Origin of the sequence: Pararobbsia alpina (assembly GCF_965118125.1) — a bacterium.
Lineage (GTDB): Bacteria > Pseudomonadota > Gammaproteobacteria > Burkholderiales > Burkholderiaceae > Pararobbsia > Pararobbsia alpina_A.
This window is the reverse complement of the sequence record NZ_OZ221287.1, coordinates 403,100-460,770: the sequence shown is the minus strand read 5'-3', so window position 1 is coordinate 460,770 and position 57,671 is coordinate 403,100. Positions and strand designations below refer to the sequence as shown.

At 63.0% G+C, this 57,671-nt stretch carries 38 protein-coding genes and 2 tRNA genes (2 of these 40 running past the window's edge); 20 read left to right on the top strand and 20 right to left on the bottom strand.

Annotation, left to right across the window (positions count from 1 at the left end; all coding sequences use genetic code 11):
- Window positions 1-450 carry the 3' portion of a GNAT family N-acetyltransferase gene (locus ACMFWR_RS01885; RefSeq protein WP_413193359.1) on the top strand. It extends 111 nt beyond the left edge of the window, so the window shows 450 of its 561 coding nt (coding positions 112-561); its start codon lies off the left edge, out of view; it ends in the stop codon at window positions 448-450.
- A 183-nt stretch (window positions 451-633) separates the two neighbouring features.
- Here the strand turns inward: ACMFWR_RS01885 and ACMFWR_RS01880 are convergent, their stop codons facing one another.
- Window positions 634-1,371, bottom strand: a complete 738-nt coding sequence (locus ACMFWR_RS01880; protein ID WP_413194736.1) for a sulfite exporter TauE/SafE family protein — start codon at window positions 1,369-1,371, stop codon at window positions 634-636.
- 270 nt (window positions 1,372-1,641) lie between these two features.
- Between ACMFWR_RS01880 and ACMFWR_RS01875 the strand changes: the two genes are divergently transcribed.
- On the top strand, window positions 1,642-1,809 hold the full coding sequence (locus ACMFWR_RS01875; RefSeq protein ID WP_413193358.1) for a hypothetical protein: 168 nt from the start codon (window positions 1,642-1,644) through the stop codon (window positions 1,807-1,809).
- 213 nt (window positions 1,810-2,022) lie between these two features.
- Window positions 2,023-2,544, top strand: coding sequence for a hypothetical protein (locus ACMFWR_RS01870; RefSeq protein ID WP_413193357.1), 522 nt, complete (start codon window positions 2,023-2,025; stop codon window positions 2,542-2,544).
- A 124-nt stretch (window positions 2,545-2,668) separates the two neighbouring features.
- Here the strand turns inward: ACMFWR_RS01870 and rtcR are convergent, their stop codons facing one another.
- On the bottom strand, window positions 2,669-4,264 hold the full coding sequence (gene rtcR / locus ACMFWR_RS01865) for an RNA repair transcriptional activator RtcR (protein ID WP_413193356.1): 1,596 nt from the start codon (window positions 4,262-4,264) through the stop codon (window positions 2,669-2,671).
- Between the two features lie 699 nt (window positions 4,265-4,963).
- On the opposite strand from rtcR, the gene ACMFWR_RS01860 reads away from it, so the two are divergent.
- Window positions 4,964-6,103 (top strand): slipin family protein, encoded by a 1,140-nt coding sequence (locus tag ACMFWR_RS01860; protein WP_413193355.1) that lies wholly within the window; start codon window positions 4,964-4,966, stop codon window positions 6,101-6,103.
- Between the two features lie 69 nt (window positions 6,104-6,172).
- A complete protein-coding gene (locus ACMFWR_RS01855; RefSeq protein WP_413193354.1) occupies window positions 6,173-7,012 on the top strand; it encodes a nucleotidyltransferase domain-containing protein in 840 nt (279 codons plus the stop codon).
- A gap of 137 nt (window positions 7,013-7,149) precedes the next feature.
- Here ACMFWR_RS01855 and ACMFWR_RS01850 read toward each other — a convergent pair.
- A tRNA-Lys gene (locus ACMFWR_RS01850) sits at window positions 7,150-7,225 on the bottom strand.
- 180 nt (window positions 7,226-7,405) lie between these two features.
- Between ACMFWR_RS01850 and ACMFWR_RS01845 the strand changes: the two genes are divergently transcribed.
- Window positions 7,406-8,275, top strand: coding sequence for a patatin-like phospholipase family protein (locus ACMFWR_RS01845; protein ID WP_413193353.1), 870 nt, complete (start codon window positions 7,406-7,408; stop codon window positions 8,273-8,275).
- 187 nt (window positions 8,276-8,462) lie between these two features.
- On the opposite strand, the gene ACMFWR_RS01840 is transcribed toward ACMFWR_RS01845, so the two are convergent.
- From ACMFWR_RS01840 to dprA, 4 genes are all read right to left on the bottom strand, one after another.
- A complete protein-coding gene (locus tag ACMFWR_RS01840; protein WP_413194735.1) occupies window positions 8,463-9,485 on the bottom strand; it encodes a D-2-hydroxyacid dehydrogenase family protein in 1,023 nt (340 codons plus the stop codon).
- A gap of 270 nt (window positions 9,486-9,755) precedes the next feature.
- On the bottom strand, window positions 9,756-12,536 hold the full coding sequence (locus tag ACMFWR_RS01835; RefSeq protein ID WP_413193352.1) for a DNA topoisomerase III: 2,781 nt from the start codon (window positions 12,534-12,536) through the stop codon (window positions 9,756-9,758).
- A gap of 527 nt (window positions 12,537-13,063) precedes the next feature.
- On the bottom strand, window positions 13,064-13,441 hold the full coding sequence (locus tag ACMFWR_RS01830; RefSeq protein WP_413193351.1) for a thioredoxin family protein: 378 nt from the start codon (window positions 13,439-13,441) through the stop codon (window positions 13,064-13,066).
- Window positions 13,442-13,860: 419 nt separating this feature from the next.
- Window positions 13,861-15,303 (bottom strand): DNA-processing protein DprA, encoded by a 1,443-nt coding sequence (gene dprA / locus ACMFWR_RS01825; RefSeq protein ID WP_413193350.1) that lies wholly within the window; start codon window positions 15,301-15,303, stop codon window positions 13,861-13,863.
- Between the two features lie 325 nt (window positions 15,304-15,628).
- Here dprA and def point away from each other — a divergent pair, with 325 nt between their 5' ends.
- From def to ACMFWR_RS01780, 9 genes are all read left to right on the top strand, one after another.
- Window positions 15,629-16,132: a peptide deformylase gene (gene def, locus ACMFWR_RS01820; protein ID WP_413193349.1), complete on the top strand. Its 504-nt coding sequence runs from the start codon at window positions 15,629-15,631 to the stop codon at window positions 16,130-16,132.
- The gene (gene fmt, locus ACMFWR_RS01815; RefSeq protein WP_413193348.1) at window positions 16,132-17,121 is read left to right on the top strand and encodes a methionyl-tRNA formyltransferase; all 990 of its coding nucleotides are present in this window, start codon (window positions 16,132-16,134) and stop codon (window positions 17,119-17,121) included. Before def ends, fmt begins: the two co-directional genes overlap by 1 nt.
- 278 nt (window positions 17,122-17,399) lie before the next feature.
- Window positions 17,400-18,176 (top strand): LysE family translocator, encoded by a 777-nt coding sequence (locus ACMFWR_RS01810; RefSeq protein WP_413193347.1) that lies wholly within the window; start codon window positions 17,400-17,402, stop codon window positions 18,174-18,176.
- Window positions 18,177-18,488: 312 nt separating this feature from the next.
- Window positions 18,489-19,349: a zinc metalloprotease HtpX gene (htpX, locus tag ACMFWR_RS01805; protein ID WP_413194734.1), complete on the top strand. Its 861-nt coding sequence runs from the start codon at window positions 18,489-18,491 to the stop codon at window positions 19,347-19,349.
- Window positions 19,350-19,727: 378 nt separating this feature from the next.
- Window positions 19,728-21,131 (top strand): 16S rRNA (cytosine(967)-C(5))-methyltransferase RsmB, encoded by a 1,404-nt coding sequence (rsmB, locus tag ACMFWR_RS01800; protein WP_413193346.1) that lies wholly within the window; start codon window positions 19,728-19,730, stop codon window positions 21,129-21,131.
- Between the two features lie 56 nt (window positions 21,132-21,187).
- Window positions 21,188-21,721 (top strand): DUF4390 domain-containing protein, encoded by a 534-nt coding sequence (locus ACMFWR_RS01795; RefSeq protein WP_413194733.1) that lies wholly within the window; start codon window positions 21,188-21,190, stop codon window positions 21,719-21,721.
- On the top strand, window positions 21,708-24,086 hold the full coding sequence (locus ACMFWR_RS01790; protein ID WP_413193345.1) for an ATP-binding protein: 2,379 nt from the start codon (window positions 21,708-21,710) through the stop codon (window positions 24,084-24,086). The genes ACMFWR_RS01795 and ACMFWR_RS01790 overlap by 14 nt, the downstream gene beginning before the upstream one ends.
- Window positions 24,087-24,758 carry a response regulator gene (locus ACMFWR_RS01785; RefSeq protein WP_413193344.1) on the top strand — a complete coding sequence of 224 codons (672 nt, stop codon included), beginning with the start codon at window positions 24,087-24,089 and terminating at the stop codon, window positions 24,756-24,758.
- Window positions 24,759-24,820: 62 nt separating this feature from the next.
- Window positions 24,821-24,896: transfer RNA gene (locus ACMFWR_RS01780), tRNA-Phe, on the top strand.
- A 171-nt stretch (window positions 24,897-25,067) separates the two neighbouring features.
- Here the strand turns inward: ACMFWR_RS01780 and ACMFWR_RS01775 are convergent.
- The 12 genes from ACMFWR_RS01775 to ACMFWR_RS01720 form a co-directional block, all read right to left on the bottom strand.
- Window positions 25,068-25,913: a hypothetical protein gene (locus tag ACMFWR_RS01775; RefSeq protein ID WP_413193343.1), complete on the bottom strand. Its 846-nt coding sequence runs from the start codon at window positions 25,911-25,913 to the stop codon at window positions 25,068-25,070.
- Window positions 25,910-26,329 (bottom strand): type II secretion system protein, encoded by a 420-nt coding sequence (locus ACMFWR_RS01770; RefSeq protein WP_413194732.1) that lies wholly within the window; start codon window positions 26,327-26,329, stop codon window positions 25,910-25,912. Before ACMFWR_RS01770 ends, ACMFWR_RS01775 begins: the two co-directional genes overlap by 4 nt.
- A 107-nt stretch (window positions 26,330-26,436) precedes the next feature.
- Window positions 26,437-26,916: a type II secretion system protein gene (locus ACMFWR_RS01765; protein ID WP_413194731.1), complete on the bottom strand. Its 480-nt coding sequence runs from the start codon at window positions 26,914-26,916 to the stop codon at window positions 26,437-26,439.
- Window positions 26,916-29,504 (bottom strand): cohesin domain-containing protein, encoded by a 2,589-nt coding sequence (locus ACMFWR_RS01760; protein ID WP_413193342.1) that lies wholly within the window; start codon window positions 29,502-29,504, stop codon window positions 26,916-26,918. Before ACMFWR_RS01760 ends, ACMFWR_RS01765 begins: the two co-directional genes overlap by 1 nt.
- A gap of 58 nt (window positions 29,505-29,562) precedes the next feature.
- The gene (locus ACMFWR_RS01755; RefSeq protein WP_413193341.1) at window positions 29,563-30,096 is read right to left on the bottom strand and encodes a hypothetical protein; all 534 of its coding nucleotides are present in this window, start codon (window positions 30,094-30,096) and stop codon (window positions 29,563-29,565) included.
- Entirely contained in the window at window positions 30,093-30,974 is an 882-nt protein-coding gene (locus ACMFWR_RS01750) for a hypothetical protein (RefSeq protein ID WP_413193340.1), read from the bottom strand. The genes ACMFWR_RS01755 and ACMFWR_RS01750 overlap by 4 nt, the downstream gene beginning before the upstream one ends.
- Window positions 30,971-31,522, bottom strand: coding sequence for a PilN domain-containing protein (locus ACMFWR_RS01745; protein ID WP_413193339.1), 552 nt, complete (start codon window positions 31,520-31,522; stop codon window positions 30,971-30,973). The genes ACMFWR_RS01750 and ACMFWR_RS01745 overlap by 4 nt, the downstream gene beginning before the upstream one ends.
- Window positions 31,519-32,322, bottom strand: a complete 804-nt coding sequence (locus tag ACMFWR_RS01740; protein WP_413193338.1) for a hypothetical protein — start codon at window positions 32,320-32,322, stop codon at window positions 31,519-31,521. Before ACMFWR_RS01740 ends, ACMFWR_RS01745 begins: the two co-directional genes overlap by 4 nt.
- Before the next feature lie 115 nt (window positions 32,323-32,437).
- Window positions 32,438-34,135 (bottom strand): GspE/PulE family protein, encoded by a 1,698-nt coding sequence (locus tag ACMFWR_RS01735; protein WP_413194730.1) that lies wholly within the window; start codon window positions 34,133-34,135, stop codon window positions 32,438-32,440.
- Window positions 34,136-34,293: 158 nt separating this feature from the next.
- Window positions 34,294-35,481, bottom strand: coding sequence for a type II secretion system F family protein (locus tag ACMFWR_RS01730; protein ID WP_413193337.1), 1,188 nt, complete (start codon window positions 35,479-35,481; stop codon window positions 34,294-34,296).
- Between the two features lie 143 nt (window positions 35,482-35,624).
- Entirely contained in the window at window positions 35,625-36,065 is a 441-nt protein-coding gene (gene gspG / locus ACMFWR_RS01725; RefSeq protein ID WP_413193336.1) for a type II secretion system major pseudopilin GspG, read from the bottom strand.
- A 150-nt stretch (window positions 36,066-36,215) separates the two neighbouring features.
- Window positions 36,216-44,849, bottom strand: coding sequence for a discoidin domain-containing protein (locus ACMFWR_RS01720; RefSeq protein ID WP_413193335.1), 8,634 nt, complete (start codon window positions 44,847-44,849; stop codon window positions 36,216-36,218).
- A 1,025-nt stretch (window positions 44,850-45,874) separates the two neighbouring features.
- On the opposite strand from ACMFWR_RS01720, the gene ACMFWR_RS01715 reads away from it, so the two are divergent.
- From ACMFWR_RS01715 to ACMFWR_RS01695, 5 genes are all read left to right on the top strand, one after another.
- Complete coding sequence (locus ACMFWR_RS01715) at window positions 45,875-46,888, top strand: patatin-like phospholipase family protein (RefSeq protein WP_413193334.1); 1,014 nt, start codon at window positions 45,875-45,877, stop codon at window positions 46,886-46,888.
- 324 nt (window positions 46,889-47,212) lie between these two features.
- Window positions 47,213-48,457, top strand: a complete 1,245-nt coding sequence (locus tag ACMFWR_RS01710; RefSeq protein WP_413193333.1) for an efflux RND transporter periplasmic adaptor subunit — start codon at window positions 47,213-47,215, stop codon at window positions 48,455-48,457.
- Between the two features lie 18 nt (window positions 48,458-48,475).
- On the top strand, window positions 48,476-51,682 hold the full coding sequence (locus tag ACMFWR_RS01705) for an efflux RND transporter permease subunit (protein ID WP_413193332.1): 3,207 nt from the start codon (window positions 48,476-48,478) through the stop codon (window positions 51,680-51,682).
- Window positions 51,679-55,008 (top strand): efflux RND transporter permease subunit, encoded by a 3,330-nt coding sequence (locus ACMFWR_RS01700; RefSeq protein ID WP_413193331.1) that lies wholly within the window; start codon window positions 51,679-51,681, stop codon window positions 55,006-55,008. The genes ACMFWR_RS01705 and ACMFWR_RS01700 overlap by 4 nt, the downstream gene beginning before the upstream one ends.
- Window positions 55,009-55,115: 107 nt before the next feature.
- Window positions 55,116-56,621, top strand: a complete 1,506-nt coding sequence (locus ACMFWR_RS01695) for an efflux transporter outer membrane subunit (RefSeq protein ID WP_413194729.1) — start codon at window positions 55,116-55,118, stop codon at window positions 56,619-56,621.
- An 11-nt stretch (window positions 56,622-56,632) separates the two neighbouring features.
- Here the strand turns inward: ACMFWR_RS01695 and ACMFWR_RS01690 are convergent, their stop codons facing one another.
- Window positions 56,633-57,671 carry the 3' portion of a glycosyltransferase family 39 protein gene (locus ACMFWR_RS01690; protein ID WP_413193330.1) on the bottom strand. The gene runs 809 nt beyond the window's last position, so the window shows 1,039 of its 1,848 coding nt (coding positions 810-1,848); its start codon lies off the right edge, out of view — the gene reads right to left on this strand; it ends in the stop codon at window positions 56,633-56,635.

Genomic DNA, 57,671 nt, shown 5'->3' with positions numbered 1-57,671 from the left:
CTGCAGCCATGGGAGCCGCTGCGCACTGACGACTTCTATACGTTGCCGTCAACTCAGGCACGTATCGCAGGCACCGTCGCACAGATGCATGACGGGCTGGCCGTCCACCTTGTGTTCATCGACCGTGAAACGGGCGTGCTGACCGGCACCTGCAATTTCTCGAACATCATTCGCGGTGCGTTCCAGGCGTGCCACCTCGGGTTCTCGATCAGCGGGAACGCCGAAGGTCACGGGTATATGCGAGAAGGCGTGCGCCGCTCGATCGACGAGATGTTCGCGCGCTATGACCTGCACCGCGTCATGGCGAATCATCGTCCCGAGAATTTACGCAGCGCCCGATTGCTTCAAAGTCTGGGATTTGAGAGGGAAGGGCTCGCACGGTCCTATTTGAAGATCAACGGCGAGTGGACCGATCACGTCATGACCGCGCTGATCAATCCTGCGCATTGACGGTTGAAGCGCACATCGATCAACGCGTGCCGAGGCGGCGAGGCTGATGCCGAACCGTGAGCACCGGGTCGCCTTGAACGGGAAAGCCGCGCAATAGTGCCGGTGATGTTGGTGAACGCTCGCCGTTCGCAGCGCGCAGCGCGCACTTCGCGGGCTTGGCGAGCCGATTGCGTGCCCGTTGAATCAGACGGGGCGCACAAACAAACCGATCGTCAACGCGATGCCGATGCAGACGATCGCGATCCGCAGGACGCGTTCGTTGACCCGATGCAGGGCCCACGAACCGAACAGGCCACCGACGATGGCGCCCGCGCCCAGTATGATGGCCTCGCGCCAGTGCAGCTGGCTCGAAGTAATGAAGAGCACGACCGCGGATGCATTCATGACGCCCGCGAGCGCGTTCTTGGTTGCACCTGCGCTGCGAGTCGGGAGGCCGGCCATCGTTAGCAGCGCCATCATCAGGAAGCCGATCCCACCTCCGAAATAACCGCCATAGATCGCGACGACAAACTGAGCGGTCATCGCACCGTACCGCCCGAGATGGACCGCAGACTCGCCCGACTTGCGAAAGAAGCTGCCCCACGTGAACACCACAGTCGCGAACAGCACGAGCCAGGGCACCAGATGGGCGAAGAGCGTCGACGGTGTCTTGAGCAGAAGCAATCCACCGAGCGCGCCACCCGCAAGGCTGATCACGAATAACGTCAGAAACGACAGATGTTCGGCACCCGTCACGAGCTTGCGTCCGGCGACACCACTCGCGAGCTGCCCCGGGAACAGCGCAACGGTCGATGTGATATTGGCCGCGAGCGGCGACATGCCCGCGACGATCAGCGCCGGCAACGTCACGAAGGACCCACCGCCCGCAAGCGCGTTTTGAAGCCCGGCCCAGAGGCCCGCAACAAGCACGAGGCCGATGATGCCGATAGGCTCGGACAGTGTGAACGCATGCACAGTCTTGTCTCCTGTCGATCCTCGGGCACCAGGCGGCGAGGTCGCGATTTTTATGGGGTTTTAATGTGCGTGGAGTATCACACGCTATTCCGAAGTGGGCATGCGATTCGTGAGGTCAAAGCCGTTCAAACGTGGCCGTGACCTCGATTTGCTTGAACCGATCAAGCTGCGCCTCCCATCCGAACTTCGTCCGTGTCGAAGAGCCGAACCTGCTCCTTTCAACGTAACGGAGTTCCTATGAAGGACTTGATCAAGGACATCGCCGGCGATCTCAACTGGAACAAGTGGGTGGCGGCCAATTCGCCGGAGGTTGCAACGCTTACGAACGGAAGCAAGACCACGGCGAAACAAGGTTGCGTCGATCCCGACGAGTGGCCGTACAAAGGCACCGAAGGCGCGAACTGATTCAGCGGGCCCTGCACCTCATCACGGCCACACTAGATTGTGCGTGGCCGGGTGAGGACGTCGCTGAAGCGAATCTCGCGTGCGACAACGCTGCCGACGAGCCCGCGGGTCAGCGGGTCAGCGGGTCAGCGGGTCAGCGGGTCAGCGGGTCAGCGGGTCAAGACTGTACCCATCTTCTATCCGCCGCGGAGCCCCCCGGGGTCAACGATTTCCATGAATGACGCCGCATCGCGCTGCCCGTCGCCAGGTCTTGTGTCGATCAAGACACTCAGGTCGCTCGTGTGCCCTCGTCTCTATCAAGAAACCGTGCTGCATGTCGCGCAACAAAGCGAGACCGATAGCGCAGATGCGGAACACCGGATCATCGAGTGCCTCCGGTATCTCTACCTCGTCTCGGCTCACCCAGCGTCGCTGCGCGGGCAGTTCCTGCCTGTCGAGCAAGAGATCGACGACGTCTGGCACTACCTGATCCTGCAAACGCGCGAATACAAAACGCTTTGTGAAGAGCGCTTGCCCGGTCGTTTCTTTATTCACCATCGAAGCCTTCCCTACGGCGAGCACAGGCAGGAGGCGACACGCGAACAGCGCATCGAGGCCGCCTTGCGCTGGTTGCCGCTCTACAGGGACACGTTTGGCGCGATGGACGAACACGCGCTGCCGTATTGGACGATGGCGAAGTTTCTGCGCGGCCAAATGGGACTGTCGCTGCAACAGATCGCTGACCTCGATCGTTAATCGGCCCGACGGCGACGGGAGCCACCGCACCCCCGCCCGAGCAACGGCAGATCGCCAATCAAGGGGGCCATCAGCGCAGGGCGGCAATATAAGGGGCATGTTGGCGAAGAGCGGTAATGCGTTATCAGCGCAGCGAGGCGATGCTGTCCCATTCGACGCCGAAGCGCGCGAGATACTTGCGCAGCCGGTCTGCATCGTTCGGCTGCTTCTTGTTCGCACGTGACACCGCGAACAAGGCGCGTCCGGCTTCGGAAATGCTTGTCGCCGCTGCGCAGACACGCAGCACCTGTTCGAGCTGCATCCGGTCGAACAAGTCGATTTCGGCGGCGCGCTCGCCCAGCAGCACAGCGACGCGACTCGACTCCGTATCGCCGGACCGCCACGAACGTCGCAAGCGCGTGACCTCTTCGACGGCGTTGGCTTCGGTAATGCGACCCGCATCCGACAACGTGGCCATCCGCGTAACAGATGCGGATAACTCGCGGAAATTGCCCGGCCACAACGCGTGAGTCGACGTCGCAAAATCCAGATAGCGCCGTTTGGCTTCCACATTGAATCGAACGCGTTCGCCATTGGCTTCGACGAACCGATCGAGCTCATAGTCAAGATTCGGTTCAATATCTTCGCGACGATCAGCGAGGCCCGGCAAGTCGTAGGTCCACAAATTGATACGCGCATAGAGGTCCTCCCGGAACGCTCCCGCACTCACCATGCGCTGCAAATCGCGATGCGTGCCGGCGATCAACTGGAAATCGCTTGTCGCTTCGATGTCGGCGCCGACCGGCAAAAAGCGCTTCTCTTCGATGGCCTTGAGCAACATCGCTTGCTCGTCGAGGCCCAGTTCGCCGATTTCATCGAGGAAGAGCAGCCCTGCGTCGGCAGCGCGAAGCAGGCCGGCCCGCGCACTCTGTGCTCCTGTGAAAGCGCCTTTGACATGGCCGAACAACGTCGACATGGCCGCATCGCCACGCAGCGTCGCACAGTTGATTTCAACGAAGGGCCCAGCGAGCTTGTGTCGCGCGTGCTTGAGTTCGTAGATGCGCTTTGCAAGAAACGATTTGCCCGCTCCGGTCGGCCCGACCAGCAGCATCGGCGCCCGCGATCGCACGGCGACGCGTTCGAGCTGCTCGATCAAGGCGTTGAACCGGGCATTGCGCGTCGCAATGCCTGCTTTCAGGAAGGAAACGGTCTCGTCGCGTTCGCGCGTGAATCGTTGTGCAATGCGGTCGTATCGTGACAGATCGAGATCGATGACCGATATCTCGCCTGGGCCTTTCGGACCGTCGTCCGAATGCTCGGGTGGTGAGGTCTGCACGAGCCGCGCAGGCAGGTAGCGGGCCTCGGCGAGCAAAAACCAGCAGATCTGCGCGACGTGAGTGCCCGTGGTGATGTGGACGAGGTAGTCCTCCGCGTCCACGTCGAAAGCGTAGCCGCGAGCGAAATCGTGCAGCGTCGCGTACACCTCTTCGAAATCCCACGGGTTACCGATTTCGACCGGCGTCAGCCGCACCTCGGTGCGTGGTGACAACTCAACGATGTCCTCGCGAACGCGATTGGCCAATCGGTCGTAGTCCGGCGGGTAAAGCAACTCGAGCCGGTCGACCGGCATGTCGGGCTGGGTACACAGACTGACCGTAGGGCGCCACTTTTGCCATCGACGCGCGCGCCGTCCCAGGTCGAGCACAGTGCCGAGAAAACCAATCGCAACGGTCTTTCGCATGTTTATCTACAAATATCGGGTGCGATATCAGCGTATCAGAATTTGAGGATACCTCACACCGTCATGCGCACCCTCGGTCAAGGCCCTGTCAACGTGCCTCGTTGCCTCGAGCCAAGCCTGGCAAGGGATTGCGCCGCTTCCCCGCGCAATCGACGCCGCGCTGGCACGGTCCTCGCAATAAGGAAACCGCCGGATGTCCTGCAGGCCCACGAGCCAAGGTTCACAAAGCCTTGCTGGTGCGCTGACACCGAACCCGAAACCCGCGGCGACTGACGTTGCATGCGAGGAACCGGGAGCGTCGTGGCTGCGCATGCCGCCCGCAGGTACTAAGGCAAATCGTAGTGCGTCTGGCGACGTCATCCGGGTTCGATTCCCGGTGCACTGACCAAGCAAGAAATGGAAAGGTAATGCCAACGGCTTCGGCTGACGGCTCGCGGGTTCGAGTCCCGCGCTCCCGGTCTCCGCCGGGGATTCAGGTAGTCACCGCTGGCGCGGGCCGAAAGGCCCGTCGCGCGTCGGATCGGTTTCGGTCCCGCGTGACCGGCTGGGCAGGCGGACGACGTGCAGTCGACGCGGCAATGCAAGAGCATGCGCATTGCTTCGAAGGCTGCGAGCCGTTTCGCGACACCCACCCGTTCGCGTCGTTCCGCGATCCATCCGGCGCGCGTGCCCGGCGGGCAACAAAAAAAGGACAATGTCATGTGGAACCGCGTTGTAGTGAAGAAGAACGAGCGCGCCCTGCTGATGAGCGAGGGTGACTTCGTGAAGGTGCTCGAACCGGGTGTGTTCCGTGCCTTCGATCCGTTTGGTCGGCTCACCGTCAAGACGTGCCAGCTCGACGAGCCGCTCGCTGATGCGTCGCTGGGCGAGTATCTGCGTTGCGCGGCGACGGACGTCGTGTCGCGCTACTTTGTGCCGATGGATCTGGCCGACACCCAGGTCGGGCTGCGTTACGAGAACGACATGCTCGTTGAGGTGCTCGCGCCCGGCACGCGCCGCCTGTACTGGCAAGGGCAAATCGCGCATCGTCTCGAGACGATCGACCTGCGCGCCGGATTTGCGCTGCCGCAGGATCTGGTGACGCAACTGCAACTGCCGGCGCTGCGCACTCGGGCGACAACTGGGCTTGCGGGTGTGCTGCTTGCGCACGTGCCGGCCTACAACGTCGGTGTGCTCAAGGTCGACGGCAAGGTGGAGCGCTTGCTCGAACCGGGCGTGTCGGGCTTCTGGCGTTATGGGCGCGACGTGTCGGTGGATCTGGTCGATAAGCGCCTGCAGGCGCTCGAAGTATCGGGACAGGAGATTCTGACCCGCGACAAGGTCACGCTGCGCCTCACGCTGGCGGCGAGCTGGAGCTACGTCGATGTACTGCGCGCATTCGGACAGCTGCAAAAACCGGTCGATCATCTCTATCGCGAGTTGCAGTTCGCGCTGCGCTCGGCCGTGGGAACGCGTTCGCTCGACGAACTGCTCGAGAACAAGCAGGTCATCGACGAAAGCGTGATCGAACAGGTGCGAGCCCGTATGGAGGGCACCGGTGTGGACGTGCGCAGTGTCGGTGTGAAGGACATCACGCTGCCGGGTGACATGAAGACGATCCTTGCGCAGGTTGTGGAGGCGGAGAAAGCGGCTCAGGCCAATGTGATCCGCCGCCGCGAAGAGACTGCGGCGACGCGCTCTCTGCTGAACACTGCCAAGGTCATGGAAGAAAACCCGACCGCGCTTCGACTCAAGGAGCTCGAAACCCTTGAACGTATTGCGGAGCGTATCGATCGCATTTCGGTGTTCGGGGGACTCGACCAGGTGCTGAACGGTCTAGTGAGCATCAAGCCGACGTAGGAAACAGGTTGTGCCGGCGGTTGCAATTCAATCATTGCACCGCCGGCTGATTGCATCGGGGAGTTTGAAATGAAACGGGAAGAACGGACGACGGTGCGCAGTGCGCACCCGATCGATCCCGCTGTGCGTGAACGTGTGATGGAGGAACTCAGGACCGTCGAGCGGCAACACGATGTTCGGGTGTTGTTCGCTTGCGAATCGGGGAGTCGCGGATGGGGCTTTGCGTCGCCGGATAGCGACTATGACGTGCGGTTCGTCTATGTCCATCGGCGGGATTGGTACTTGCGTGTCGAACCTCAACGCGACGTGATCGAGCGGCCGATCGACGACGTGCTCGACGTCAGCGGCTGGGAGCTACGAAAGGCGCTTCAGCTGCTGCATCGATCGAACCCGACGTTGCTCGAGTGGCTCGATTCGCCGGTGACGTATCGGGAAGATGCGTCGTGGGCGCCTCGCTTGCGCGAACTCGCGACGGCATTCTTTTCTCCGCTGAGAGGTCGTCACCACTACCTGTCGATGGCGAAAAAGAACTTCCGCGGCTATTTGAAGGACGAGACCGTCCGGTACAAGAAGTATCTGTACGTTCTACGGCCTTTGCTGGCCGTTCGCTGGATCGATGCCGGGCTGGGCATGCCGCCGATGCGATTCGCGGATCTGGTCGCGGCAACCGTCCACGATCCTGAACTGCTCGCGGAAGTCGACGCATTGCTCGCGTTGAAGATGCAAGCGACGGAAGGCGAATACGGACCGCGCCGTCCGGCGATCCACGCTTTGATCGAGAGCATGTTGGCCGACGCCGAGCATGATCGCGAATACAAGCGACCGGAAGGAGAAGTCGTTTTGCTTGACCGGTTCTTGCGAGAGGTGGTGAACGGTGTTGAGGCAGCCGCGACAGTCGACGTACAGTAGGGACGGTATAGGCGCCCCTTCATCGACGTCGATACGCATATCGCGCCGCGGCGACTCGCGTCCGTCACATGCAACGCACTACGTCGCGCAAAAGCAAAAGGCCGCTCAGCTTTCGCTGAGCGGCCTTTCTAATTGGGTGGTGGGGCGTGAGTGACTCGAACACTCGACCTACGGATTAAGAGTCCGCTGCTCTACCAACTGAGCTAACGCCCCAACAGAGGTCGAACTATAGCACGACTTTTTTTACGTGCGCTACCCCCTTTCGAAAAAAATCTTGAGAAAGTTTCGATAGAGGTCGTCCTCTCCCGTCAAATCAAGGCTGACGCGGTATCGTTGGGCATCGCGCGTCGTGATGCTTCGCGCCCTCATTCACCATTGTCGAGACTGCAAGGGATGTTCGATCAAGTCGTTTTTGCCGGCGGCGGCAACCGCTGCTGGTGGCAGGCCGGCTTCTGGGATGTCGTATCGGCACGGTTCGACCTCAAGCCGCGTGTGATCTCGGGCATCTCGGCGGGAGCCGCGACCGCCTGCATGCTGTTCACGCGCGACTCGAAGTGGGTCATGAACTATTACCTCGAGGCGCTCCGGCACAACAAGAAGAACTTCTATTGGGGCAATCTCCTTGCCCCGGGCAAGCCCGTATTTCCGCATTACAAAATCTACCGGCAGGCGCTGCTCGATATCTATGGTGAGCATTTCGACGCGCTCAAGCGCGCGCCCGATATCCGGGTCGGTATCTCGCATCTGCCGCGCTGGCTCGGCGCACGCTCGGGCGTCGTCACAGCGCTGATCGCCTACAACATCGAGAAGCACATCCGCAAAACGCTGCATCCGACGCTCGGCCGCAATATCGGATTCCATCGTGAGTTTATTCGCGCGCAAGATTGCGCGACGGTTGAAGATCTCGCCGATCTCATGCTGCAGTCGGCATGCACGCCGCCATTCACGCCGGTCCTACGTCGCGACGGACGGCCTGTGCTCGATGGGGGAATGGTCGACAACGTGCCCGTCGACGGGCTCGACGAATCACCGGGCATGGTGCTCGTCATGGTGACGCGGCGCTATCCGCGTCCGCAGATGTTCGTGATCAATCACGAGCTGCAGCATCGTCTGTATGTGCAGCCGTCAAGCAAGGTGCCCATCTCGAGCTGGGACTACACGAGCCCGCAACAGATGCAGCACGCGTACGACCTCGGACGTCGCGACGGTGACGTCTTTATCGAACGCGCACCGGATTTCATTGCGTCGGCCATCACGCGTTGATGGATCATTGCCTGAGTATCACGGCGATGTCGTATCGTTGAGCGAGGTCCCGCGTCTTCAATGCGGCACATCGCAACGGCGGGAAGTCACACGGCCTTGCACAATCTGCGGCGACGCACGCATCGCCTCATTCGCGTCAATCGGCAATATGTACCCACTACGCTTACACGCTTAGCACGCGCCGGCACTACGTCCGTGTGCGGCGATGCTTGCTCAGTGCATCGGGATTGACCGCGCTGTCGGTTTTCCCGTCGAGATAGTCGAGGATGTTCTGGAACGCGAGGCTGAAGTACAGCTCGTAGCTTTCGTGCTCGACATACCCGATATGCGGCGTGCACACGGCGTTCTCCATGCGCAGCAGGCTGTGCCCCTGCAGGATCGGCTCGCTTTCGAACACGTCGACCGCCACCATGCCGGGACGACCTTCAGTCAGCGCGCTGACGATCGCATTCTCCTCGAGCAACTCGGCACGGCTCGTGTTGACGAACAACGCCGTGGGCTTCATTTGAAGCAGATCGTGACGGCTGATGATCGCTTTCGTGTCGTCGTGAAGACGCAGATGAACGGTCAGCACGTCGGCCTCACGGAACAGGCCCTCGCGACTGTCCGCTACGTCGTAGCCGTCCTTGCGCGCGGCAGCCAGCGAATGCTCGCGGCCCCAGACCAGCACCTTCATGCCGAATGCGCGCCCATAGCCCGCGACAAGCTGGCCGATCTTTCCATATCCCCAGATGCCGAGCGTCTGCCCACGCAGCACGTGACCCAGACCGAAATTCGCGGGCATCGATGACGTCTTCAGCCCCGATTGCTGCCATGCGCCCTGCTTGAGGTTAGCGACATATTGCGGAATGCGACGCTGTGCGGCCATGATCAGCGCCCACGTCAGTTCAGCGGGTGCGACCGGTGAGCCCTTGCCTTCGAGCACGACGATGCCACGCTCAGTGCAGGCTTCGATATCGATGTGCCCGCTTCCGACGCGGCCGGTCTGCGAAATCACGCGAAGCTTGGGAAGTTTGTCGAGCAGTTGCGCGGTCACGCGCGTGCGCTCGCGAATCAGCACCAGGGCTTCAGTCTCGGCGAGGCGGCTCGACAACTGGCCGATGCCACGGACCGTGTTGTTGAACACTTTGACGTCATGGTCGGCCAGCAACGAGAAGCAACTGAGCTTGCGGACCGCGTCCTGATAGTCGTCGAGAATCGCTATTTTCATCATCGCTTGGATTCGAGAGGCGGGCAGGTCCCGACATTGAACACGATAGAACCCGCGCGTGTCCGTGCGCGCCATCGCTGTAGTTGTAACAGTTAGTCAGGCGATGGTGCAAGTTTCTCGATCGGAAGATCGATCAGGAATGCGGAGGAAAGGGGAGCTGGCATGCGGCATCGCACAAGCGAAGCGCAGGCGCCGAAACAGGTCGATGTGCAACAGTGACATCGCACGCGACGGGGAATGTGCCGTCGCGTGCGTCCTTCCGTTACCGCGTCAGAACGGGTCGTCGTCCGACTCGGTGGCCTTCTTCGCAGCAACCTTCGTGGCAGCCGTTTTGGAGCCTGCCGTCTTGGTCGCCGCCTTGGCGGTGGTCTTCGTCGCGGTTTTTGCGGCGGTCTTGCCCGCCGGAGACTTGCTTGCGGCCGTCTTGCTTGCTCCCGTCTTGCTGGCCGCAGTCTTGCGAGCCGGAGCGGCGGCGCTGCCCTCGGCCTCCTGCGTCACGACGTCGCCCGAATCGCTCTCATCGGCACCCGAAGACTTCGCGGCTTTGCCCTTACCGGCCGTTTTTACCGCTGCGCCATCCTTGCCGGGCTTCGGCTCCTTCTTCTCGAACTCGAAGCCGATCGAGCCATCCTTCTGCTTGACGAGGAATGCCTTGAAGTTGCGGCCGGTACGCGACGACTTGAATCCCGTCAGCAGATCCGTGCGTCCTTCGTTCAGCAGCTTGGCCATCTGCTCGCGCGTCATCTCCTGCTGCAGGATGACCTTGCCCGAACGGAAGTCGCAGCTCTTCGGGCTGGTCGTCGAGTTCTCGCAGACGTAGCTCATGCCGAGCTCGAACACCCGGCCGCCGCACTTCGGACATTGGCCAACGGGCTCCTGGGTCGAGAAATCCGGCGCTTCGCCGTCTTCGCCGCCCTGATCCTGGCCAAAGTCGAATTCAAGCTTGAAGTTGCTGATCTCGTCGTCGAACGACAACTTGAGAATCGCCGAGAACGGGCGACCCATCTTGCTGCGGAAGCCCGACAGCGGACCGATTTCCTTCTTGGTCAGCAGCTCCTCGACTTCGGGGATCTCGAACTGGCGACCCGCAGGCACCTTGGTGATCGAGAACTCGCACTTCGTGCAGGCGAAGCGCCGGTAGTTCTCCTTCACCTGGCCGCCACAGTGCGGGCATGGCGTCTCGAGCGTCGCGTAGTCGCCGGGGATCGTATCGGAGTCGTATTCCTTTGCGCGTTTCACGATGGTCTGCGTCATTTGCGCGATCTCGCGCATAAACGCATCACGAGGCAGCATGCCGCGTTCCATCTGCGCGAGCTTGTGTTCCCACTCGCCCGTCAGCTCGGGTGCGGTCAGTTCCTCGACCCCGAGGCCGCGCAGCAATGTCATCAATTGAAATGCTTTGGCCGTCGGAATCAGCTCGCGGCCTTCACGCAGCAGGTACTTTTCGGCGAGCAGGCCTTCGATGATGGCCGCTCGCGTTGCCGGTGTGCCCAGCCCCTTCGCGCCCATCGCCTCGCGCAGCTCTTCGTCTTCGACGAGCTTGCCCGCGCCTTCCATCGCCGACAGCAGCGTGGCTTCGTTATAGCGTGCAGGCGGCTTGGTCACGAGGCCATGCGCCGCAATCGACTCGGTGCGGACCTTCTCGTCCTTGGCCACCGGCACGAGGTTCGCATCGTCTCCCGCTGCGTCGCGGCCGTAAATCTGCAGCCAGCCCGGGTTGACGAGGACCTTGCCCTCGGTCTTGAAGAAATGACCGACGACTTCCGTGATCCGCGTCGTGACGAGGAACTCGGCCGCCGGGAAGAACACCGCCAGGAAGCGCTTGACCACCAGGTCGTACAGCTTCTGTTCCGGTTCGGACAGATTCTTCGGTTCCTGCAGCGTCGGGATGATGGCGAAGTGATCGCTGATCTTCGAGTTGTCGAAGATGCGCTTGTTCGGCTTGACCCAACCCTTGTCGAGCGCCTGCTTGGCGAACGGCAGATAGTTGTTCGAGCCCTTGAGCATCTCGAGCGTGCCCTTGACGGTGTCGAGATAGTCTTCGGGCAGCGCGCGCGAATCCGTCCGCGGGTACGTGAGCACCTTGTGCTTTTCGTACAGCGCCTGGGCAAGGCCCAATGTGTTCTTCGCCGAGAATCCGAAACGGCCATTGGCCTCGCGCTGCAGGCTCGTCAAGTCGAACAGCAGCGGCGACATCTGGGTCGACGGCTTGGACTCTTCGGTGACAATGCCCTGCTTGTCACGGCATGCCGCGACGACAGACTCAGCTGCGGCAAGGCTCCAGAGCCGCGAATCGCGCTTTTCCGGGTCGAACTCGTCGCGCTTGAATTTCGGATCGAACCAGCGCGCTTCATAGAAGCCGGCCGCGCAGACGAAATTCGCGCGCACTTCCCAATAGTCGCGCGCCACGAAACGGCGGATCTTCTCTTCCCGTTCGACGACGATCGACAACGTCGGCGTTTGCACGCGACCGACCGTCGTCAGGAAGAAGCCACCGCCCTTGCTGTTGAACGCGGTCATCGCACGCGTGCCGTTGATACCGACCAGCCAGTCGGCTTCGGAACGGCAACGGGCGGCATCGGCAAGCGGCAGCATGTCGTTGTCGGAACGCAGGCTCGCGAAGCCCTCGCGGATCGACTGAGGCGTCATCGACTGGAGCCACAGGCGCTGCACGGGTTGCTTGGCCTTCGCGTGCTGAACGATCAGACGGAAAATCAGCTCGCCTTCACGCCCCGCGTCACATGCGTTGATGAGGGCATCGACGTCCTTTCGTTTGATCAGGCGCGTCAGGACCTTGAGCCGTGATTCGCTCTTTGCGATCGGATTCAGATCGAAATGCGGCGGAATCACCGGCAAATTCGCGAAACTCCATTTACCGCGTTTGACGTCGTATTCTTCGGGCGCGGCGATTTCGAGCAAATGGCCGACAGCCGACGAGATGACGTAGTCGTCGCTCTCGAAATACTCGTCATGCTTGGTAAAGCCGCCCAGCGCGCGTGCGATGTCGTTCGCGACCGACGGCTTCTCGGCGATGATGAGTGCTTTTCCCATGACGATTCAGTGGTAGGGCCTGTAAGTATGGTGGACGGTTTGACGAACGCTTTATAGCACACAGCTCGTTGACGACCATGCCCGCTATCGATCGCAATGCTGACGAAACGCGCAAGCAAGCCATGCGCCAACGGCGGCGGACGAAGGTCGTGGATACGGCTTGCGCGCGGCGGCACATATTAGGGCGGGGTGAAGGGGCACGCAAGCACGATCGCGAGCAAAGGCCCGTCCGGCAGGCTTCTCCGGTCGATTCGTTCAAACGTGGAGCGGTTATGTGCAACCCGTCAGATGCCGGTGTCGCAACCCTGACGCCTCCGGTGGGAGGTATGCGCGGATCGGCCTTTCGTTCAGTCGTTTAATGCGCGTGCGAATTGGCGACACTTTGCATAATCGGCGCACCGGCGATCGGAATCGCAATGCGCTTCACGAAAATCTGAAAGGTTTTTGAAACACTGCGCGGTGTCTTTCTCGTTCTTTCGCTGTCTTTCGCTTTCTTTCTAATAGAGATAGCGAAAAAGCGTGACGCGTCAGGCCGCAGCGAGTGTCGTGCGCAGCTTCAGGCCGCCGGGTGAGCCTTCCTCTCTCGCGAATTCCTCGAGCATCCGCTCGACGATGCGCGGCTGCGGCAGCACCGTTCCGAAGAAACGCGTGCTGGCGCCATCTTCGATGAGGATCGTCGGGAAGTTTTCGACATCGAAGTCGTCGACGATCTCGGCATGCGTCTCGACATCGATCCAGACGAAGCAGGCTTCGGGGTGCGCTTGCGCCAGCGTCTCGAACATCACTCGGTACTCGCGACACGTCCCGCACCATTCGGCGCAGAGGCAAGCGACGAGCAGTGTCGCCGGGTCGGACAAACGCGACGCAATGGTATGCGCGTCGGTATCGAAATCGAGAATGGCCATACGTTCGAGAATCCTGATTCACCGCCGGCCAGTCTGTCACCTCATGCGAACGCTGTGCAGACGCGTATCAAGCGCGTCGCGTGTCGACATCTGTCGGTGCATGTCGTCCGCGCGCGAGTGTCGCGCTGACGATCTGCGCATGCGCGAGTGCGAAAGCGGGTGCGACTCGACGTTGATGCAGTGCAGTGCACCGCCGTGCAGGCGTGCCAGTGGCCGTATCGAGGCAATGTAGCACGACGCGCAGTGCGGCGTGCCCCCCTCCGGTATCAGGGTTATCGGCGGTAGCCGGGGAATCTTGCGTGCGTTTGCCCTTGTGCCTCGCCTTGCGTGTGCCGTTGGATGTGCCCGTGCATGTGCTCCAGCGAGTGCCGTTGCGTATGCCCGTGCGTCATGCCTTGCGCCGATTCGTGCGTATGTAATCAGGACACAATTCTCGCGACCTGCCCTCCTGCCAGCCATTCGACCTGTCCATTGAGTTCGAGCGCCAGTACCGCGGCCTGGACTTGCGCTCCGCTCAGGCCGGTCCGAGCAACGAGGACATCGAGCGGCGCCGGGTCGTGTCCCAGCGCGGCGAGCACGCCAAGGGCCTGCGGGTCCGGAACCTGTCCGAGCACCGAACCGTTGGCAGCCGTCGCACTCAGCCCCGGCGCGGGAGTTTGCGAGTCGGCGACCTGTGCTGCAGGGGCAGACGCCAGCGTTGAAGCGTGCCGCTGACGCACGGACCGCGCCTCAGCTTCCGGACAGATAAGCCCCAACAGCGCAAGCAGATCGTTCGGCGACTCGACCAGCATCGCGCCTTCGCGGATCAGGCGATTGCATCCACGCTTGCACGGCGCCTCGATGGATCCCGGAATCGCATAGACGTCGCGCCCATAGTCGATGGCCAGCTGGGCGGTGATGAGCGACCCGGAATGCGGCGTCGCTTCGACGACGAGCACGCCAGCCGACAACGCAGCGATCACGCGGTTTCGCCGCGGGAAATGCGCCGGACGCGGCGGCGTACCGAGTGGCCACTCGGACACGACCGCACCTTCAACCGCAATACGTTCGCCGAGTTCGCGGTTCTCCAGGGGATAGACACGATCCACACCCGTCCCGACGACGGCGACCGTGCCGCCCGCCGTGTCGAGCGCGCTCGAGTGTGCGACCGCGTCGATGCCCATCGCCAGCCCCGACACGACGCGCACCCCCGCATCGCCGAGTGCGGTCGCAAAACGCTGGGCCTGCGTCCTGCCTGCATGGGTCGCGCTGCGACTCCCTACGACGGCGACCCCGGGTTGCCCTTCGCCACCAGGATGGAGCAGCTCCAGCCGCCCGCTCACATAGAGCATCGGCGGCGGATCGGGCGACTCGAGCAACGCCGGTGGATACGCAGGGTCTCCGAGCACCAGAAGATGGTGGTGCGGCACCTCGAGCCAACGGGCAACGTGCTCGACCTCACGCCTGAACGCCGTCGTGGACGGCGCCAGCACTTCTTCGGCGAGCGTCTGACCGAGAACACGCTCGAGCTGCGACGGCTTTGCACGCAGCACATCGACCGGAAGCCCGAATCGCTCGAGCAAACGCCGGATTCGGATCGGGCCGAGCTGCGGCGTTCCGACGAGGCGCAGCCACGCGCTTAGCTCGTCCGGCGCGAGTGGCTGGGCGCGCATGGGATCGCTCGCTCGCGCTTTTGCCTCGACCGCCCCGACTCCTTGCTGATTCTCCTGCTCCATCCTCGGACCGGGCAACGGCTCACTCACCTGGCCGCTATCTCCCCTGGTCTCACAGCCGACGGGCAACACCGCGGCCCCCGCTTGCTCCGGCCCTTCGCTCTCCGTCTTCCCCGCCGCCACCGGCGGGTCCTTCGGCTGCAACGACATGCCTCGCTCCCTGTGTCTGGCCCGAACTTCAATGCAAAAAAGCGCACCATCGCCCCAAAACGCCCGCCCGATGGGCCTGTCGGCCCTGTGCTAGACTTCAGCTATTCACCAATCTCGCTGTTGGCACCCGCCACCGATCCCCCGGTAAATCGTTGAACCTGCCGGGATCGCGTGGTCATTTGCATTGAATCCGGGGAATTCCGTCCTCATATTCTGCTGGGCGCCGATTGGGCGCGACACTCAGCCGAATGGCCAGTCGCGCGGCAACCCGGGCGGTTTTTCCGAGCACGGCGCAGCGGACCACGCATTTCGCACGGATTTCGATATGGCATTGCTCAACATTCTTCAGTACCCGGACAAGCGTCTGCACAAGGTCGCCAAGCCTGTCGCTCAAGTGGATGACCGCATCCGCAGGCTCGTCAGCGACATGGCCGAAACGATGTACGACGCACCGGGCATCGGCCTCGCCGCGACACAGGTCGACGTGCACGAGCGCGTGATCGTCATCGACATCTCCGAGTCGAAAGACCAGCTCAAGGTGTTCATCAACCCTGAAGTCATCTGGTCGAGCGACGAAAAGCAACTGTGCGAAGAAGGCTGCCTGTCGGTGCCTGGCATTTACGACAAGGTTGAGCGCCCCGATCACGTGAAGGTGCGTGCCCTCAACGAAAAGGGCGAAACGTTTGAGATCGACGCGGAAGGCCTGCTCGCGGTCTGCATCCAGCATGAAATGGATCACCTGATGGGCCGCGTGTTCGTCGAATACCTGTCGCCGCTCAAGCAGACGCGCATCAAGACCAAGCTTCGCAAGCAGACTGCCGCAGCCTGATGACCCATTCGCTGCGGGTCATCTTTGCCGGAACGCCCGAATTCGCGGCGACCGCGCTCGAAGCCATCGTTGCGGCAGGTTTCCCGGTGCCGCTCGTGCTCACGCAACCCGATCGTCCGGCCGGCCGCGGCATGAAGCTCGCAGCGAGCGCCGTCAAGCGTACGGCGCTCGAGCACGGCATCGCGGTGGCGCAGCCGCCGTCGTTGCGCCGGGAAGGCAAATATCCTGCTGAGGCAGCCGCCGCGCTCGATCAACTCAACGCGACGCCGCACGACGTCATGGTCGTGGCCGCCTACGGCCTGCTGCTGCCGCAGGAAGTCCTCGACATTCCGCCGCATGGCTGCCTGAATATTCACGGTTCGCTGTTGCCGCGCTGGCGCGGCGCCGCGCCGATCCACCGCGCCATCCAGGCCGGCGACGCGCGAACCGGCATCACGATCATGAAGATGGACGCCGGTCTCGATACCGGTCCGATGATCAGCGAATCGGCCGTGCCGATCGGTGCGACCGATACCTACACGACGATGCACGACACGCTCGCGGCGCTCGGCGCGAAGCTGATCGTCGAAGCACTTGTCGAACTCGAGCGAAGCGGCAAGCTCGATGCAACGCCTCAACCGGCCGAAGGCGCAACGTACGCGCAGAAAATCGCGAAGGAAGAGGCCGCGCTCGACTGGTCGCAATCGGCCGACGTGCTCGCGCGCCAGATTCGCGCGTTCGACCCGTTTCCCGGCGCTGTCGCCCAGTGGAACGGAACGCCGCTCAAGCTGTGGTCCGCGCAGACGACGGATGCGCCGACCGACGAATTCGCCGTCGCGCCGGGCACGATCGTGTCGGCCGGCGCGCAGGGTGTGGTCGTCGCGTGCGGCGATGGTGCGATTCGCGTGACTGAGCTCCAGAAGCCTGGCGGCAAGCGGCTGCCGGCACGTGAATTCCTCGCGGGTGTCGAGCTGCGCGCGGGACAGACGCTGTCCAGCAGCGAATCCTGACGAAAGCGTTCACTCACTTCAACATCAACATCCACGCGCGGTGTTGAATGCTACGACGCCGTGCCCGAGGCTTCAACGCCGCTTCCGGCACCCGGCGGCCGCTTCGGACACCTGTCGATGACCGCCGCGCCGATCAAATGCGAGGCGATGACTCGCAGCGGCGCGCAACACTCCACCAACCGCCCATTCGGCCATATCGCGATTCGCAGCGGGTGCGCTCTACAATAGACACGTCTGGCATCGCGGATGGTCTGCGATGCCACGTGCGGAGTCGCACCATGCTGGGCATCTCATCGTTCCCCTTTTTCGTTATCGCCGTCCTGCTGCTGAACGTCACGCCGGGCCCGGATACAGCCTTTATCGTCGGACGTAGCGTGAGCCAGGGTCGCAAGGCCGGCATCGTCTCGGCGCTCGGGATATCGATGGGCTGCATCGTGCATTCGCTCGCTGTGGCATTCGGGCTGACGGCCATCCTTGCCGCGTCCGCCGCTGCGTTCACCGTCATCAAGTTCGCAGGCGCGATCTATCTGATTTATCTGGGTGCGCGAATGTTGTTCGCCCGTAAGTCCGACGCGGCGATCGAGGAAGCGACGGCTCGTGCAACGAGCGAGGCTGCAGATGGGCCGATGGGTGCCACGGCAGCAACCGTGACGGGCGGCGCCGACGACGCTGCGGCAGACGCACAGGGCCGCCGCGTCGGCGACGTCCTGGCGTCGACATCGGGTGGTGCTGCGGTCAAGCCCCCGAAGTCCTTGCGATCGGTGCTGGTCTCCGGTTTCTGGACGAACGTGCTCAATCCGAAGGTCATCCTGTTCTTCGTTTCGTTCTTTCCCCAGTTCGTCAGCACGGGCAGCGCGCACAAGACGCTCGCTTTCCTCGTGCTCGGGGCCGTGTTTGTCGTGATGAGCACCGTCTGGAATTGCGGCGTGGCGTGGATCGCCGGATCGGTGACCGAGAGAATGCGCGGCCGGCCCGTGGTGCGCCAGTGGATCGACCGCGTCGTCGGCACCGCGTTTATCGGGCTCGGCGTGCGACTCGCTTCGCTGCACCGCTGATGGAATGACTGCGGGGCGGCCTTGGCCGTAGCAGTAGCAAAGGCCCAGCGAGGTCCCGGCCCCGGGCCGGACTCTCGCTCTGGGGCCCGGCTCTGGCTCTGGCTCTGGCTCTGGCTCTGGCTCTGGCTCTGGCTCTGGCTCTGGCTCTGGCTCTGGCTCTGGCTCTGGCTCTGGCTCTGGCCGCAGCTCCCGGCTCCGGCCCCAGTGTCGCGCGACATCCGTGCGCGGGCAGAGGCCGCGGTCTTGAATTTCTTCTCGCCACCCCAATCTAACAATTTCCTTACAACACGGCGTTCCCGCGAGGCAAACCGAATGTTCAACTGGGTCAAGACCGCCATGCTCATGGCGGCGATCACTGCACTCTTCATCGTGATCGGTGGCGTGATTGGCGGCCACCGAGGCATGGCGATCGCGCTGTTCCTCGCCCTCGCGATGAATTTCTTTTCGTACTGGTTTTCCGATCAGATGGTGCTGCGGATGTACAACGCGCGCGAAGTCGACGAAACCAGTGCGCCGCAGTTCTACCGGATGATCCGCGAACTCGCGACGCGTGCGAATCTGCCGATGCCGCGGGTCTACCTGATCGATGAAGCCGCACCGAACGCATTTGCGACGGGCCGTAACCCGGAACACGCGGCGGTCGCCGCAACAACGGGGATCCTGCGGGCGCTGTCCGAACGCGAAATGCGCGGCGTCATGGCGCACGAACTCGCTCACGTGAAGCACCGCGACATCCTGATTTCGACGGTCTCCGCGACGATGGCCGGTGCCATTTCGGCCCTTGCGAACCTGGCCTTCCTGTTCGGCGGACGCGATTCGGAAGGTCGCGCGGCCAATCCGATCGCCGGGATCGCAGTGATGATCCTGGCGCCTGTCGCGGCTGGCCTGATCCAGATGGCGATCTCGCGTGCGCGGGAATTCGAAGCGGACCGCGGCGGCGCAGAGATTTCGGGCGATCCGCAGGCACTCGCCTCGGCGCTCGACAAGATTCACCGCTATGCGACCGGAACTCCGTTCCCGACGGCCGAGGAGCACCCGGCGACGGCGCAGATGATGATCATGAATCCGTTGTCCGGCGGCGGCGTGGCCAATCTCTTCTCGACGCACCCGAGCACGGAAGAACGTATCTCGCGGCTGATGGAAATGGCGCGAACCGGCCGCTACGACCTCTGAGCCCTACTGAAAGGCCATCGATCGGGCCGCTTGTCACGCGAGCACGGAGGAACGTATCTCGCGGCAGATGGAAATGACCTGACGGCAATGGCGCCCGCGGACCGCGACGACCTCAGAGCCCTACGCGCAGGCCGTCGACATCGCGGCTTGACGCGAGCTCAAGGTGAAATCTTCCGGCCATGGGCAGAGGATTCGACGCTATGTGCGTTGCCTGATAAGCCGTGCGCCACGCCGTCGCCGGCAAGGACCTCTGGCTTCAACCGCGCACGCTACAATACCCAACCTGCCGGCGGCCCATCCGGGGCGCCGGCTTTTTGCATATTGCCGCGCGTGGCCACCCTGAATCCGGGTTGATGGCCTGTCCGCGAGCTCTACCGGTTGTCGAATTTGCGCAAGCGCCTCTCTGCCCTACATCTCGCCCCTGACTCGCTCGGCTTCGCACTCGATGCGGCCGCTCAAGCGGTCAACGCCGTGCGCACGGGCACGTCGTTGCCGGCCGCCATCGTTGAAATCACCCGTTCGGATAAGGTCGCGCCCGCCCGCGGGGCGATCCAGGACATCGCGTATCGCTCCATGCGCGTGCTGGCGACGGCCGATGCGCTGATCGCGACGATGATGCAGAAGGCTCCGCCGGAGCACGTGCACGGCATTTTGACCTGCTCGCTCGCCCTGATGCTCGACGGTCATGAACACAGCGCGGATGGATCGGCGCAGGTCGAGCCGGCTGTCGCCCACGCCTACACCGAGTTCACGATCGTCGATCAGGCCGTCAACGCCGTCGCAGCGCGCCGCGAGATCGCTTTTGCCAAGGGACTCGTCAACGCGGTACTGCGCCGTTTCCTCCGCGAGCGCGACGCGCTGTTAGTGAAGGTCCGCAAGGCCGAATCCGCTCAGTGGAACTACCCGCAGTGGTGGATCGACCGGGTTCGAGCCGCGTGGCCCGATCAATGGCAGGCGATCCTCGAAGCGGGCAACAACCGTGCACCGCTCACCTTGCGCGTCAATCGTCGCAAGACCACCGCGGCCGCCTACAAGGTGCGCCTCGATGAGGCGGGTATCGCCGCGAGCCTCGCAGGTGCCGACGCGCCCGATGCGATCGTGCTCGATCGGGCCGTGCCCGTCGACCGTCTGCCGGGCTTCTTCGACGGCGACGTCTCCGTCCAGGACAGCGGGGCACAGCGCGCGGCACTGCTCCTCGATGCGAAGGACGGCATGCGTGTGCTCGACGCCTGCGCGGCGCCCGGCGGCAAGACCGGTCACCTTCTCGAACATGCGACGCTCGACCTGGTCGCCGTCGAGTCGAGCGCCGACCGCGCGCCGCGCATCGGCGAAAACCTGCAACGCCTCAAACTCGAAGCAACGGTGAAGATCGGCGACGCCGCCGACCCCGACACATGGTGGGACGGGCGCCCGTTCGACCGGATCCTCGCTGATGTACCCTGTTCGGCCTCGGGCATCGTGCGGCGTCACCCGGACATTCGCTGGTTGCGCCGCGAATCCGACATCGCAGCGCTGGCGGCCGAACAGCGCAGGATCCTGCCCGCGCTCTGGAAAACGCTCGCGCCAGGCGGCGAGTTGCTCTATGTGACGTGCTCGATCTTCCCCGATGAAGGCGAGGCGCAAGCCCGTTGGTTTGAATCGGCTCAGCCAGATGCGGTACGATTGGGCGCGCCGGGCCAGTTGCTTCCCTCGATCACCGGAGTCGGTCCGGCCAGTCACGCGATGTCTGGTTCGGGGTTCAATCACGACGGATTCTTCTACGCGCGCTTTCAGAAACGGTGATTCGCTTACGTCTTTCCCCGCTGCGTTGGCTTGGGCTGTGCTGCATCGTGCTCGCGATGTGGATGGCCAATGTCGCGCGGGCCGATACGATTGCCGTCGAGCGCGCATCGCTCGAGGCCGACGGCGCCACGGGATGGAGTCTCGACGCGCGCTTCTCGTTCGACCTCAATAGCAGCCTCGAAGACGCGGTCAACAAAGGTATCCCGCTCTATTTCACAACCGAGTTCGTGCTCACGCGCGGGCGCTGGTACTGGTTCGACGAAGAGACCGTGCGGACCCAGCAAAGCATTCGCCTCTCGTTCCAGCCACTGACACGTGAATACCGGGTATCGACCGGAAGCGGGCTTCAGCTCGCATTCCCGAGTCTCAAGGATGCCTTGGCCGTGGTCCAGCACGTGACGTCGTGGCACGTCATCGATCGCAACGAAGTGTCGAACGACACCATTTATCAGGCATCCGTACGCATGCAACTCGACGTTGCGCTGATGCCCAAGCCGTTCCAGATCGACGCGGTCAACAACCGCGACTGGAATCTTGCTTCGGACTGGAAGCGCTTCTCCTTTACTGTGAGCGACCATGGCAAACAGTAACGCGAGCCTCAAGAGCTTCCTGACCCGCCTGCTGCTGTCGACGGTCGCCGTCACGGCGCTGCTGTTGCTGGTGCTGCTTGCGCTCGCGAGCGCGAACACGGACTTCTTCGATCGCTATTACTCGTGGCTGTATGCGGCGAATGTCGCGATCGCCATTGTGTTCCTGCTGATCATCGGCGGCCTTGTCTGGATCATCTATGCGCGGCTGCGCCAGGGTCGCTTCGGCACGCGATTGCTTGCGAAGCTGGCGATCTTCTTTGCGCTTGTCGGCGTGCTGCCGGGCGGCATCATCTACCTGGTCTCGCTGCAATTCGTGTCGCGAAGCATCGAGTCGTGGTTCGACATCAATGTGGAAACCGCGCTCGAGTCCGGGCTGAACCTGGGTCGCGGCATGCTGGACAACGCGCTCGCCGACTTGCAGAACAAGGCCCATCTGATGGCCGATCAGCTCGGCAACGACAACGATCAGTCGACGCTCACGCTGCTGCGCCTGCGCGACCAGTACGGTGTTCACGACGCGACGATTCTCGACGACAAGCGCAACGTCATTGCGCAAGCGTCGTCGAACTTCGCGACACTGATGCCGGACATGCCGTCGAACCTGATGCTCCAGCAGGCGCGCGGCCGCGGCTATGCCGCGGTCGAGGGCGAGCTCGACACCGACACCTCGCTCTCGGCAAGCCAGGCCCAACAAGCGACACCCACGAAAAGCGCGCCGCTTCAGCTACGCGTTGTCGTGCGAATACCGGGCGGACTGACCACAGGGCTCCGGACGGAAGACCGCTTCCTGCAGGTGACCCAACCGGTTCAGCCCTCGCTTGCCCAGAACGCCGAAGCCGTTCAGCGTGCATACCGCGAGTACTCGGAAAAAGCGCTGGGCCGAACGGGGTTGCGCAAGATGTACATCGGCACGCTGACGCTCGCGCTGTTCCTCGCGACGTTCATCGCGATGCTGCTCGCACTTGCGTTGGGTAATCAGCTGGCACGGCCGTTGTTCCTGCTCGCTGAAGGGACCAAGGAGATCGCACGCGGCGACTACACACCGAAGCGCGAAATCAATTCGAACGACGAGCTTGGCTTCCTGACGCAATCGTTCAACGCCATGACGCGACAGCTGTCCGAAGCGCGAGTCGCGGTCGAGCGCAATCGAACGGCACTCGAACAATCGAAGGCCTATCTCGAGAGCATCCTGGCCAATCTGACCGCGGGTGTGTTCGTCTTTGACCGACAGTTCCGTTTGACGACGGCGAATGCCGGTGCCGAACGCATCTTCCGTCAGCCGTTCGAGGGCGAGCTCAATCAGCCGCTCGACCGGATCGTGGTGCTCAAGGAACTCGGCGCGATGGTGCGCAAGGCGTTCGCGGACAGCCAGGCGACCGCAGGTCCGGAGATGGGTGAGCGTCGCGGTCATTGGCAACAGCAGCTGGAAGTGCCCGTGCCCGGCGAAACCGATCCGCTGACCTTGCTCGTGCGCGGCGCACCGCTGCTTCGCGCAACGACGCATGTCAACGGCGGCGAGCATGAAGACGTTGCAGCGACGGATGGCTACGTGATTGTGTTCGACGACATCTCTGACGTGATCTCGGCACAGCGCTCGGTGGCATGGGGTGAAGTCGCCCGCCGGCTGGCTCACGAGATCAAGAATCCCCTGACACCGATTCAGTTGTCGGCCGAGCGACTGCAGATGAAGCTGACCGACAAGCTCGCAGCGCCAGATGCAGAGGTGTTGCGACGCGGTGCGACGACGATCGTGAATCAGGTCGCTGCGATGAAGCGCATGGTTGATGACTTCCGCGAATATGCGCGCACACCGCCTGCGGTGCTGCAAAATCTGCAGCTCAACGATCTCGTTGCGGAAGTGCTCACGTTGTACGGCATCGAAGATGGCAAGGGTCCGCTCAAGATCGAGCTGATGCCATTGCCGATCATTCGCGGCGATGCGACGCAATTGCGCCAGGTGATCCACAACCTGCTGCAGAACGCACTGGATGCCGTAGCTGAAGTTGCGGTGCCGCGTGTGTTGCTCGAAACGCGAACAGTAGAATACGGAGACCCCGATGCACATGGACATAGCCGGCAGTCGGTACGGCTATCGGTCTCCGACAATGGCTCGGGCTTCCCCGCAAGGATCCTGACCCGGGCATTCGAGCCTTACGTAACGACGAAGGCGAAGGGAACGGGCCTTGGGCTTGCGACGGTCAAGAAGATTGTCGATGAGCACGGTGCGCGAATCGACATTCGCAACCGGACCAAGGCAGGCGATGGATCGATCGCCGGTGCGCAGGTTTCGATCCTGTTTCTAGAGCTGGCGGAAGACACAGCGACGCCGCAAACAAAAGCAACAGCGCATACAAAGGTAGAGTAAATGGCAACCATCCTCGTGGTAGACGATGAAATGGGCATCCGCGAGTTGCTGTCGGAGATCCTCAGCGACGAGGGCCATGCGGTCGACGTCGCCGAGAACGCGCAGGCTGCGCGTGACTACTTCGAACAGCAGACGCCGGATCTCGTATTGCTCGATATCTGGATGCCTGACACGGACGGCGTGTCCTTGCTGAAGGAATGGGCCGCTCAAGGCCAGTTGAAGATGCCCGTGATCATGATGTCGGGGCACGCGACGATCGATACGGCCGTTGAAGCGACCAAGATCGGCGCACTCAACTTTCTCGAGAAGCCGATCACGCTGCAGAAGCTGCTCAAAGCCGTTGAGCAGGGACTCGAACGCGGTGCGATGCCGCCGGTCATGCCGGCAGCCGCGGCACCGGTTGGTGCTCCGGGTGGCATCGAGCCCCCGGCGGGTATCGACGGCGTGCCTGCCACGCCGGCTGCACCGGCGTCCAACGCGGGCGCGATCTCGTTCGATATTCCGTTGCGCGACGCACGTGATGCGTTCGAGCGCGCGTACTTCGAGTACCACCTCGCGCGCGAAAACGGCAGCATGACGCGCGTGGCCGAAAAGACCGGCCTCGAGCGGACTCACCTGTATCGCAAGCTCAAGCAACTCGGCGTGGATTTGGGCAAGAACAAGAGCGAGTAAAAAAAGTTTGGCAGAAGGGTTGAAACGCGGACAAGACCACTGCTATACTTTCGCTTCTGCGTGGCCCGGTAGCTCAGTTGGTAGAGCAGCGGATTGAAAATCCGCGTGTCGGTGGTTCGATTCCGCCCCAGGCCACCATTCAGAATCATGTGAAAAGCCCAACTTCGGTTGGGCTTTTTGCTTTGGTGCTGCGGATTGCAAGGCACGGCCGATCAGATCCGACGCGCGATCTATCTCTACACGAAACCGATAAAAACATAGGTTTCGCGTACAGATGCGAGGGTCGAAATGCGAGCGTTGAGATTCGAATCAAGGCGCATCACTACTGTTCGTAGCGCCGTTTCCGCCAAAGCCGTTTGCCCCGGATCCTCCGAAAGACGAACTACCGGCTGCGCCGAAACCTGTCGTGCCGTTTCCCCCACCCAATGAATTCGGTCCGCTCTGGCCAAAGCCCGAGCCGCCGGTCCCGCCATATCCCGTGGTCCCGTTTCCACCGAAGCCGCTCGAGCCTCCCGTCGATCCTGCGTTACCGGATCCAAACGTGCTGTCAGACGAGGCGGTGCCTCCGCCTTGAGGCGCGCTGTTCGATGCGCCATTGCTGTTGCCGTTGCCGTTGTTCGGTTGATAGATCGTGAGTGGCGCGATCGCAGTTCTTTGTCCGGGGGTTTGAGTGAGACGAGCGACAAAGATCCATTGCGTGTAGCTGCGCTGGTCTTCGAAGCCTTGAAACTCATCGGGGAACTGTGCGACCTGGATCGGATGCGCCTTCGATGCACTATGGATGCCAACGATCGTCTGCCCATCCGGTGACTTGACGAGGACCCAGTCAGCCTTGCCTGTCATCGGATCGGCGTAGACCTTTCGCAGGTGATGCACCGGATTCGGATAGCGTGGGTCATGCACGAGGTCATCGAGCGTGCGCGGTTGTGTCGGCTGCCCGAGTGGTGTCTGTGCCGAGTAGCTTGTCAGGGCGCGCTGGAACTCACCGCCTACAAAGAGCAACTCCTTCTCGGCCATCCGGCGTTGATACACATCGCCGAGCTCAGCCGTCGCAGCAGCAGCCACGCCGATGATCGCGATCAGGATCAACAGGGCGAGATAGGCGTAGCCGCCTTGCCGCGGACGCGATCGCCTTGCGTATTTGACCGCAGTCATAGCGCCCCGTACGCCTGCCCGTCGAGCGTTGAGCCTTCGGCGCCGCTCTTGATGTCGTAGACCTTGCCCGGGAATTGTTCTTCAGGCGCGACAATGATCCACGTTGTCGTGCTGTCCGTGATCGGGTCGACCGGCAACGCCCGCAGGTAGTGCTTGTCGACGAGCTCATCGAGCGAGTCGGGATAGCGCCCCACGTCACCATAGAACTTGTCGATCGCATCGCGCGTCACGAGCAGATTCTCGGCGAGCACCTTCTCCTTCGAAGCGTCGATCGAATGGAAGTACTGCGGCAACGCCAGCGTCAGAAGCAGCGACACAATGGCCAGCACGAGCAGGAGTTCGATCAACGTGAATCCGCGTGCGCGGCCCGGTCGATCCTTCCGAAGTACCTCACGCGCTGCCGAAGGAGCCGTGATCCGCTCGACAACTCGCGTTCGCCATGCACGCTCGCCGATCCGCGTGCTTCGGCCTCCGCTTCGCAGGAATCCGTCCATCGTCCGGCTCAAACGTTCTCTGATCCGCATCACCAGTTCCGATAAGGAATGCCGTTGAGCCCGACGTTTTTCGACGTGGTGTAAACGTCGTACACGTCGTCGCCCTCTTGCGGGTCGTCGGCCTCGCTCGCGTAGCATCGCTTGCCCCACGTCTCTGCAGCACTGAGGTCCGGATCGTTATTCATCGGATCGCGCGGGATGCGGCGAAGGAAGTACAGCTTGTGCCCCTTGGGGTCGCTTTGATCCGGCACGCCATCGACGAGCACCTCTAGCTTGGGCGGATATCCGCTTGCGCCGGCTTCTACCGGGATATGCCCCTCCTTGCTCGCGACCTTGTACGCATCGATTGCATGACGGATCTCGTGCAGGGCCTCACGCAGCTCCTGCTCGCGTTCGCGCTGTCGCATCACCTGCGCAACGGGCACGGTCATCGAGGCGAGCACGCCAAGGATGGCCAGCGTCACGAGCAGCTCGATCAGCGTGAATCCGCTCTGCCGGCGCCGAACCATCACGGCGAGCCCGCCACGCCAAATGTGTATGCCGATGGCGGCGTCATCGTGATCGGTGCTCCTGTTACGCCGATCACCGATCCCGGCTGCACCTGAATCGATGTCTGCGATGCGGCCGCCACGGCCTTGAAGTTCAGCACGGCAAATGTGCCCTGCGATGCCGCGCCCGATCCGCCCTGGGCCGTGTCGCTGAGAATCAGGTGACCGCCTTGTGCGACGCGATTCGAGAAGCTCGTCGGCGCTCCGCCCTGTCGAAGGAAATCCCCCTCGGTCGCACCGATGAATTGCAGCTTGGTGCTGTCGTAAGTCACGGTCGACGACACGCTCGACACAGGCTGATCCGCTTGCATGGTCATCGCGACCGACACGGTGTCGCCGATCTTCGCCGAAGGCGGACCTTCAATGGTCATCTGCGCGGTGCCGGGATCCCCCGCCGCGGCGCCCACGTAGGGCGCTGAGTCTCCGGCATAGCTCGTCCCTGTGCCGCCCCCATACGAGCTGTTTGAGCCGTTCGATCCATTCGATCCGTAGGAACTGTTATCGCCAAACGCACTGTTCAGGCCGTTGTTCGACAAACCGCCATTCGAGCCGAATCCGTTGTTGAGTCCGTTCTGCGCACCGTTCGAGCCAGGATGGGCGCTATTGCTTGATGGCGCCGCAGCAGGTGCAACACCGGGCGTCGACCCCGCCGGCAAACCGTTCGACTGAACCATGCTGTGCATGTTCGACTCGGTGCCCGACGTGAAATACGCGAGGTTGGCATCCGGACGCTGAATGTTGCGCACGAGGTGAGGCGTGATCGACAGCACGATTTCCGTATCCTTGTCGTCGTCGGTCGTCGCGCCGAACAAACGCCCGAGCACCGGCAAGTTGCCGAGGCCCGGCAGCTTGTTGCCCGACGTGCGCTCTTCGCTGTCGATCAGGCCGGCAAGCACATCCGTCTCACCGTTCTTCAATTGCAGCACCGTGCTCGCGGTACGCGTGCCGATTTCATAGGCCGTCGTGCCCGATGTCCCCGCGACCGTATTCAGCAAACTGCTGACTTCAAGCGAGACCTTGATGCCCACCGTGTCGTCGAGAAAGATGGTCGGCTCGACCTGCAACGTCAGACCGATATCAAGGTAGTTCACGGACTGCGATACAAAGCCCGTCGAAGTCGCCGTCGAGGTGATGTTCGGTACGCGCTCACCGATCAGGATCTTGGCTTTCTCGTGGTTGTGCACGCGAATGCGCGGGTTAGTCAGCAGCTTCGCATCCGAATCCTGCAGGTTCGCGTTGGCCGTCGCCTGCAACTGGGAGAGGCCAAGGGTGCGGGAGGTCTGATGCGCGAGGTCCGACAATGTCAGCGCAGGCGAGGTGCCCGAGCCGGTCGATGTCGTGCCGAGCGTCGTGCTGCCGGTCGTGCCCCCGCTCGTTGCGCCGGATGCCAGCGAGGTGATCGACGTGCCGACTGGAAGCGGTGTGACCGAAATCGAGCCCGGCCACGCGATACCGAGGTTCTGCAGCTTGGTCCGGCTGACTTCGAGCACTTCGACCTCGAGCATGACTTCGGGCTCGGGCACGTCTTCGAGCGCCACGAGTTTTTCGGCCATCTTGATCGCGTCGGGTGTGTCGCGCACGATCACGACGTTGAGCTTTTCGTCGGCCACCACATCGTGCGATTTGACGATGGTCTTGAGCGTATTGGCGATGGTCTTCGCGTCGGTGTACGACAGGAAGAACGTGCGTACGGCAAGCTCCTGATAGTCCTTTTGCTTCGCGGGTGTCGCCGGATAGATCAGGACGGTGTTCTCGTCGAGCACCTGCTGCGCGAGCTGATTGGTCGCCAGCACGTAGCGCACAGTCGCGTCGATCGTGCTGTTCTTCAGGTAGATCGAGGTCCGCGTGTCGGTCTTGACGTCCTTGTCGAACAGGAAGTTCAGTCCTGAGCTATGCGAAATGACTTCGAAGATCTGCTTGAGCGGCGCATCCCTGAAGTCGATACGAATGGGCTTGCGATAGGCGGCGGCCAGCGCGGCGTCGACACGCGCTGGGCCCGAGTCCATATCGAGCCTGCGTTTGAGCGCGAGCGCGCGTCGGTTGGCAGGCGCCTCTGTTAGCACCGTATTGAGCACCCGACGCGCTTCATCGGGTTGCTGGTGCGCGGCGAACGCCTCGGCGCGACTCATCAGCGCGTCGAGACGTGCGGCATTCTCGAGTGACGCAATGCCGGCAATGGCGCGCTCGTTGTTGGGCTCGATGGCCAGCGCGCGCTCATACATCTTTCGAGCGGCATCGCGTGAGCCGGTCGCGGCAAGACGGTCGCCTTGCTCGTCGAACGTGACCAGGGCTTTTTCCCGCTCGGCGATAAACGTGGAGCGATAAATCGCGTCCTTCGGGTCCTGACGGCTCGCCTCCTGAAGTTTCGCGAGCCCTTCGTCGACCTTGCCATTGGCGACGGCTTGCTGGCCATCGCGATACGCATTGGGCTGGGCGCAGCTCGCGAGCACGCCGACCAACAGTGCGGGCGCGGCGAGTGTCGACACATAGCGCAGGATGCGCCGTGAGATGCGACGTGGGATGCGGTTGGTTGTGAATGGCGTACGCAACGGTTCTGTCCTTGTATCGCGCGTGTCAGTGGTGTCTGTTAGCACGTCAGTTGGCACGTCAGTCGGCACTGCCGATGTCCATGGTCTGGACCAGTTTCGTTGGCAGATACACCAGCGTCATGGTCGGGGGAGCGATCGATTCAACGCGATACGCCCCATCGATAATCGTTTGCTCTCGCACGATCAGCGTGTCGTCGCCGCGAGAGAGATAGACCTCCCACCGTCCGTCCGACGACTGCTTGCCGATGTACGTGAATGGCATATCCGGCACGAGCGGCCCGGTCGGCAGCGGGGGAATATCCGAGCCGGCGGGCGCAGCCGAAGGCAGGGGCGCGCCGACCACGGTTGCGCCGAAGACCTTGCGATGCGCGGCGTCGGCACCGTCATGTGTGGCGCGTGTTTGCACTTCAGCGATACCCACGGTGCCTGTGCTGCCGCCATGACTCGAACGGGACGACTGCGACGGCTGCGCGGCCGCATGCGTGCGCGGCGCGGCTTCGACAATGTCGTCCGATGTGTTCTTGCGAGTGAACACCAGAGTGGCCGCGGTCGAAACGAACATCAGGGCAAGGATGACGTGGTTGCGCTTCATGGACGTCCCTCGCGCGTCGCATCTCGGGCCAGTGCCATAGACGGTGGTAACGGCACGGTCGGCATCGCCGGAATATCTGTCGCGCCGTGCGATATAACGGTAATCGTCCCCGTTACGGATACTGACGACGATCCGGATTCCACGACTCTGATGGGAGCGCTCACTGCGGGTACCGGTGCTGCCACGGCCGACGACGCAGTGGGCAATGCTGCCGATGATGCACTTGCGATCGACGCGGCACTTGCTGCGTCGCTTGCCGCTGGGGCTGCGGTCGCCGGTGCGGTTGCCGGTGCGGCCGCCGCCATCGGCGCCCACGTCACCGGCCGCAAAAATGCGGTAAAGCGCAGGTTGGCCTCGACCATCGGGTCGCCCGCGGAATTGCGCTTGAAGCGCATATCGTCGAGTGCCGCATAAGGCATCGTGACGAGCACTTTTTCGCTGAAGCGTCGCAGGCTCGAGTAGTCGCCCTTCAACGGCAAGATCACGGTGTACGTATCGAAGCGACCTGGCACATCGTGCGCGGGCTTGTATTCGGCGCGATCAAGGACGACACCGGCTTCCGAAGCAGCGTCGAATAAGCGACCGACGATTTGCTCCGTGTGTGCGCCATCGCCAAGCCCTGCATAGAACGCATTCAGCCGTTGCGACGCCAACGCCGGGGCCGATACGACGGGCTTCGGCAAAGGCGCCTTGCGCGCAAGCGCCACCGCGTGAGCCTGGTCGTCGACCCGCGTCGACACGCCAGGCAACACCACGACCCATAGCCCGGCGGCGCCGAGCAAGAGCACGGCGGCGAACGACGCTCCGATGCCCATCCGGGCAATCGCAAGGCGCATCCTCAGCAGGCCTCGGCCAAGATTCGACAAGGTGGCGTTCACGATGCCGTCCCCCGCCATTGCACTTCAATATCGAACCGGATCACGCTCTCCACACCGTCCTTGACGACCTCGTGCTTGACCAGATTGACGGCGGCCAGCACGGGCTGCGCTTCGAGCGCGCCGAGATAATCGATTATGTCCTTGCTCGCGCTGCATTCGGCTTCGATGCGAATCGACGAGCGCCCCGGTGCCGGCGTGATCGCCAGCAGCGCGATCTGGGACGGTGTCGCCGCTTCGATCGCATCGAGCAACGCGTCCCATGGAAGATTGAGCCGACCGACCGCAGCATTGACGGCCGCGCCTTGTTTCACATCGATCGGCTCGGTCCTGATCGACGTCGATGCGCGCGCCATGCGCTCGGCGCGTGCGGTCAGCCGCGATGCCTCGCGATCGAGCGCCTCGAGATGCTGAAGGCGATCGTGAATGCGAATGCCCGCCAACACGCACAGCACGACGCCGATCAGCGCAAACAGCTTCGCCGCGGGCCGGATGCGATGGAGTTCCCGTCGCAGGCTGAACGGTGCGAGGTCGAGCGACAGAGGTCTCATGACGTCGACCTGCCCGACGTGATGCGCGACGCAAAGCGTGATGCAAGCGCACCTGCGGTCGAACCGACGCGCGAACCCGTGCGCTTGTCGCGTGATTTCACGCGGACACCCGAGCGAATCCATCGCACCGACATCGCTTCGCGGCCCGACGCCGTGAATGCCGCGCCGCCTCCTTGCCACGCTTCAAGGGGTTCGCCCTGCACAAACAGGATCGACGGCGGCACCACGTTATCGAGCAGCGCCATGCGCGCGATCTGCTCGCGCAGCCACGCGAGCGGCGGCACGGGCTCGGGCAACACGAGCGTGCGCACGCTGACAAGCCGCGCTTTGGGCGCGGCGCCCACGAGGCCGAGCGTCAGCACGCGGCCGTTCAATGTTGCGATCCATGCATCCGCACCGAGCTGCTTGCGCACGCGGTTCCATGCGCCGGCAAACTCCGGGGTCACCGAGATCAGGCACCCACGCGTCGCGGCGACCGCTTGTTCGAGCGCGGCCGACACGCGACGCGGCACCGCGCACGCGAGAAACGGCTCGGCGGCCTGCCAGTCCGCAACCAGATGCCAGCGTGCGTCGGAGTCGCCGTACAGCGTCTGAAAACGAATCGAGGCAGCGGCACGCAAATCCTGCACGCGAGCGCTATTTGCCGGCGGGGTCACGATGAAATAGCGCGCGAGGTCATCGCTCACGGTGACATGCATCAGCAGTCCGCGGCCGTCGACCTCGTCGATCGCCGACACGAGCAGCGCAGCCAGCGCATCCGCCTCGGCGTCCTCGGGACGCCCCAGCGCACGAAAAGCCACAACCTGTCCGGGCCGGCGTGCGCTCTGCACACGGTGGGCCGACACGCCCTCGCGTGACACGGTGATCACGCAATGCCCGCGTGGCCGGAACCGTGAGACAGCCCGTGCGAGGCGCTTAAGCATTGAGCGTCACCCGCTTGACTTCGGTCAGCGTGGTCTCGCCGCGCTTGACCAGGCCCAATGCCACTTCGCGTAGTTGCCGCGTGCCGTTGCGGCGCGCCGCATCCTTGATCGCGCGGATGGGCTGCTTCTCGACCACCATGTCGCGAATCTCGTCATCGAGAATCAGGATCTCGGCGATCGCGCGCCGGCCTCGATACCCGGTACCGCGGCAATCACCACACCCTGTCCCCTGCATGAAATTAAACGTCGTGACATCGGCGCGCGTGAGTCCGACTCGTGCGAGTTCGGCATCGGTCGGCACATAGGGCACGGAGCAATGCGTGCAATTCACGCGCAACAGTCGCTGTGCCCAGATGCCGTTGAGGGCCGACACAAACGCATACGGATCGATGCCCATATGTCCGAAGCGGCCAAACACATCGAATACGTTGTTCGCGTGGACCGTCGTCAACACAAGGTGACCTGTCAGCGCCGACTGCACCGCAATCTCGGCCGTTTCGCGATCGCGGATTTCACCGACCATGATCTTGTCCGGGTCATGCCGCAGAATCGAGCGCAGGCCGCGCGCGAACGTCAGGCCTTTCTTCTCATTGACGGGGATCTGCAGAATGCCGGGCAGCTGGTATTCGACCGGGTCTTCGATCGTGATGATCTTGTCGCGGCCGTTATGAATCTCCGTCAATGCCGCGTATAAGGTCGTCGTCTTGCCGGAGCCCGTCGGCCCGGTCACGAGCAGCATGCCGTAGGGCTCCTCGGCGAGCGCGCGCAGCGCGACAAGCGATTCACTGTCGTACCCGAGTGCTTCGAGCGTGAGCGAACCATAGGCCTCGATCATCGCGCGCTTGTCGAGAATCCGGATCACGGCATCTTCGCCGTGAATGCTGGGCATGATCGACACGCGCAGATCGATGTCGCGCCCGCTTGCCGCCACGCGGAAGCTGCCGTCCTGCGGCACGCGACGCTCAGCGATATCAAGCTCGGCGAGCACCTTGAGACGCGAGATCACCTGTTCGGCCGTTTCAACGCCATGAATCGTCGCGGCCGAATCGAGCACACCGTCGACGCGATATTTCAGGGCAAGGCCACTTGCGGTGCTTTCAAGGTGGATATCGGATGCGCCTGCCTTCAGCGCGTCGTAGAGCGTCGAGTTCACGAGCTTGACCGCGGGGCTCGCTGCCTCGCTGACCGTTTCGAACGAGAGCACCTGTGCCGTGCGACCGTCGACCCGCGCATCGCCGCCTTCGGTCACGAGACTGTCGATCGCGCGCGCCGACTCTTCCATGCGCGTGTGGTACGCCTGAAGGTCAGACGGCAAGGCGAGCCGCACGTCGACCTCGGCACCCGCCTGTGCACCGAGCCACGTCTGAAGATCGAGATCGAACGGGTTGGTCGTCACGCCGACAAGCTTGCCGCCGTCTGCACGCAGCAACGCGCACCGCCGCTGCATCGCTCTCGACAAGGGCACGCGGTCGAATGCCGGACTCATCGCCAGCATGTCCGACGTCTCGATGACGTGCATGGCAAGCATCTGTGCGAGCGATTGCAACACTTGCCGGGGTTCGACACCCGTCAGCGCTTCGAGCTCGACGATGATCGACCGCTGCGACACCGCGGCTTGCTCGCGGGCACGCGAAAGCGTTTCGATATCGAAAAGCGACTCCGCGGTGCTCGCCGGCCTCGTTGCGCCCATCGCTCCGATTTGCCCCGTCGACCCAGGGGATTGCGTCGCGCTCATCCGGCTCGCCGAGCCGATTGCCGCCGTTGGTGTCACGACTTCGATTGTTTCGGTCGCGTCGGTCGCTTCAAACGTTCCAATCGCTTCGATCGCGTCCATCGATTCTCTTTGCGTCATGAGAGGCTTTCCGCGAGGTCGAAGATCGGCATATAGAGCAGCACGACGATCGTGCCGACGATCAGCCCGATCGCCGACATCAGCAGCGGCTCGAACATGCGCGTGAAGCGGTCGATCCAGCGGCTGATCTCGCCGTCGTAAAACGCGGCCGATTGTGTGAGCATCGTGCCCATTTCGCCGGAGCGCTCGCCCACGCGCAGCATGCGCAGCGAAATCGGGGTGGTCAGCCCTTCGGATTGGAATGCACTCGACAGCGCGTCGCCCGATTGCACGGCAGCGCGTGCGCGCATCAGCCCTTCTCGTAGCCCGGGCGACACGGTGCCGCTGGCCGTCTCCATCGCGGCGACGATCGGAATGCCGCCTTCGAGCAGCATGCCCAGCGTCAGGTAGAGCCGCGAAAGCTGGTAGATCCGCAAATGCGGTCCAAGCACGGGCACGCGGCCGAGCAGACTCACGAGTCCGACCTTTGCGATGGTCGCGCGTACGGCTGCCGTAATGGCAATGCCTGCGCCCAAGGCACCCGCGAGAAGCGGCAGTCCATGCGACGAGGCAAACTTGCCCCAGTCGAGCAGCACCTGCGACATCCAGGGCAGCGCACGTCCCGTCCCTTCGTAGATGGTCGCGAAACGCGGCACAACAAAAGCAATGAGGAAGGCCGACACGCCCCCGCCGACGACGAGCAGGATGCTCGGGTAGATCGCCGCGCTGACGAGCTTGTTGCGGACCGTATCGATGCGCGCCTGGTAATCGACGTAGCGCGAGAGGGCGCGCGGCAGATCGCTGGTGCCCTCGGCCGCGCGCACGATGCCGACGTACAGCGGCGGAAACACATCAGACTGCTCGGCGAGCAGGCTCGAGAAACGCTTGCCTTCGCGCAGGCCGGCAAGCAATCGTTCGAGCACGACGCGCAGCCGTGCGCCGCCTTCGCGTTCGAGCAGCGCTTCAAGGCCTTCGACGATCGACAGGCCGGCTAACAGCAACGCCAGCAATTCCTGGCTGAACAACACGAGCGAGATACCGCCGCGCCCGCCGGCTGCGCGCCTGAAACTTCGCACGGGTGCGAGCCGGGTCGCGTGCAGGCCGCGCGCTTCGACCTGCGCGCGCGCATCACGCTCGTCCTGTGCGTCGATGACGAGGGCGACGATCTGATTGTCCGGCGAGAGCGCTCTGACTTCGTATTGCATGATGCTCGGCTAAACATGGCGTCGATATTCGCGACGCACGGGTGACGAAACGTGAAGCGAGACACACCCCCGTGGCATTCGCCGAATCGCCCGATCTCGAGCGTCTCGTGCGCTGCGCTACACGTGTGCGCGCTCCCGTCGCCTTATTCGCTGCTGATATCTGCGTCTTCGCCCGTTCCACCCGGCTGACCATCGCGGCCATACGAGATCACGGCGTAGTCACCCTTGGTGCCGGGGACCTGATAGACGTAGGGGTGACCCCACGGATCGAGCGGCACATCCTTCTTCAGATACGGGCCGCCCCACTTGTCTGCCGTGGCCGGCTTGACCACGAGCGCCTGCAGACCTTCTTCCGAGGTCGGGAAACGTCCGACGTCGAGGCGGTAGTTGTCGATCGCCTTGGTGAGCACGTCGATCTGTGCGCGCGCGACGGTCGCCTGCGACTTGCCGAGCTGATTGAAGTAACGCGGGCCGACGATCGCCGCGAGCATGCCGATAATCACGAGCACCACGAGCAATTCGAGCAGCGTGAAGCCGCGTTGACCTCGCTTCAGACGCTGAGTCCTACCCAATCGATACCGCATCGAACCACCCTTAAAAATGAAAGGGGGCGCCGCGAAATCGGGCGCCCTTTTAATACCACCTCAGCGGTGAATCAGCCCGGCGCGAACACTGCGGGGTTACCGCGGCGTCCGCGCCGGTCATGCTTCAGTCGCGGCGTGATCACACGTCGATCACCATCCAATACCCAGCACGATGTGCTCCGGATTCGGCGACTGAATCGTCGAACTCTGGTTGTCCACGTCGTCGAACGAGAAGCCGTAGGCGAGTCCGCTGACGTTGTGGTCGTGCCAGAAGCGCGCGTATTCATTCGACGGTGAAGCCGCGTACCACGCCGACGGCGTGCTCCACTTCGTCACATCCTCGACGACGTGACGGTTGAATGCCGCGCCGATCTGCGCTTCGATCGCCTGCTCCACCGCGGTGCCCGATGCAAGCGGCCCGCTGTCCTGGATCACTTGCGTCGTCGTCGGCTTGCCGATGTTCGCCACTTCGCCCTGGAACTGACCGTTGTTCAGGTTCACTTCGTTGAACACGATCGTGTCGCCCTGGGTACGACCGCTGAACTGGCGCGCACCGACCGTCACGACGAAGTCATGCGACGCGTAATACGTCCAGGCTTCGTTGATATACGCGTCGAAGTACGTGCTGTTCGCTTGCCCCGCCGCGAACGTGCTCAGGCCCGGCGACATGATTCGATACGGCGACGACGGCACCGGCTGGAACGCGCTCGAGACTTCCTTCGCATAGGCGGCCATCAGGTCGGCATGGTGCTGCGTGATGCCGGTCTGCTGGTGCCACGTTCCGCCCTGCGCGTAGACGTCTTCCGTCAGCGGGAAACCGAACTCGTCGACTTGCGTTGTGTTGATCCAGACACCGTTTCCGCCGTACGAAAACTCGTACCAGTCGAAGTTGATGTTTTCGTTCGGGTCCGACGTGTTCTGCGGACTCGGGCCTGCAAAGGCGACATTGCCGTTGATATCCTGATTGACCGCGATATACAGCGGGCTGCCGAGCGACACGTAGAGACGGCCTGCGCCCATCGGCGGAATTACCATCGACTTGAACTGCGCGAGGGAGAAGCCGTGGTTCGGGTAGCTCTGGCCGTTCGCCGGCGCCGTCAGGTGATTGGCCGCGGTGTTGTCGGCGACCGACATCGGCGTCAGCGTGCCATCCGGATTGAGCCACGAGAACACGTTCGTGACCGGATCGCGCCCGATGCCCACGATGTACACCTGATCGTCCGTATAGGCGCCCTGTGTATTGTTCGCGAGGTCGACCGTGATAAAGCCCGGCTTAACCGTGTAGTTCAGCTTCGTGCTGTTGACCGACAGCGTGGCCGGGTTCGACGCCGACACCGTGCCGTCAGGGCCCGTTACGTTGACGCTATAGGCCGAACCGTTATCGGCAGCCGTCGTCGCCGGTGTGTCGTACGTCCGCGAGGTCGCACCCGTCACCGGCTGCGTACCGCGCAGCCACTGATACGTGTACGGTCCCGTGCCCGCCATCAGCACCGCGAAGTGGCCACTCTGGCCGACCGGCACGGTCTGCGTGGCCGGCTGTTCGATAAACGTGGCCTGCGGCTGCGTGCCCGAATTGCCCGAGCTGCCCGAGTTACCCGACGATGCACCGTTGTTGTAGACCTCGAACTCGTACAGCGAGTAGCCGTACGGCGACGAACGCTGAACACCCTGCATGCGGATATAGCGTGCCGTCGTGGTCGGGACCGGGAAGTCCTCGACACCGCCCTTGCTCGCATTCTGCGTGTAGATCGTGTTCGTCCAGTTCACGTTGTCATGCGACGCCTGAATCTGATACGCGTTCGCGTGAGCGTTTTCCCAACGCAGCACCACGCGATTGAACGTCTGCTCCGAGCCCAGATCGACCGTGATCCAGGCGTTGTCGACGAAGGCCGACGACCAGCGCGTGGTCTGATCGCCATCGACCGCATTGGTCGGCGGCAGACCCGCATTCTCATCGCCGCTCGACGTCGCCGGCTGATGCAGCGCCAGGTTCGTCGTGGCCGCTTGCGACACGAAGCTCACGCTGATGCTGTGTGCCGCGGTGACATCCGTGAACGTGTACGAAGGCAGCACACCTACCGACTGACCATCGACCGTCATGCCGCCGACACCAAAGCCCGTTGCCGGCACGGCCGTGAAAGTCGGCGATGCACCGAGCAGCACGCCGACCTGACCACTCGGCGTGATCGTGCCGTTCGCGCCAGCCGTTGCCGTAACGGTGAACTTCGGCGTGTTGGCCGTGTTGTAGATCTCGAACTCATACAGCGAGTAGCCGTACTGCGTCGCACGCTGAACACCCTGCATGCGGACGTAGCGCGCGGTCGTGAGCGCAACGGGAATGTCTTCGTTGCCGCCCTGGCCGGCCGTCTGCGTGACGAGCGTCGACCACGTCGCGTTGTCGTTCGACGTCTGGATCAGGTACGACTTGCCGTACGCATTCTCCCAACGCAGCACGATGCGGTCGAACGCCTTCGGCTGACCGAGGTCGACCGTGATCCATGCGTTGTCGTTGAAGTCCGACGACCAGCGCGAACCCAGGTTGCCGTCGACCGCGTTGGCCGCCGCCCATCCTGCGTCCTGCGCGCCGCTTGCCATCACGTTCATGTTGAGCGCGAGGTTCGGGCTCGATGCACTGTTGCCGTTGCCGTTGCTTGCGCTCGGCGTGACCGTCAACGTGGCGACCGAGCTCGTCACGCTGCCTGCCGTGTTGCTGACGACAACGCTATACGTCGTGCCGTTGTCGTCAGTCGTCGTGGCCGGCGTCGTATAGCTCGGCGTCGTCGTGGTCGCAACGGGCGTGTTGCCCTTGAGCCATTGATAGCTCAGCGGGCCGGTACCCGTAGCCGCCACCGTGAACGTGGCGGTGCTGCCCTGATTCACGGTGATCGAGGCCGGTTGCGTCGTGATAGCCGGCGCAACGGCCTTGACCGACAACGTGGCGGTGGCGCTTGTGACGCTCCCCGTCGCGTTGCTGACGACCACCGCGAATTGCGCGCCGTCATCGTTTGCCGTCACTGCCGGCGTGGTGTAGCTCGGCGAGGCACCCGTCTGCACGGCCTGACCGCCGCGCAGCCACTGGTAGCTCAGCGTGCCCTGGCCGCTTGCCGCGACAGTGAACGTCGCGCTGTCGCCCGGTGCGACGGTGACCGAAGCCGGCTGCGTCGAGATGACCGGAGCGACCGGCTGGTTGTACACCTGGAATTCCCACAGCGAGTAGCCGTAGCCCGTGTTCTTCGCCGTGCCGTACATCCGGACATAGCGCGCCGTGACCGGCGTGAACGTCATGTCTTCGATGCCACCCTGACCGTTGGGCTGGTTGAACGCCACGTACGACCAGTCCACACCGTCATTGGACGTCTGGATCTGATACTGCGTCGCATACGCGTTCTGCCAGAACAGGATCACGCGATCGAACGTCTTCGCGCTGCCGAGATCGAGCTGGATCCACGACGGGCTCACGAAGGACGACGACCAGCGTGTGGTCATGTCGTTATCGACTGCAGCAGACGCAGGATACGCATCGCTCTCGAGGCCGCTCGACGTCGCCGTCGAACCGATCGCGAGATTCACGGCGGCCGAAGCCGGACCGTACGTCACGTTGATCGAATGCGCTGCCTGAACGTTGTCGAACGTGTAGCCCGGTGCGATACCGATGCTCTTGCCGTCGATATCGACACGCGTGACCGCAAGGCCCGCAGCCGGTGCAAACGTGTACGTCTGCGTGCCGCCCTGATAGATCGACGTGCTGCCGGCCGGCGTGATCGTGCCGCCCGCGGTGGCCGTTGCCGTCACCGGGAACTGCGGCGTGTTGGCCGTGTTGTAGACCTCGAACTCATACAGCGAGTAGCCGTACTGCGTTGCGCGCTGCGTGCCGTACATGCGCACATAGCGGGCCTGCGTCGCGGTAAAGCGAAGGTCTTCCGTGCCGCCCTTGCCGTTGGCCTGCGTATAGACGTCCTGCCAGTTCGAGTTGTCGCTCGAGACCTGGATCTTGTACTGCACGCCATACGAGTCCTGCCAGCGCAGCACGACGCGGTCGATCGTCTGGACCGAGCCCAGATCGACGTCGATCCACGACGGATCGGTGAACGACGATGACCAGCGCGAACCGAGGTTGCCGTCGGTTGCATTGCCCGGCGTATAGCCCGAGTTTTCGTTGCCGCTCGACGTGGCGACCTTGCCCAGTGCGAGGTTGGCGCTCGGTGTGGGCGGAGGCGGCGGGGTACCGCCGTTGTTGCCCGTGCCACCGTTGTTGCCGGTGCCGCCGTTGTCGCCCGTACCGCCATTGTTGCCGGTGCCGGTATTGCCGGTGCCATTGCCGCCCGTCGTTGCGGCGACGACGGTCAGCGTGGCCGAACCGCTCGGCACGGTGCCGCCGGCGTTGCTGATCGACACGCTATAGACCGCACCATTGTCATTGGCCACCGTCAACGCCGGCGTCGTGTACGTCGGGTTGGTGGTGATCGCGACAACCTGGCCGTTACGCATCCACTGATAGCTCAGCGGACCCGTGCCGGTCACGCCGACCGTGAACTGCGCGCTCTGTCCTTCCTGCGCCGTCACACTCGACGGTTGTGCCGTGATCACCGGCATCGCAGCCGATGCACCCGATACGCACACGGCCCAGCCCGGCGTGTTGTTGATGATGCCCGCCCACGCCTGACCCGACGACGACACGAAGTACGCATCGCCTCCGTTATTCGGCACCGGCGTCGTCGTCCACGTGCTCCACGGCGACGGGAACGCGCACGACGCGTAGTTGGCGCGTGCAATCGTCATCGCTTCCGCTTGCGTCGGCAGACGCATGCCGACGGCCGAGCAGTACTGCGCTGCGACGGTCTGCGTGAACTGCGCGCCCTGTTGCGGGAACGTCGTGTAGTACTGCTGCCAGACGAGGCTGCTTGCGTTGTCGCGCACGGTCGGCACGAACGGGCCCGACGGCAGGCCGTCGATCGTCGACTGCCACGTGCCGGGCTTCGCGCCGAGCACCGTGAAGCGCTCGGTCGCACTGCCGCACTGCGGCGCATCGAGGACCTGGAACTCGAACAGCGAGTAGCCGTACTGCGTCGCGCGTTGCAGGCCCAGCATGCGGACATAACGGGCCGACGTGCTCGCGAACGTGTGCGTTTCGGTACCGCCGAAGCCTTGTACCGGACCGCCGAGCACGCTCGTGAAGTTCACGTTGTCGTTCGACACCTGGATGTCGTACTGCGACGCGTAAGCGTTTTCCCAGACGAGCACGACCTTGTCGAACGTCTGCACCGAACCCAGATCGATCGTGATCCACGACGGGTCGATGTTCGGGGCCGACGACCAGCGCGTGGCCAGCGAACCGTCGATCGCGTTTTGCGCGACCAGACCACCGTTCTGATCCGAGCTCGACATGGCCTTCGCGCCGAGCGCGAGGTCCGAGTCGTCGGCGCCGCTGACCGTCAGCGTCGCCGGCGTGCTCTGCACGCTGCCCGCACTGTTGGTCACGGTCACGACATAGTTGCCTGCGTCGGAGCCTTGCGCTTCGGAGATCAGATAGCTCGACGAGTTCGAGCCGATATTGACGCCGTCCTTGCTCCATTGATACGAGAGCGGCGTCGAGCCCGTGGCGTTCACATTGAACGTCACGCTCTGGCCGAACGGCACGGTCATGCTGGCCGGCTGCGAGACGATCGACGGTGCCGTCGCCACGCTGACCGTCAACGCGACCTTGTTCGACGTGATCGTGCCGGCACTGTTCGTGACGACGCAGTCATAGGTCGCACCCGAGTCGGTGACCTGCATGATCGGCGTGTCATACACCGGCTGCGTTGCACCCTGGATCGCGGTGCCGTTCTTTTCCCACTGATACGTCAACACCGGCGAACCCGATGCGCTGACCGCGAATTCAGCGCTCTGGCCAGCGGTGATGCTCTCTGCCAGCGGCTGCGTCACGATCGCGGGCTTCTGCGGCTGCACGATGGTCACGACCGCCGAGCGCGACGGCACATTGCCGCTCGCGTTGCTGACGGTGACGCCGAACGTTGCACCGCTGTCGGTCGTCTGCAGGGCCGGTGTCGTGTACGTGTAGCTCGTCGCACCCGGAATCGCGATGCCGTTCTTCATCCACTGATACGAGATCGGCGCTGTGCCGGCCGTCAGCACGGAGAACTGCCCGGACTGACCGACCGTGACGATCGTGTCGGCCGGTTGCGTGACGATCTGCAGCGCGGCCTGCGCTTGCGGGCCGACGTCGAGGTCGTTGCCGTCGAACGTTTGAGCATTGACTGCCGGCACCACGTTGAACGTGGTCGAGCCGCCAGCAAGGCCCGGCGCGCTCGCCGTGACCGTCACCGTGCCCGGCTGGAATTGCGTGCGCACGGCAACCTTCGTCATACCGCCTTCGGCGATCAGGTGCGTGTCACCCGGCGCGTGATAGCCCAGGGGCTGGCTGTCGGTCACGTAGTGATCGGCACCTCCGCGATACGTGCCCGGACCGCTGACGGCGAACGTCAGCTCCTGGTTCGCATCGGGCACGAGGATGTTGTTCGCGTCGACAACTTGTGCCGTGATGATCGCTGCATCCGTGCCGTTGGCCGTCAGCGCGAACACGTCGCCATTGGGCTTGACCAGGCGCGGATCGACCGTCAACAGGATGTGCGTCGCTGCGCCGGCCGTCACGAGCTGATCGCTCGCGGCAACCTGCTTGTTTGCGTCGAGACACTGAGCCACGAGGGTGCCCGGCGCCCACGTCACGTTGTCCCAGTGGACCTGGCCCGGCAGCAGCGTGGTGTTCTGCGTGATGTCGGCCGACGGATCCGAGTTCTGCGGATTCGGGATCTGTTCGCCACCGACTTGCTGACCGTTGAGGACCAGGCGCACGCTCGGGCAATTGCTGAACGCGTTGACCCGCACGATACCCGTGCGATTCCACGTGTTCGCCAGCTTGACGACCGGCTTCACCTGGAACGGCGTCCACGCGGCTTCATAGATGTAGTACAGCAGGCGCGGCAGACGGTTCCAGTCCATCATCGAGGCGCCGTTCGAGCGCACCTCGGTGTTCAGCACGCCGTCAGTCTGCGTGTTGATTTCGCCCGGGGTATCGGCGAGATACCAGTGCGCGATGCCGAACGACTTGCCCACCATGCTGTGGACCCAGTCGCGGATATAGCTCGCGGCGAACGCGATTTCGTAGTCGTACTTCCAGCGGCCGACACCGTCACCCCAGTATTCGGAGCCCCATGCCGGCGTGCCCGGGTAGTCCTTCTTGACGTTGATGTCGCAACCCTGGCCGCTACAGCCCAGGATGTCGCCATTCGCCGGGTTCGGTGTGCGGTCCGACTGCGCGCGCGTGTTGATCGGGTCCCACTGCTGCGAGAGCGTCTTGAGCGACTTCGCAAAGTTGGTGTCCGTTGCGCCATTGTCCGCTTCCCACGACAGCACCGACGGGTGGTTGCGATCATGAACGATCATGTCGCGATGCAGCTCGGTCTTGAGCTGGGCGTTGTCGAGCGTCGTACAGCCGGTTGTGACCGACGACGAGCAGATCAGCGCAAAGCCGTTTTCGCCGTCGCCGCTCGGCTGGACCATCATCACGCCGTACGCGTCGGCGGCGTCGAGGAAGTCGCGGCCCTGGCTCGAGTGCCCAGGGCGATACAGGCTGCCGCCTGCCTGCGACAGCAGGTACAGGTCGCGCCACTGGAGTTCGGGCGGCACGGCCGAACCGAGCGCCGGATAGTCATAACGGCCCGATGCGCCCCACAGGTAGTGCGCATGGCCATTGATGATCGGGAAATTCTGGTCCCACGTGATCGTGCGGATACCGAGCGGCGTCGACTTCGCATCGACGACCACGCCGTTGATACTGACCGAATGAATCACGCGGTACATGTACGGCTTGCCGTACACGCTGTTGTTCGGATACCAGAGCGTCGGGTTGGAGACGGTCAGGACCTGATCGAACAACGTCGGGTTCAGCGAGCCGGTCGCATTCGCCGGCAAGGTGCGCGCATCCTGCGCGGTCGCGACGACCGTGCCGTTCGCGTCGACGATCTGCGTCGTGAGCGTCGCCGGCTGGTCGCTCGGGTTTTCGTTGAGGACGTTGGTCTGCACGCGAATCGTCGCCGACGAATCGTTCGCCGAGATCGTCGAGACGTACGTACCCCACGTGTTGAGCACGGCGTAGACGTTCTCGGGGATATGCACCTTGTCCGTGATGTGCATCCACACCGGACGGAACAGACCCGTGTCGTCCTGACCGAAACGGAAGGCGCCCGAGAAGCTCGGCGACTCGAAGAACGTGTCGCCACGCGCGACCTTGACGGCCAGCACGTTGTCCGCGCCGCCGAATTTCACGTAGTTCGTGATGTCGACGATAAACGGGATAAACCCGATCACGTGTGTCGCTTGCGGGTTGACGAGGCTGTTGCCCTTGATGAACTGGCCGTTGATGTAGACCTGAGCACCCGTGTGCGCGCCTTCGAACTCGACCAGGATCTTGCGATTCTGGAGCGACTGATCGAGCGTGAAGTGCTTGCGATACCAGTTGATATTGCCTGTCAGGAAGCCCTGACCGCCACCCGACTGGGTGTTGATGAACGTATCGTTGTCCGCGGGCGTCTGCGGCACACCGATCGAGCTCCACGTGGCGTCGTTATACGTCGGCAGGCTCGAATTCGGATCATCGACATCCTTGATGTACTTCCAGGGTGTCGCGCCGAGATTGATTTTGATGTGATTCGATGGCGGTAAAGAATCACCGGCGAAGGCGTGCGTCGCGATGAGGAGCAATAGCCCCCAAATAACGAAAAGCAAACCAGCACGCTGCCAGGCAAATTGCCTAACATGAGGATGCATGTTGAATTCCTGGATTTTTATGCTTTTTTCAGGCGCGCAAAAAACCGCTCGCCTTTCATCAGGCGATTCGAGTTTGTCGTACTAAAGGGAGCGCACCGCTTAAAGTCGCGCCGGAGTATCCGACCGACTGCCAATCCTGTTTGGTGGAATTCCACCGCCTTGCCGCGTGCTTGCACTTCCGCTACGGGACGAGTGCAAACGTTTCGCTTTTCGAAAGCAACCGCCCGCATTATCGGCAATTCCTGCTGGAGATGATTAGGGGTAAACCCTAGGTTCTCGAATTTTTATTCTAAAACGATGAACTTGTCAGCACTCTTGTTCTCATCCCAACATAAACAACATTGTCAGTATTTCTTATTCGTTTTGCCTAAGAAAGCGGCAAGTGTCACTTGTCATTTCACCTCAATATTACTTAAACCTTTCTAAATCCTTAAAATTATGCCAATCGATAGAAGATGCCGGGCGGCACAGAAATATTAAAAGTACATGAAACAACCGGACTAATACGAACGGATTATTGACTCATGAATAAATCTGCTCGTTCGGAATTGATTGCAAATTCAATAAAACGGAGCAATCAAAATACTTGTCTTTTAACTTAATAGGAATCCTTGGTATCGATGTATTGCGATTGTCTCGATTGATGCGATTGAATCGGTTCAAAACAACCGCGCAACGCCCGCCGCAGCAGGCTGGTATACCGTCGGTCCCCATCGTCCAGGGTGTGCCGTGCGCCTGCGCCATCCCGGTACGCGGTGCGATAATCCCCGCATGAACAGCCGCTACGCGATCGCGACAACGACGCCCAACGCCACGTCAACGGCACCCGCATTCCGGGATGCGCGCCTCGTGGGACTGCGCTTCACTTCGCTCCTGACTTGGCTCCTCAGTCAGCATCCCACTCAGCACCGTAGTCAGCACTGTGCTCGGCGCCTGACGAGGCGCTTCGCTCCGTCCGACCGGCACATTGCGAGGTGCGCGTCATGATCCGCCGCCATGCACCCCGCAGGCTCGGGCTCGTACTCGGTGGCGGCGCCGCACGCGGCTGGGCGCATATCGGTGCGATCCGCGCGCTCGAGGAAGCGGGCATCCATCCCGACATCGTCTGCGGGACATCGATCGGCGCGCTCGTCGGCGCGGTCTACGCCAACGGCGACCTCGACTGGCTCGAGCAATGGGTCTCGCGGCTCACATGGCAGTCAGTGCTGCGCCTGCTCGACATCAAGTTTTCCGGCGGTCTGCTCGGCGGCAAGAAGGTGCTCGACGTCTTCGCGCATCAGTTCAACGAGCGCACGATCCTCGATCTTCGGAAGCCCTTCGCTGCCGTAGCGACCGAACTCGATACGGGACGCGAGGTGTGGATGCAGAACGGCAGCATCGTCGACGCCGTGCGCGCCTCGATTGCGATTCCCGGCATCTTCCAGCCCGTCTATCACGACGGGGTCTGGCTGGTCGACGGCGGTCTCGCGAATCCGGTGCCCGTGTCCGTTGCGCGCGCGATGCGCGCGGATTGCGTGATCGCGATCGATCTCAACAACGACATCCTGAACGGTCGCGACTTCGGCGGTCCGACGCCCGAGTTGCCGCCGCGCGTTGCGAAGGAAGCATTGACCGCCGACGACAAGCCGCTCGAGTCACACTCCGACGCAGTCGTCCTGTCGGCCGATCCAGAAACACCGCCTGTCGCCTTGCGCAAGAACGGCAAGCCCTGGCCCAAGTGGCTCGCGCCGAACCCCGACTACGACGTGCATACGCCGCCGGCCCCGAGTGCGCGCATCCCGTCATTGATGAGTGCGATCGGCCAGAGCATCGACATCATGCAGGTGCGCATCACGCGCAGCCGTCTCGCCGGCGAGCCGGCCGACATCCTGATCCAGCCGCGTCTTGGCGGCATGCGGATCTTCGATTTCCATCATGCGGCGCCTGCCATCGAGGAAGGACGCGCGGCCGTCGAGCGCATGATGCCCGCAATCCGTTCGCGCCTCGGGATGGATTGAGGTCTCCCCAAGCTGACACGAATATGACCTCCCGGTCATATTCACCCTCTCTTCGCTGAGCCGTATTCACGGCATTTCCGCCGAAGCCCGCATCGTTACGGCTATCGCGCGTTCCTTTCGAATCGCCAACGGCAAAGACATCGAAACGATGCGTGTCAGGTGCCAGAAACTTCGTAATATTACGGAACGCGCGTTACGGTCCCTGCAATGTCAATGTCCGCGTAAACGCCGATACACTCGGCCATTCGTGAAACGTTTGTGACGCAGTACGCCAGGCGCGACCACGCTTTTCGTGTCGTTGCATTGGCCGTTCCGGAGAACCGAATGAGTCAAACGAGCGCGTCGGCGCCGCGGTCCCATCGCACCCGCAATCTCGTGCTGATCGTGATTGCCCTTGTCGTGATCGCCCTGATCGTCTTCCACCTCGTGCATCGCAAGCCGCCTGCGCGCACCCCGCAGGCGCAAGTCGTCACGGTGGCCGCCGTCGCATCGGGTTCGATGCCTGTCGTGCTCAAGGAGCTCGGCACCGTGACACCCGTCGCGACGGTCACGGTCTTGCCGCAGCTCAGCGGCTATCTGACCGAAGTCGGGTATCACGAAGGTCAGGACGTCACCAAGGGGCAGTTCCTCGCGCAGATCGACCCGCGCCAATATCAGATCAGCAAGCAGCAGGCGCAGGCACAACTGGCCAAGGACAAAGCAAGCCTCGCTCAGGCGCAGTCGGACCTCGCGCGCTATACCGACCTTGCGCAGCGCAAGTCGATCGCCGAACAGACGTATGAGGACCAGAAGTTCACGGTCCAGCAGGACCAGGCCGCGGTGCAGTCCGACGAGGCCAACATCGCGCAGTTCGATCTCGACCTCATTTACTGCCGCATCACGGCACCCGTCTCGGGACGCGTGGGCTTGCGCCTCGTCGATCCGGGCAACTATGTGACCGCGTCGAGCTCGACGGGCATTGTCGTGATCACGCAGATGAAGCCGACGACCGTTCAGTTCACCGTGCCGCAGAACTCTCTGTCGGACGTGCTCCAGCGTTTCGGCAGCGGCGCGAAGCTCGCGGTGTCGGCCTATACGGCCGACGGCGACAAGCTGATCGCCAACGGCACGCTCTACGCGATCAGCAACCAGATGGCCACGTCGACCGGCACAGTCACGCTGCGAGCGACTTTTGCCAACGACGACGAGGCGCTGTTCCCGAACGAATTCGTCAACATCCGGCTCACCGTCAACACGCTGACGAACGCGGTGCTCGTGCCGACCTCCGCTGTGCAGACAGGTGCACCGGGTGACTATGTCTATCTCGTCAACTCGAACGAAACGGTGTCGGTCCACAAGATCACGATCGGGCCGAGCGACGGCAAGAACACCGTGGTCACCGCCGGCCTCACAGCGGGCCAGCAAGTCGTGACCGACGGGGTCGACCGGCTCAGCGATGGCGCGAAGATCCGGCCCGCGAGCGCGCATGGAGCCGCGGGGGCTTCAGGTGCGGCTTCAGGTGCCGCCCCCGGCGCGGCGCCCGATGCGGCTTCCGGTACTGCGCCCGCATCGGCGGCCTCGGGTGCGTAAGCCGGACCGGACTGCGCAATGAATATCTCCCGCCTCTTTATTCTGCGGCCGGTCGCGACGCTGCTGCTGATGATCGCGCTCGTGCTCGTGGGCCTGGTCTCGGTGCGCTTTCTGCCGGTGTCGTCACTGCCCGACGTCGACTATCCGACCATCCAGGTCCAGACGTTCTATCCGGGCGCGAGCCCCGACGTCATGGCGACCACCGTCACGGCGCCACTCGAAGTGCAGCTCGGCGAAATCCCCGGCCTGCAGCAGATGATCTCGTACAGCTCGGAGGGCGCGTCGATCATCACGCTGCAATTCGATCTGTCGCTGAACCTCGATATCGCCGAGCAAAACGTGCAGCAGGCGATCAACGCGGCGAACAGCTTCCTGCCGACCGGCCTGCCCGCGCCGCCGACCTATGCGAAGGTCAACCCGGCAGACCAGCCGATCCTCACGCTCGCGATCACGTCGAAGTCGATGTCGCTCACGCAGCTGCAGGACATCGCGAACAACCGGCTCGGCACCAAGATCTCCGAAGTCGCCGGGGTGGGCCTGGTCACGAGTGCGGGCGGCAACGTGCCGGCCGTGCGCGTCGAGGCAGACCCGCACAAGCTCGCGGGCTATGGCCTCAACATCGACGACTTGCGCACGCTGCTCGCGAACGTCAACGTGAGCCAGCCGAAGGGCAATTTCGACGGGCCCGATCTCGACTACACGATCAACGCGAACGACCAGATCTCCGATCCGAACGACTACCTCGATACGGTGATCGCGTATCAGAACGGCGCACCGGTGTTTCTGCGCGACGTTGCCCGCGTGTCGCAGGCGCCGCAGGACATCGAGCGCGGCGCCTGGGTCAACCGCACGCCCGCGATCGTGCTCAATGTGCAGCGTCAGCCGGGGGCGAACGTCATCGCCACGGTCAACCAGATCAAGAAGCAACTGCCGCTGCTCGAAGCCACGCTGCCCGCCGGCATGCAGGTCAGCATCGTCACCGACAGCACGGGCGTGATCCGTGCCTCGGTCTTCGATGCGGCGACGGAACTGCTGCTCGCCATCGCGCTCGTCGTGATGGTCATCTTCGTGTTCCTGCGCAACCTGCCGGCGACGATCATCCCGAGCATCGCGGTGCCGGTGTCCCTGATCGGCACGCTCGCGATGATGTACGAGCTTCACTACTCGATCGACAACCTGTCGCTGATGGCCCTGATCATCGCGACCGGTTTCGTCGTCGACGACTCGATTGTGATGATCGAGAACATCGTGCGCTATCTCGAGGAAGGCATGACGCCGCTCGAGGCCGCGCTCGAGGGAGCGGGCCAGATCGGCTTCACGATTCTGTCGCTGACGATTTCGCTGATCGCGGTGCTGATCCCGCTGCTGTTCATGGGCGGCGTGATCGGCCGTCTGTTCAGCGAGTTTGCGGTGACACTTGCGGTGACCATCGTGATCTCCGCGGTTGTCTCGCTGACCGTCGTGCCGATGCTCTGCGCGCGGATCCTGCGCGCACAGGCCGAACGCAAGCCGAGCCGTTTCGAACGCATCAGCGAAGGACTGTTCGAACGCACGCTCGAAGCCTACGAAAAGGGCCTGCGCTGGGTGCTCGACCACCAGACGCTCACGCTGCTCGTCGCACTCGTGACGCTGGCGCTGACGATCCTGCTCTACGTCGTGATTCCGAAGGGGCTGTTCCCCGTGCAGGACGTCGGCGTGATTCAGGCGATCAGCGTGGCCGACACCTCCGTGTCGTACAACGCGATGGTCAACCGTCAATCGCAGCTGGCTGATGCGATCCTCAAGGACCCCGACGTCGTTTCGATCACGTCGTATGTCGGGATCGACGGTGTGAACCCGACGCTGAACAACGGGCGCTTCCTGATCAACCTGCGCGACCACGATGATCGCTCCGACACCGCGGCGGAAATCGGCCGGCGCATTCAGCAGCAGGCGGCCTCGGTACCGGGCGTCAAACTGTATCTGCAACCGGTACAGGATCTGACACTCGACACGACCATCTCGCCGAACCAGTATCGTCTCGTGCTGCGCGGGCCAAGCCAGGATGTCTTGCGTCAATATGTGCCGACGCTGGTTGCAAAGATGCGCGGCATCAGCTCGATCACCGACGTGCAGAGCGACCTCGACACCGACGGGCTCGGCGTCAACGTCGAAGTCAACCGGCAACTCGCCGCGCGCTACGGCATCACAGCGGCAACGATCGACAACGCACTCTATGACGCCCTGGGCCAGCGGATCGTATCGACGATCTTCCAGCAATCGGACCAGTACCGCGTGATCCTCGTCGCGAAGCCCGAGACGTTGCCCAATATCAATGCGCTTGGCGATATCTATCTGCCGAGCCAGACGAGCAGCACGGGCCAGGTGCCGTTGAGCCAGATCGCGACGATCCGTCTGACAAAGACACCGCTATCGATCAATCACCTCTCGCAGTTCCCGTCGGCGACGCTGTCGTTCAACCTCACAAGCGGCGCGTCGCTGAGCACCGCCGTCAGCGACGTGCGCAAGGCCGAAAGCGCGGCGAAATTGCCCGCATCGATCGAGTCGTCGTTCCAGGGCGCCGCATCCGCCTTCGAAGACGCGTTGTCGAGTGAAGTGTGGCTGCTGATCGCCGCGCTCGTGGCCGTGTATATCGTGCTCGGCGTGCTCTACGAGAGCTTTATCCACCCCGTCACGATTCTGTCGACGCTGCCTTCGGCAGGGATCGGCGCCTTGCTTGCCCTGATGATCGCGGGCAGCGACCTCGATGTGATCGGCATTATCGGCATCGTGCTGCTGATCGGGATCGTGAAGAAGAACGCGATCATGATCGTCGACTTTGCGCTCGATGCCGAACGCAACCACGGCAAGAAGCCGTTTGATGCGATCTTCGAAGCCTCGCTGCTGCGGTTCCGCCCGATCCTGATGACGACCTTTGCGGCCATGCTCGGCGCGCTGCCGATGCTCGTGGGCACCGGCACGGGCTCTGAATTGCGCCGTCCGCTGGGTCTGGCCATCATCGGCGGCCTCACGCTGAGCCAGTTGCTCACGCTGTTCACGACCCCCGTGATCTACCTGATGTTCGACCGCATCGCCGAGCGCGTGCGGCAGCGCCGTCAGTCACGCCGTGGCGACGCCGGCGGCAATCACGGAAATGACGGGAACGGCGGGAATGGAGGTAATGGCGGTACTGGCGGTGTAGTGCCCGGCACGCCGGGCCTGCCCGATGGCGAAGGTGGCGCATGAACCCGTGCGCGATCTTTATCCGGCGGCCCGTCGCAACGACGCTGTTTGCGATCGCGCTGCTGATTTCGGGGATGCTCGCGTATTTCCGTATGCCCGTCGCGCCGCTGCCGAACGTCGCGTATCCCGTCATCGTCGTGCAGGCGCAGCTCGCGGGCGCGAGCCCCGACACGATGGCAGCGACCGTCGCCGAGCCGCTCGAGCGGCGGCTCGCGACCATTGCCGACGTGTCGGAGCTCACCTCGCAGAGCTTTGTGGGCTCGACGATGATCGTCGTCGTATTCGGTCTTGATCGCGACATCAACGGCGCCGCGCGTGACGTGCAGGCCGCGATTCAGGCGGCGCGCGCGGATCTGCCGACGACCCTGCGCTCGAACCCGACGTATCGCCGATACAACCCGGCCGATGCGCCGGTGATGGTGCTGTCGCTGACGTCGGACACAATGACCAAGGCGCAGCTCTACGATTCCGCCGACTCGGTGATCCAGCAGCAGCTGTCACAGATCCAGGGTGTCGGCCAGATCACACTCGGCGGTGGGGCGCTGCCGTCCGTGCGCGTCGAACTCGATCCTGCCAAGCTCAATAGTTATGGCATCGGCCTCGAGGATGTGCGCGCGTCGCTTGCCGCGGCGAATGCCAACAGTCCGAAGGGGCACCTCGACCAGGGCGACAACCGCTACGAGATCCTGTCGAACGATCAGATCGGCAAGGCTGCGCCGTATCGAAGTCTGGTCGTCGCGTATCGCAACGGCGCGCCCGTCATGCTGCGCGACATCGCGAAGGTCATCGACTCGAACGAAAACATCCGCAACGCCGGGCTTGCGAATGGGCAATCGGCGGTGCTCGTCATCGTGTTCCCCGAGCCCGGCAGCAATATCGTCAACACCGTCGATCAGATCAAATCGCGGCTGCCGATGATCGAGGCCGCGCTGCCGAGCTCGATTCATATCGGCATCAACGTCGACCACTCGCAATCGATCCGGGCGTCGGTGTCAGATACCGAGCGCACGCTGTTCCTTGCCGTGCTGCTGGTGATCGGCGTGGTGTTCGCGTTCCTGCTGTCGCCACGTGCCACGTTGATCCCGGCTGTGGCGTTGCCGCTGGCGATTATTGGCACTTTCGGCCCGATGTGGCTGCTGGGTTACAGCATCGACAACCTGTCGATGATGGCGCTGACCATCGGCACCGGCTTCGTCGTCGACGATGCAGTCGTCGTGCTCGAGAACATCGTGCGCTATCTCGAGGCCGGGCTGTCGCCGAGGGAAGCGGCGTTCAAGGGCAGCGGCGAAGTCGGCTTCACCGTCGTGTCGATGAGCTTGTCGCTGATCGCGGTGTTTCTGCCGATCCTGCTGATGCCGGGCATCGTCGGCCTGCTGTTCCATGAGTTCGCCGTCACGCTGTCGATCGCGATCCTGCTGTCGATGGTGATTTCGCTGACCATCACGCCGACCATGTGCGCGTACGTGTTGAGCCGCGAACAGGCACAGCATTCGGAGTCGCGCATCGCACGCTGGATGACCAGACAACAGGAGCGCATGCACGACTTCTATTCGCGCACGCTCGACGCCGTGCTCGATCACTCGCTGCTCGTCGGCTTGCTGATGATCGGTCTGCTTGTCGCCAATGTGCTGTTGATCCGCTTGCTGCCCGGCACGTTCTTCCCCGAGCAGGACAACGGCACGCTGATCGGACAGATCATTGCCGACCAGAGCATTTCATTCACGGCGATGCAGAAGAAGCTCGCGCAGTTGCAGAGCATCGTCCGCCGCGATCCGGCCGTCGCTGCCGTGGCCGGCTTTACCGGTGGCCGTGCATTGAATACGGCCAATGTGTTCGTTGCCCTCAAGCCGCTGAATGAGCGTCATGCGTCATCGTCCGACGTCGTCGCGCGCCTGCGGCCCAAGCTGGCCGCCGTCGCGGGCGCACAGTTGTTTCTGCAGGCTCAGCAGGACTTGCGGATCGGCGGACGCCAGTCGGCCGCCGAGTATCAGTACACACTGACCTGCGACGACCCGCAGACGCTGTATCTATGGGTGCCGCGCCTCGTCGCCGAACTCGGCAAGCATCGCGATGCGCTCGTCGACGTCAACTCCGATCTGCAGCAGCACGGCCTGCAGACGATGGTCACGTTCAACCGGCAGACCGCCAAGCGTTTCGGCTTCGACCCAAACCAGCTCGACAGCGTGCTGTACGACGCATTCGGGCAGCGCACGGTGTCGACGATCTATAACCCGCTGAACCAGTACTTCGTCGTGATGGAAGTGTCGCCCGAGCATTGGCAGTACCCGCAATCGCTCAACGAGATTTTCGCGAGCACGGCGGCAGGCAATGCAACGGGCACGGCCCAGACGCAGTACACCGGCGGGACCGTGCCGACGGCGACGCGCACACTGGCCACCGGCGCGACGGTCGGCGTGAAGACCACCAGCACGACTTCGGGCAATGCGCTGAATTCGAACGCACAGGCGAACGCGACCACCAACAGCATTGCCAATAGCAAGGGGGGCAGCTCGACCGGCAGCGCAGACAGTACCGCGGCGGAAACCATGGTGCCGTTCCCGATGCTCGCGACTTTTTCGAACAGTCACACGGCCACGCAGGTGAATCACCAGAGCGGACTGGTCGCCGCAACGATCTCGTTCAACCTGCCGGGCAACGGATCGCTGAGCAACGCAGGGGCAGCGATCAATGAGGCCGGCCAGGCGATCGGCATGCCTGCATCGGTGCACGGCGCGTTTGCGGGCGCCGCGCAGGCCTTCGCAAGTTCGATGACGGCGGTGCCCTTGCTGATCCTCGCCGCGCTCGTGGTCGTCTATATCGTGCTTGGCGTGCTGTACGAGAACACGATCCACCCAATCACGATTCTGTCGACGCTGCCTTCGGCCGGTATCGGCGCGACGCTCGCCTTGCTCGTGTTCGGCGTGCCCTTCTCGGTGATTTCGATGATCGGCTTCATTCTGCTGATCGGGATCGTCAAGAAGAACGGGATCATGATGGTCGACGTCGCGATCCAGCTGCAGCGCGACGACAAGCTCGACGCGCGCACCGCGATTCACGAGGCCGCGATCAAGCGTCTGCGGCCGATCATGATGACGACCGCGGCTGCCGTGCTCGGCGCACTCCCGCTCGCGGTCGGCATCGGTCAGGGCGCGTCGCTGCGTCAACCGCTCGGCGTGACCGTCATGGGCGGTTTGTTGATCAGCCAGGTGTTCACGCTGTACACGACACCGGTGATCTATCTGTATCTCGATCGTTTGCGGGCGCGTCTCGCACGATGGTCGTCGCGCCGGGCGTGGAGCCGGGATGCGTCGACAAGGACGGAATCATGAAGACGATGCGTGGGTTGATGGAAGACGGGCGTCGGCATGCCGATGCGTTGGGCGCAGTGGAATGCCCGGCCGAGACTGCTTCGATGGGCGTGTTGCCATCCAGGTCGATGCCGGGCAACGCGGCTGGCCGCCGACCGATTCGCGAAGGGTACGCGCTGAGCGCAATCGGCGTGGCCGCCGTGCTGTGCATCGCCGGCTGCACGGTCGGCCCTGACTATCAGCGCCCCACCGTGTCGGTGCCCGCGACGTACAAGGAACTGCCGGGCTGGACCGCGGCGGCGCCGAATGCCGACGGCCCCAAGGGTGACTGGTGGACCGCGTTCAACGATCCGTTGATCAATGAGCTCGAGCCGCAGGTCAGCGTGTCGAACCAGACCGTCCGCGCGGACTACTACAACTATCAGCAGGCCGTCGCACTGATCCGCGAAGCGCGATCGGGGTTGTTCCCGACCATCGGCGTCACCGGTTCCGCGACGCGCGATCGCTCGCGCAGCTCACTGAGCAACCGGACGTCGATCGTGAACTCCGGCTCGCTCGAGGGCGATATCAGCTGGGCGCCCGACTTCTGGGGACAGGTGCGCCGAACAGTCGAAGAGCGCAAGGCCGAAGCGCAGTCGACCCAGGCGGTGTACGCCAATGCAACGCTGTCCGAGCAGGTTGCGCTTGCGACGGCCGTCATCGATATCCGCATCACCGACGCCAACGTCGATCTGCTCAATCGCACCGTCAAGGCGTGGCAGGACTATCTGCGCGTGATCGCCGACCAGGACCGCGCGGGGACGATCCCGCCGTCCGATCTGATTACCGCGCGCACCCAGCTCGAAAGCGCGCAGGCGAACCTGATTGCGCTCGGCGTGACACGTGCCAAGTACGAACATGCGATCGCCGTGCTCGTCGGGCGCAATCCGGAAACCCTCGACGTGCCGGCGAATGCGACATTGCCTGCGCTACCCGATGTCCCGCCTGCCGTCCCGTCGACACTGCTGCAACGTCGACCCGATATCGCGGCGGCCGAGCGCACGATGGCTGCCCAGAACGCAGCCATCGGCGTCGCCATCTCAGCCTACTACCCGACCATCACGCTCGATGGTGCGATCGGCTTTACGCAGTCGCCGTTGTCGGGGCTGCTGCGGGTCGGAAACTACGTCTGGTCGCTCGGCGCGAGTGCAACGGAAACCGTGTTCGACGGCGGACTGCGCAGTGGTGAGGTCGATGCGGCCAAAGCGGCATATGACTCGGCGGTTGCGAGCTACCGCGGTACCGTGCTCGGCGCATTCCAGAACGTCGAGGACGATCTGGCGAGCCTGCGCATTCTTGCCGATCAGGCGAACGCGGTCGACCAGGCGGTGCAGGACGCCGCGCATGGCACCGAAATCGCGTTCAACGAATATCAGGCCGGCACCGTCGACTACACGACCGTGTCGACTGCGCAGACAACCGAACTCAGCCTGCGCCAGACCGCGCTTAGCGTGCAACAGGAGCGGCTGATCGCCGCGGCATCACTGTTCGGCGATCTCGGTGGAGGGTGGTCGGCGGATCAGCTGGATAGCCCGGCGCCTGATGCGGCAGCGGGAATATCCGCGACCGGCGAAAAGACCGCCTCGTCCAAATAGAGCGTGTCCCGTCACGACCGCGGTGCCATCAAAAACAGCACGTAGTCATGTGCCGGCTGTTCGATGGTCCATGCGCGCTTTCGGATGGCCAGGGGAATCGGTTCCTTACCCGTGATGGAAGCGCTCGCAGACAGGCATGGCTCGTCGCCGGCCCGGCAGACAAACACTGCGCCATGCTTCACGAGATCGGTTGGCGTCAGCCACGGCGTCGTGGAAGGCTTGTCCAGATGCCAGAATCGCGACCGCCCGTTGCCATAGAAGACGATCGACTGTGCCTCGTGCACGGATCCGGAGACGATCGGAATATCGCCTCCGACACGCTGACGCCATAGGTCATGCGCCGCTTGCGCAAGCTCCTGTCGCGGCTCCGCTGCGTCGTCTGTGTGCCGAATCGCGCCGATCAGGCCGATCGATGCGCAGACGGCCAGGACAATCGCCCAATACCCGGCGATCAGGATCGCTGAGCGCCTGGGCGCTACGTCGAAGCCTTCGCCTCGAAGCGCATAAACCCACAACGATGTGATCGCAAACCACTGGGCCATGCCCCAGACGGAGGCCATCTGCGTTCGCGCCGCGATCGCAATAAAGGCAACAACACACATCGGCGCGAAACTCAGCCACCAGAGACCCGGGTTGCGCGAAGGCTTGCCACACGCCGCCAGCATCGACTTCAGCGCTTCGCCCTTGCTCGCGCATACGGACAAGGCGATGAAACCGAGGCTCAGTACGAGATATTCGATCTGCGCGGCCGTATAGACGCCGAGTCTCGCGACGGCCTCGCGCACAGTCCCGCCTGTTCGCTCTCCCGCGTAGCCGAAGGTCATGAAGTCATGATGGACGAGCCAGGCGACGTGCGGCATCAGCACGGCCGCACACGCGGCTAACGCGGCCGCGCTACGCCAGGTGAAGAACCGCTCGCGCCACGCGGGTCGCGCGAGCATGGCCAGACACAGCCCCAGCAACAGGACGATCGAAAAGTATTTCCCCAGCATCGCTGCGCCGGCGGTGACGCCCAAGGCCAACGCAGCGCGCCATGACCCGGTCTGCGCA

What these genes read in the sequence shown, in the direction of transcription:
- ACMFWR_RS01810 (WP_413193347.1), top strand. Translation starts at nt 17,400, where the DNA reads ATGCTGGGCATCTCATCGTTCCCCTTTTTCGTTATCGCCGTCCTGCTG.
- ACMFWR_RS01860 (WP_413193355.1), top strand. Translation starts at nt 4,964, where the DNA reads ATGTGGAACCGCGTTGTAGTGAAGAAGAACGAGCGCGCCCTGCTGATG.
- dprA (WP_413193350.1), bottom strand. Translation starts at nt 15,303, where the DNA reads ATGTCGTTGCAGCCGAAGGACCCGCCGGTGGCGGCGGGGAAGACGGAG.
- ACMFWR_RS01790 (WP_413193345.1), top strand. Translation starts at nt 21,708, where the DNA reads ATGGCAAACAGTAACGCGAGCCTCAAGAGCTTCCTGACCCGCCTGCTG.
- ACMFWR_RS01775 (WP_413193343.1), bottom strand. Translation starts at nt 25,913, where the DNA reads ATGACTGCGGTCAAATACGCAAGGCGATCGCGTCCGCGGCAAGGCGGC.
- ACMFWR_RS01695 (WP_413194729.1), top strand. Translation starts at nt 55,116, where the DNA reads ATGCCGGGCAACGCGGCTGGCCGCCGACCGATTCGCGAAGGGTACGCG.
- ACMFWR_RS01855 (WP_413193354.1), top strand. Translation starts at nt 6,173, where the DNA reads ATGAAACGGGAAGAACGGACGACGGTGCGCAGTGCGCACCCGATCGAT.
- ACMFWR_RS01710 (WP_413193333.1), top strand. Translation starts at nt 47,213, where the DNA reads ATGAGTCAAACGAGCGCGTCGGCGCCGCGGTCCCATCGCACCCGCAAT.
- ACMFWR_RS01835 (WP_413193352.1), bottom strand. Translation starts at nt 12,536, where the DNA reads ATGGGAAAAGCACTCATCATCGCCGAGAAGCCGTCGGTCGCGAACGAC.
- rtcR (WP_413193356.1), bottom strand. Translation starts at nt 4,264, where the DNA reads ATGCGAAAGACCGTTGCGATTGGTTTTCTCGGCACTGTGCTCGACCTG.
- htpX (WP_413194734.1), top strand. Translation starts at nt 18,489, where the DNA reads ATGTTCAACTGGGTCAAGACCGCCATGCTCATGGCGGCGATCACTGCA.
- ACMFWR_RS01735 (WP_413194730.1), bottom strand. Translation starts at nt 34,135, where the DNA reads ATGGGCGCAACGAGGCCGGCGAGCACCGCGGAGTCGCTTTTCGATATC.
- ACMFWR_RS01705 (WP_413193332.1), top strand. Translation starts at nt 48,476, where the DNA reads ATGAATATCTCCCGCCTCTTTATTCTGCGGCCGGTCGCGACGCTGCTG.
- ACMFWR_RS01870 (WP_413193357.1), top strand. Translation starts at nt 2,023, where the DNA reads ATGAATGACGCCGCATCGCGCTGCCCGTCGCCAGGTCTTGTGTCGATC.
- ACMFWR_RS01745 (WP_413193339.1), bottom strand. Translation starts at nt 31,522, where the DNA reads ATGAGACCTCTGTCGCTCGACCTCGCACCGTTCAGCCTGCGACGGGAA.
- ACMFWR_RS01830 (WP_413193351.1), bottom strand. Translation starts at nt 13,441, where the DNA reads ATGGCCATTCTCGATTTCGATACCGACGCGCATACCATTGCGTCGCGT.
- ACMFWR_RS01840 (WP_413194735.1), bottom strand. Translation starts at nt 9,485, where the DNA reads ATGAAAATAGCGATTCTCGACGACTATCAGGACGCGGTCCGCAAGCTC.
- ACMFWR_RS01755 (WP_413193341.1), bottom strand. Translation starts at nt 30,096, where the DNA reads ATGAAGCGCAACCACGTCATCCTTGCCCTGATGTTCGTTTCGACCGCG.
- ACMFWR_RS01845 (WP_413193353.1), top strand. Translation starts at nt 7,406, where the DNA reads ATGTTCGATCAAGTCGTTTTTGCCGGCGGCGGCAACCGCTGCTGGTGG.
- def (WP_413193349.1), top strand. Translation starts at nt 15,629, where the DNA reads ATGGCATTGCTCAACATTCTTCAGTACCCGGACAAGCGTCTGCACAAG.
- gspG (WP_413193336.1), bottom strand. Translation starts at nt 36,065, where the DNA reads ATGCGGTATCGATTGGGTAGGACTCAGCGTCTGAAGCGAGGTCAACGC.
- ACMFWR_RS01715 (WP_413193334.1), top strand. Translation starts at nt 45,875, where the DNA reads ATGATCCGCCGCCATGCACCCCGCAGGCTCGGGCTCGTACTCGGTGGC.
- ACMFWR_RS01700 (WP_413193331.1), top strand. Translation starts at nt 51,679, where the DNA reads ATGAACCCGTGCGCGATCTTTATCCGGCGGCCCGTCGCAACGACGCTG.
- ACMFWR_RS01765 (WP_413194731.1), bottom strand. Translation starts at nt 26,916, where the DNA reads ATGGTTCGGCGCCGGCAGAGCGGATTCACGCTGATCGAGCTGCTCGTG.
- fmt (WP_413193348.1), top strand. Translation starts at nt 16,132, where the DNA reads ATGACCCATTCGCTGCGGGTCATCTTTGCCGGAACGCCCGAATTCGCG.
- ACMFWR_RS01795 (WP_413194733.1), top strand. Translation starts at nt 21,188, where the DNA reads ATGTGGATGGCCAATGTCGCGCGGGCCGATACGATTGCCGTCGAGCGC.
- ACMFWR_RS01875 (WP_413193358.1), top strand. Translation starts at nt 1,642, where the DNA reads ATGAAGGACTTGATCAAGGACATCGCCGGCGATCTCAACTGGAACAAG.
- ACMFWR_RS01785 (WP_413193344.1), top strand. Translation starts at nt 24,087, where the DNA reads ATGGCAACCATCCTCGTGGTAGACGATGAAATGGGCATCCGCGAGTTG.
- ACMFWR_RS01730 (WP_413193337.1), bottom strand. Translation starts at nt 35,481, where the DNA reads ATGCAATACGAAGTCAGAGCGCTCTCGCCGGACAATCAGATCGTCGCC.